The sequence below is a fragment of the Kribbella sp. NPDC026596 genome (assembly GCF_040638415.1).
Taxonomy (GTDB): domain Bacteria; phylum Actinomycetota; class Actinomycetes; order Propionibacteriales; family Kribbellaceae; genus Kribbella.
In genome coordinates this window covers 1-54474 of the sequence record NZ_JBEZYF010000054.1, presented here as the reverse complement: position 1 = coordinate 54474, position 54474 = coordinate 1, and the positions used below count along the sequence as shown (strand labels likewise).

Below are 54474 nucleotides of genomic sequence, written 5' to 3'. Positions count from 1 at the left end.
CTCCGGATGGATCGCGGTACCGGTACAACTCCCCGCGGCGCATCAATTCAGTCTCCTCGGGATCGTTCCAGCGACGGGTCATCAAGCCCGGCTCAAGCCTCGCGACTCAGGCCTGGACATGGGGACCGTGCCGTTGGACATTCGCGGACATTTGCGGCGCCGTTCAGGCTATGAACGGCGAGGCTGGGGCGAAATGTCGGTCGCCTGGTCGGCTTGGGTATCGTGATCTTGCTTCGCGGCCCCTGAGCGGGTCGTCGGCGGTAGTGGATCGGTGGTCACGCGCAGTCCCGCGAATCGGCGCTGCATCGAAGAGGCATACCGGTCGGCGAGGCTGGCAGACGCCGTGTAGCTGGCGACGACGTGTTGGCCGAACCACACCCTGACCAAGTGGACTGGTTCAAGGCGATCGATGTCCATCATGCTCCCCGGACTTCGTCATCGATCGCGTGGACGATTTGTACGTAGGTGCTCGCGGCAACAACGGCCAGGACCCCGATCGCGAGGGTGCCGTTCCAGCCGGGGATGGTGTCCAGCATCGCCGGTAGGGCGTCGAGGTGAGCCAAGATGGTCATGTAGCCTTTCACGTCTGCCTCCCCGTGAGGGCCGGGTGGGTTGACCCCGTGAGACGAGCGGTATGCGACGGTCACGGGTAGCGCGGTGTTGCGCTAGATGAGCGAGTGTCGGCGCGTCGGCACCGGTTTGGTCAGCCCATCATGGGGGTTCATCCTGGACCCCCATGCGATCGCGCTGTCAGGTTCAGACGGGCTACCGGAAGCGGTGCCAGGTCGCAGCGTTCTTGGCGAAATAGCTGCGCAGGCGATGACCGAGTTCCTCCGCAACGTTCGGTCGGCCAAGGAGCTTCGCGATCACGCTGGTCACCAACTGGAGGTCGCGTACGTCAAGCAAGACCGGCCAGTTGGGGGAAGAGAAGAGATCGAAGCCGTAGGCGGACGCGAAGTCTTCGTACTCCGAGAGCGCGTCGGCGAACCGTTCCACGCCGTGGGCCGCCGGGACCAAGTCCCACTCTGGAGGCCCGAAGCGAATCGAATCCAGGTCGATCAGAACTACGCCGTCCGACGCAGTGAGGAGATTCCCGGCGTGTGCGTCGCCGTGGATGATGCTGACTGGCAAGGCCCACCGGGCAGCTGCAACGGCGAGACGCAGCTCAGCGCAGTGCTGTAGCAACCGATCGACGAGATGATGGATTGGCAGATTGAGCTCACGCTTGGCCCAGGCCTCCAGATAATCCATGGCTTCGCCTGTTGCCTCGGCTATCTTTCGCACGCGATCCTCGCAGCGATCGATCACGTCCCATTCGGGGATGGCCAGCCCTAGCCGATGGATCGAGTGTATGGACAGAAGCGGAGCGGCCAGGTCAACCAGTTGATGCCGGTGACCGCTCGGCTGGGGGAGGTAAGTCCATGCCGTCGCAGCCCATGCCGACGTCTCGATCGGCTCCTCAAATCCGGGTGCAAGCCGGACAGTGGGCAGATCCAACTCAGCAAGTCGGGTGGCAACTGCAGCTACTTGACGGACCTCGCGGACGTTATCGGCTGGTGCGATTCGCAGTACGACATCCGCGGCCGGCGCGTAGAACACTGCGTTCATCGTGTAGCGCAGCAGTCGAGCGTCCGTTGGGTCGATGCCGGCTTTGGCAGCTACCTCGTGCAATGCTGCGTCGAGGCGATCCCGTTCATCGCAGCTGAGAATCGTCACACGATAGAAGTTAGCCTCCCTGCAGAGTTAGCACACGTTCAACTACATCTCCGATGTCTGCGCGACTCGCGGTTGGCCGAGCCAGCGAGGCCATCGATTGCAGCCGGTCTCCCGCCCAGCGGGAATCGGTCCAACGGCGAGTCGGCAGACTTCATCGAGCAACTGGCTAACCGAGCTGCGCCGGGAGCGTCTGAGCGGGTGGCCTGAGCGCTATTCGGCGGGCGCGGGCGCGAAGTAGTTCGAAAGCATGTTGGTGGTCCAGGCCGGCTGGTGGGTCTCGCCTCGCGGGCCGAACTCGTCGAACCAGGGCTTGATATCGATGACGGGGGTGCCGTCAACGGCATCGAGATCCCCCACGTGCAGGTCGAGTCCATCGACCTCCAGAAGCCGGCAGCGGGAGATGCCGAGCCAGTTGATCCGGCGCATGTTGCGGTGACCAAACGCGCCGACCTCGGGCCAGGCCGGGTTGTCTCTGGGGCGGCGAGCACCGAGGCTCAGGTCGCTCTGATCGCTGAGGTGAAAGAAGAACACGACCTCGAGGTGAGAGAAGGCATCCAAGCCCACAGTGGATCGTTCGTCGAACCGCTCGTTGTTGATGCGCAGGATGGAGCGTGTTCCACCCCAGTAGTCATCGGTCGGCTGGCTTCGGCCGCCAATGACCTGGGCAACGGGTTCGACCGTGAGAACGCTCTGCGTCATGGAGATCCTTCGATTCGATGAGGCGGGACGGCGACCGGCGGGGGTAATCACCTCGCCGCGGAGGCGATGCAGCGGGCGGCTCGATGGTCGAGCTCCGCAGCGGCCGGTATGCCGCGGGCTCTGAACGGCGACAGCGCCGAACGCATGTCGACGACCGCCTGACGCGTCCGGCCGGAATGCACGCCATCCATGGCGTCGAGGGCGCTCGACCAGGTCGAGCAGGCTTCGTCGATCGCGCCCTGACGGGCCTGAATTGCGCCGAGGTATCCCAGTGTCACCGCGTGTGTGCGGGTGAAGGTGGCAGCCTTGCGGGTACGCACGCTGCGTCTGAACTGGGATGTTGCCGCGGTCAGATCGCCGAGGTCGCGCAGAGTACACGCGGTTTCGTGGGCGAGGCTGGCTTCGCCGAAGAAGAACACCCGACCGGGTTCGTCATCACCGTCGCCAGCGCTGGCGAGGTCGTCCTCAGCGCGCAGCAGAGCCTTCGCGGCCGCGCTACCGTGGCCGTCGGCAGCCAGTGCCCTGGCATGGTCGACCTCGAGTAAGGCCCGTTCGCGGGGGCTGGCCAGGGCCGATCGTCTCCCGGACAAGGAGGCCTTCGCGAGTTGGACGGCTTGGCGTGGGTGGCCGAGATCGACAGCCTGATGAGCCATCGCACGCAAGACGTGGCCAGCCAGCGGTGGGTCGTCGGCCTCGGCCGCCAGTTGGACGGCGACGGTGAAGTATCTCTGTGCGGTCGCGTGCTCGGCATTGTCGAACGCCATCCAGCCACATAGGTACGCAAGTTCGCCAGCGGTGGAGAACAGGCCGCGGCGAATGTTAGCGCTGGAATGGGCGGCTCTGAGCGCGCTGGCGACATCCGAGGTCAGGTACTGCGCTACAGCGGTGCGTGCGTGCCCGCCGCCACGGCGCTGATCGATCCGGGTGAAGATGTCCGCCATCTCCCGGATCGCGTCCAGGTCACCGGCACCGATGACCGGGGCGGTCCGGGCAGAGCGCTGGGCACCACGGCGCGCCATTGTGTCCCACCAGGCCTCTGAGGGCACCGCCAATGCGGCTACAGAGTAGCCAGCGGCTCGCAGGACAGACCTGCGCTCGATGTCCACGTTGCCTCTTCCCAGATCGACGAGCGTGGTCAGCGTATCGGCGGACCATGCGAGTGCTGCAGGGGGCCGCGGACCGGAGAGGCCGATCTCCTCGACGGTGACGACCCTGCCGAGGCGGCGCGAGAGCGCCTCCGCCAGGATTGCCGGCGCGTCAGCCGATGGCATCGACCCCGCGACCCAGTGCGAGACGTGGGACCTGCCCACCGACATGAGACGCTCGTTGCCGGCTTCGGTGGCTACCCGGCACACCGCCTGTGCGAGTTGGGCATGCGACCAGGAAGCCTCGGCGATTACGGCCGCGAGCTTGACGTTGCGGCGCGGTTCGGCGCCCACCTTTCCCGTTCGCTTGTTCACCACTTTCACCACCCTCGGCGTCAGAACCGGCGCCCTATCCACGTGAGCCGTGATTCGCTCATCGTATCCACACCGAAGCAGCTGAGGAGGCCGAGAGGTGCAGTCAGACGCCAGGGCGATGAGCGCGACCCCCTGGGTCTTCTACGCCTTCGCGCGAGATCTGGGACGCGAGATGCGAGGCTGATGGCAACCGCGACCAAGCATGTTGCGACGTGCGTTGTGCGTCCAGATCCGCAGTGGTGGACCTCTGGAGTGTACGGGGGACGGCCACTACGTGACTGCCTGGCCGAGCAGGACATCAAGACCCTGTTCTTGTTCCTGAGGGACCGCGGCTACAGCAGGAGCGCGCTCGCGGCCGCGTCCGGTCTCGCGGAAACCCGAGTTCGAAGCATTTCCCAAGGCAAGCAGTTGGTGACGTCGTACGACGTACTGGTGCGGATAGCGGATGGGTTTGGCATCGACCGTGGCCTGCTGGGCGTGGGGTCTCATGTGCGTAGCAGCGAAGCCAAGAGGGACAGTAGAATGCGCGACCCGGGTGAAGTCCCGGGGTTCGTCGGATCCCTGGCTGCCTTGGCGGTTGGCCCGGCTCCGGCTGAGCTGAACGGATATGCGGCCGCCAAGCATCAGGCCGCATCCAGTGTCCCGGAGCGCGTTACTTCAGCCCACGTTGATCTGGTTCGCGCGGTCCGTGATGAGCATCGCCAGATTGATGCTACGCACGGCGGCGAATCCTGCCGAGACTCCGCGGTCAGCTACCTCGCGTGGGCGAGTGGCATGCTGGACAGCCGGTTTGATACGGAGCAAACCGAGGCGGACTTCAAGGCTGCGTTGTCCGACATGTACCAGGTCGCGGGGTGGGCCAGTCATGACCTCGGGGACCACGCGGCCGCACGTCGATACCTGACCGCGGGGCTTGTCCTCGGCCGGGAGATCAACGCACTCGCCCTCATCGCCGGTGGCTTCTACCGCCTCGGGCGGGTCTCGATCCACCAGGGTCGGGCGCAGGAGGCGCTGCGGCTATGGCAGCTCGGGCAGATCGTTGCCCAAGACAGCGGAAATCTCGCCGCCGTCGCTGTCCTGCACGCCAACGAGGCATGGGCGTACGCCATGCTCGGCGCCGCGGACCGGGTGTCCGACTCGCTGGCGCGGGCGAAAGACGAGCTCGGGCGGGTCGACGAAGGCACGGTCCCGGCGTGGGCACGGTTCTTCCTGGCGCCGGCAGACCTGGACGGTATCTCGGGAGTTATCTACGGCTGCCTCGCCTCCCATGCTGAGCATCGGATCCGGTTTGCGCCGCGGGCGATCGAGCATGCTGAGCGCTCGTACGCGACCAGAGGCGCGGGGGAGGAGCGTAGCCGGACGTTCGACGCGATCAGCATCGCCACCGGCTACCTTCTTGACGCGCAACCCGACCGTGCGGCCGCCGCTGGGCATCAGGCCGTCGACATGGCCTTGGCAACGGACTCGGTTCGGGCTGCCGACCGGCTGCAGGCGATGGCCACCCTGGCTCGTCAGTACGCCACCCACGACGGGGTGAGCGGGGTCCTCGAGCGTGTCGACGGACGCCCCGCGGCCGACTTGGTGTAATCGCCCATATATACCTCCCACGAAGTTTCGTGTCCAGCCACCGGCAAGCCGAACTCGCACGGCCCTTGCAGACATTCCGCTCGTTGCGCCACCGCTGCTTGAGGCGGATCGACCGAGCCGGTGGCGGGCCACCCGGACGCGCGCTGCCACGCTTTCGCTGCGCCAGCGGTCGCTGAGCCGTAGACAGTCTTCGGCCACGGGCTTCGTCTCCGCCACAGCCAACGGCGCCAACGATCACCGCGACCAGGTCTGCGACGGCCTGCAGAAGGTCGTGATTTCCCATCCGCGCCTCAGCTGCCTCCGCCACTGCCAGGGCCGAGAAACGAGCCGCCGCCCATCAGTAGCAATCGCGTGCGCGGATCCTGCTGGATGTCAGGCGCGTGTAGTTCGGCGTGGTCGCCCGGCAAGCGACATTTAGGTACATTTCCGTGCTACCGTCCGACAGACATCCGTAGACATCTAGCAGATGGCAAGGTTGGACAGAGTGAACGAGGTGCTTCGACGAGCGATGTACGGCGCAAACCTCTCGGAGACGGACGTGGCCGCACACGTGGCCGTCGATCCGAAGACGGTGCGGAACTGGCTGCACGGCCAATTGCCGCATGCTCGGCATCGCGCCATCCTGACGAAACTGCTCGGCGTCGACGAGGAGTTGACATGGCCCGAGCTGGGTGGATCCCGTCAGCCTGATCTCGTCGCGATCTACCCTCGCCGGACAGCAGTCACGCACGAGGTCTGGCTGTCGCTCCTCGAGCCTGCCGTCTCAGAGATCGGCATCATCGCCTGCGACGCGATGTTCCTCCTGCAGGACACGGACTTCCTGCGTCGACTCCGTGAACAGTGCGCAGCGGGTGCGCGGGTCAGGATAGGTCTGTGGGTCCCAGACAAGGCGACCGCGGCGCCTGACGATCTCGATGCCGAGATGAGAGTCGCCAACGCCCGAGGCGCCCTGTCGCTGCTTCAACCGTTGCTGCCGTACGACGGATTCGAGCTACGACTGCACGACATCGTTCTCTACAACTCGCTGTACCGGGTAGACGATCATCTCTTGGTCAACCAGCGCGCGTACGGAATCGTCGAGGCCGAGTCTCCGGTCTTCCAATACCGCCGTGCTACGGGTGGTGACATGTTCCTGTCTTACCTCGCCAGTTTCGAGACCATCTGGTCGCAGGCTGAGTCGCTGCAGTCCTTCAGATTCTGAATGCTCGGCCGACGTCGACGGCACGCGGTACCTGAGCCGACCGGTCATCAAGGTTCCTCGATCGGCAGGGCACCGTCCCAGACTCGCTCGAAGCTCTCGAGGTAGTGGCTCGCGAGTTGGCCCCCAGGGATCTTGCGCAGGTGCCACACCGGAGCCTGTGCGGCGGGCAGCCCATAGATGTGGGTGTTCACCAAGAGGTTGTCGTCAGCACGGAAGATCGAGTTGTAGAGAACCGTTCGATGGGTCCGAAATTCTACGCCGGGGACCGCGGTCAAGTTGCTGAAGAGGACCATGGAGTTGCGGACCTTCGCAGCTAACGCGTCACCGATGCCCTGCTCCCGCCCCCGCTCGGCGACCTGTGAGTCATCAGGATCTCCGAGCAGGATCCGTACCCTGGCGCCGGCCTTCGCCTTCTTGCGGATGATGCGTTGCAGCTGAGTGCTTTCAGCAACGAACAGACCCGCGTACACGAGTATGCCGATGTCGTTGCGCCCAGACTCGAAGAACGTTCGCAACAGGTCAGCCGGGACATCAGACAGATGAGCGTAGACCCGAACGATCTCGCTCTCGGATGCCGCAGCGGCGCGCTGGCCGGTTACTGCGGTGGGAAACAGATACGACTCGTCCCGCCCGAGCCGTTCGGCCAACTTGTGGCGATTGCGAGGGAACGGAATGTAGTCATGGACGACCCAGCGCTCGACCGTCTTCACGTTCACGCCCAGTTCGTCGGCGAGCGCCAGGTAGGTGAGGTCGTGCTCGGCGAGCGCGGCGCGTAGTCGTTCGTTAGCCACGGGGACCAACCTAGGACATTTCCAGGCGTTTCGCCGGGAAGAAACATCTCTGAACGTCTGTGGATGCCGTGTCGATGCCCTGTGTCGGTGCTCCATCCTTCCTGCGCGAGGAAGGAAGAAGATACGTGGCAGATCGACAGCCAAACCAACTACTGCGAGAAGCTCGGGGGTCGATGACCCAGGGACGCCTGGCCGCTCTGGTCCGGGAGGAGATCTACAACGCGACCGGCAAGGAATCGGTCATCTCCGCGAAGTCGATCTCGGACTGGGAGCGTGGTTTGTATACCTGGCCGCCAGCGTACGTTCGACGGGCCCTGTGCCGGGTTCTCCAAAAGGCAGATGCCGCTGACCTCGGATTCTTCTCCAGGCGTCGCGTCCGCGCTGCGCGCGGCCTGGAGCCGAGCTCCCTCGTTGACCTGATGGACGGCCAGCCGCCTGAGGCCGGGTCTGAGAACTTGCGTGTCCCAGCGGGGCGATCGTTTGCGGGGGTGGAAATCGAGGCGCATTACTGCGAGGTGACGATGCCCAGCGACCGATGGCTTATAGCCGACCCGGTGCCTGATGGTGAGCTGAACCGGCCGGATCGCCGCTCCTTTGTCGTGCTCGTTGATGAGCAGCATCGCTGCTACGTGTCAGACGGTCGTCGGTTCGTCGACCGTGCCGGACGTCGTACAGGCTCGCAACCTGTCTCGTCGGGCCAGATCCTCGACGACCTCACGGTTGGCATCATCTGGGCGGCGACGAACACGGACGTCGCCTTGTTGGCGGACGATGCCCAGTTGTCGAGTGGCGTCGGACGGCTGGCGCGCTACGAGGGACGTTGCTTGTCCGAGGTCCCCCTTACAGAGGTGCCAAGGCTCAACCCGGTCGCCAGCCAGTGGCTCGGATCCTGGTTCTGCACTCGCCGCACAGTTCGCAGCTTCGATCGGCTCGCCTGCCAGCCGTGCTTGCGGACAAACGAGCGGCGAGGAGAGGAGGCCGCGTCGTGGCTGTTGTGGCGGCACAGGTTCGAGTACCTCCGGCGTACGGCGCGGTGGTTCCAGGGGATCCGGTGCGGCTTCTCGGTCGCAGAGACGGATATTGCGGACTCACCGATGTACGAGCGGGTGCTGTTGTTGCTTGCTGTTGCTCTGAAGGAGACGTTCGGGATTGCCGTGGTGCTGCGTTCTGGGCCTGAGCGCGTAGATGTGGATGGGTGCGCGCTCAGTGGCGGGGCGACCGCAGCCAACTGGTTCGATGGCCCAGCCGTTTGTTGTGTCGCCGCAAGTCAGGATCCGTTCCCTGGAGCGACGGTCGCCGAACAGACTTCAAGAGACCGCCTGGAGGAGATCGCCAACCGCCTGGAGGTTCCATGGCCGTGGTTCCAGCGGAGATGCGAGGAGCTTGCGATTGCAGGCGTCGACGGCATCGCACATCTGCGGAGTCGCCTGCTGTCGACGCGAGGGTTGAACGCCGCGATTCGGTACGTTGCCTACATCAACGACGCGTAGGGCCAGCAACACGCGCCACAGACCTGACGATGGTCAGGCCGAGGCGCGGGATACCGAGCTTACGAAGTGCCGGTGCTGCAGGCCGTACTTGTCTACATCGCTACGGCGTACCGGCACCGGCATCACCAGATTCTGCTGGCGTCGTCGGGGGACTGCCCTGCGCCAGCCGGAGTCGTCATTCCGCACGCGACACGTCCGCTGCCTCCCGTCAGCGGGCGGGCCAGGTGGTCGATTCGCCTGCAGAATGTCTGGCCATCTGAGCGACACCGCGTGCACGTACGATCGCTGAAGGGCCCACCTCATGGTCTCAGCGAACGCTCGTGAGGACAAGGCTCCACCGCGTCGTTTGCAGAGGATCATTGGTGGGGTGCCGGCGCGGTTTCTGCGTCTGCTTGACGATGTCGAGAATGTGCCGCTGGCCGCGCGATTGGGCTGAACGTGAGGTGCATGTGGCTGGGTTCGTCGGGGTAGGGCGAGGATTGGCACAGCAGACTGCGACGTCACGCCACGATCGCTCAGGGTCTCGGGCTCAAGCTCGAGGTGAAGAGGGCAGTGACTTTCGTATCGGTGACTTGATCTCCTCCGTCTCTCCTGGCCGGGAGGGGGCTGCGTCCGGGACTCGCTGTCCGCGACGCCTTGCGCCGGGCGTCATCGGTGCTCCCTGTCTCGGAGATCGGCGAACGGATCCACGATGTTTTGCGCGCGGTGCTCGGGGCGCGTGGACATCACGACGGCACTCGTCACTGCGAGGGTGCGATGTATTCGTGCTGCAGGTCGCTGACTGTCGCGATGTGGTCGAAGTCGTGGTCTGCGGTCAGCACGGTTGCGTCGTTTGCGATGGCGTATCCCGCGATGAGGATGTCGACCGCGCCCGCCGCCCGGACGAGGCCGGAGTTCCACAGGCCGCTTTGGATGTCGAGCACCAGTGACTCGTCCGGTGCGCGCTCGAGCGGGAAGCCGAGGGAGATCTGCTGTCGGTAGCGTGCGTGTTCGTCGGGTGTCCGGGCGCTGTGGCAGAACTCGAGCACCTGCGGTGGGCATGTGACGAAGAGGTCGGCGGGTGCGCGCTCGATGCGCTGCAGCCGCGCGACAACGCCGGTGTCGCCGGATGCCAGCCTGGCCCAGACGGAGTTGTCAACCAGGTAGTCGGTCACGAGGCCCGGGGCGCGGCCGGAGCGGGAGGGATCACCGGCGCGCCGAGCTCGGCCTCCAGGCCGGTCAGCTCTGCGATGCCGTCGATCATCGCGCCCTTTTGCTTTGAGGCGATGAGGCGGCGCAGCGCGAGATCGAGGACGGCGCGGTTCGACCGCTCGCCGGTGAGTGCGCGGGCGCGCTCGATCAGCTCGGGGTCCAGGTCAACACTGGTCACTGCCATGATGGGCTCCTCTCGATATATGAGTGATTATATAACGAGATCGAGGCGGTCACCAGCTGCACCGTCCAAGCCGTGGCTGAGCCGGGCCGCTCGTCCGTCCGTCGTCCTCTCCGACGCTGACGGCACTCGGTCGGGACTCAGTGACGGTGAGTTCGCACACCGAGACGATAGCCGTCGTCTCCCGAGCCTCAGCCAGTAGGTGGCCGGCCAGACGGGAAGCCGCCACAACGCGAGCCCGCGACGGGGCCGACCGACCCGCCGGACGGCCGGCTGCGGTGCGGGTGGCCGCGTGACCCTGATGGGCATCGGGTAAGGCTCGTGCCAGAGCGCCGCCCGCGATGCCGGGCTAGCGCCGAGCCTGCCGGGTGGGAGAGTGCTGTCGGGTCCCTTGTGGGTTTGGCTCGGGGGTCTCGAGGCCGCGGAGCATGAGTTCGAGGCCCAGTTCGAACTGTTTGTCGGGGTCGTGTTGTCCGCAGAAGACCTCTGCGACCGCGGCCAGTTCGGCGGGGGACCTCTGGTCGGAGGAGGTCGCTGACGGGTGACGTGCACCCTCCGGGGCCGGAGCGCCAGTTCAGGTCGAGAGGGCCGATCCGAGGGCGTAGGTCCAGATGGTGCGCAGTACGGCGTACGGTGTGACGTGTGCTGTCGCTGGTCAGAAGACACCAGACGGCTACTACGCACTCAATCGCATGCTTGGATCGCTGGCGCGGCATGGGGGACACATCGCGTGCTCTGGCACGTGTCTCGACGCACGAGGCCTCTCGAAGGAGCTTCTACTCGCCGAGGCGAGCCGGTCCACCATCGACGAGCTCGCGGCGTGGACGATCGAGGCCGACCAGGTGCTCACCTTTTGACTCTCAAGCAGCCTCCTGAGGGGACGGCAATTCAGCCTTGGTGATGGGGTCGGGCGATCTGTCGGCAGTCGGTGGTGAGGATCTCTCAGGGTCTGGATCTATGCTGCCAACGTCTTGTGTGCGATTTGTGAGCGACCGGCGGCAGTCTGTCGGACATGAGCGATGACGCATTCAGAGTCGAGGGCTTGGTCAAGAGGTTCGGGCCGACGACCGCGCTCGCCGGTGTTGATCTGGCGGCACGGTCCGGGACCGTCCTTGGCATGCTCGGACCGAACGGTGCCGGCAAGACCACGGCGATCCGGATTCTCGCCACATTGTTGCGCCCCGATGAGGGCCGCGCAGAGGTCGGCGGTCTGGACGTCGTACAGGAGGCGTCGCAGGTCCGCCGGCTGATCGGCCTGACCGGGCAGTACGCCTCGGTGGACGAAGACCTTACCGGTGCGGAGAACCTGCGGCTGATCGGTCGGCTCCTCGACCTGCGCAAGCGGGAGGCGCAGGTGCGGGCGATGGAACTGCTGGATCGGTTCGGACTGTCCGAGGCGGCGGACCGGAAGGTCAGTGGGTACTCCGGTGGCATGCGCCGCCGACTCGATCTGGCCACCAGCCTGGTCGGTAGGCCGAGCGTGCTTTTCCTCGACGAGCCGACGACCGGCCTGGACCCGGGCCGGCGTGAGGACCTCTGGCGGATGATCCGTGGCATCGCTGAAGACGGCGGCACGGTACTGCTCACCACCCAGTACCTGGAAGAGGCCGATGCGCTCGCGGACGAGATCGCCGTGATCGATCACGGCAGGGTGATCGCACATGGCACGCCGGCCGAGTTGAAGCAGCTCACCGGCGGTCAGACCATCGTCGTCCGGCCGGCGGACCCGGACCGGGTTCCGCAGGTAGCGGAGATCGTCGAGGCCGCGGCCGGGGCCGAGCCAGAGCCGACCGGGCGTGGGGCGCTGATCGTCGCTGTGGACGGGGACGCCGCCTTCACCGACACCGTCCGCGGGCTCGCCGCTGCCGGGATCGAGGTCGCGGAGCTCTCGCTGCGGCTGCCGAGCCTGGACGAGGCGTTCTTCGCCCTCACCGGACGGCACAACCGCGAACGCGACAACCATGCCGAGGAGACAGCATGACCGACACCGTCACTGTACTTCCAGCGACCGCGACCACCACGGTGCAGCCCAGGCGCTGGGGCCTGATCCGGCACAGCCTGCTGCTGGCTGCACGCAGCCTGCTCAAGACCCGGCGCAATCCCGGGATCCTGTTCGACGCCCTCTTCCTGCCGATCGTGTTCCTGCTGATGTTCGTCTACCTGTTCGGTGGCGCTGTGGCCGGCTCGACCCGGGACTATCTGCAGTACGTCTTCCCAGGGCTGTTGGTGATGGCAACGATCATGGCCGGTCTGCTCGCGACCGGAGTCAGCCTCAGCATCGACGTCAAGAAGGGCGTCTTCGATCGCTTCCGCAGCCTGCCCATCGGCCGGTCGGTGCCGCTGCTCGGCTCGGTGCTCGGGGACATGATCCGATACCTGGTGACCCTCACCGTGATGTTCGGCCTTGGCTATCTCCTTGGCTTCAGAGTCAGGACCGGACTGCTCTCGGCGCTGGCCGCGTGTGGACTCGCCGTGCTGCTCGGGTTCTGCATGAGCTGGATGAACGTCCTGGTCGGTGTCCTGATCCGGGAGACGACCATCGTCCAGACCGTTGGCTTCCTGGGGATCTTCCCGCTGGCCTTCGGCACCAGCATGGTCGCGCCCGTCAACACGCTGCCCGGTTGGCTGCAGGCGTGGGTCAAGATCAATCCGGTCAGCCACGCGATCGACGCGACGCGCGGCCTGCTGCTCGGCGGTCCGGTCGCCGGCCCCGTTGTTCGGACAGTGTTGTGGTCGGCCGCCTTCCTGATCGTCTTCGCCCCGCTCGCAGTGGCTGCCTACCGTCGCCGCACCTGAACCCGGTAGGAGCGGCGCTGATGATGGGATCGCAGGACGACGCGGACGCTCGCCCTGCAGCAGATGCCGACACCGCCGTCGACCCGGTCTGCGGTATGACCGTTCAGCTGTTCGGCACTCCGATCACCCTCGTGCACAACGATGCGACGTATGCGTTCTGCTGCGCGGGGTGTCGGAACGTCTTCGCCGAACGCGCCTCGGCGTCGCGGTCGCGGGTGGGAGACTGAGCGTATGCAGGTGAGAATTCTCGGGCCGCTGGAGGTTGTGGCCGACGGGGAGGTCGTACTGGTCCGTGGTGCGCGGCTGCGTGCGCTGATGATCCGGCTGGCACTCGATGCCGGGCGCAACGTCTCGGTGGACTCGTTGTTGCATGCGCTCTGGCCGGACGGCGGACCTGCCGACCAAGTGCACGCGCTGCAGTCGCTGGTGTCGCGGCTCAGGCGCGTGTTGCCCGGATCCCCACTCCTGCAGGGGCCCGGTGGCTACCGCCTCGAGGTGCCGCCGGATGCTGTCGACGCGCTGCAGTTCGAGCGGCTGGTACGAGAGGGACGACGCGCTATCAGAGACGGGAACACCAGAGCCGGAGCCGATCAATTGCGCGCCGCGCTGGCCCTCTGGCACGGTGAGGCGTTGACGGGCGCGGCGTCTGCCCCCTACTCCCAGGCTGCCGCCGGGCGGCTCGAGGAGCTGCGGTTGTCCGCGACCGAGGACCGCATCGCCGCCGAACTGCTGACCGTGGCAGAGGCCGCGCCGCTGGTGGCCGAGCTGCATGAACTCGTTGCCGGACATCCGCTCCGGGAACGGCTACGCCTCCTGCTGGTCAAGGCCTTGCACGCCGATGGACGATCCGCCGAGGCGTTGACGGCGTACGACGAATTCCGGCGACTGCTCGCCGACGAGCTCGGCGCCGACCCTGGACCGGAGCTGCAGAACGCCCATCTCGCCGTACTCCGGGGAGAGGCCGTGGCACGATCGCGGCCCGCAAGCCCGCGGGGGAATCTCCCCGTACCTCTGACAAGTTTTGTCGGCCGGGACCGCGATCGAACGGAGATCGCCGGGCGGCTCCGGGACTGTCGCCTCGTGACCCTGGTCGGACCTGGCGGCGCTGGGAAGAGCCGGCTCGCGACGGCTGTCGCCGCTGAACTTGCCGACGACTTCGGCGGCGGTGTTTGGCTGGTTGAGCTCGCGCCCGTGGTCCTGCGTGACGATGTCGCCCTCGCGGTCGCCGACGCGCTCGGATTGCGGGATGCCGGGCGCCCGGACGCAACCACGGCGCCTGACCCGGCACGGCGGCTCGCCGGAGCACTGCCGGCCGCCGAGACCGTGGTCGTGCTCGACAACTGCGAACACCTCATTGATCCGGTAGCACAACTCGTCGAAGAGCTTCTCGGCCGTTGCCCGCAGCTACGCATCCTGACCACCAGCCGCGAGCCGCTGGGCATCCTCGGCGAAACGCTCGTCCCGGTCGCCCCGCTCGAGTTGCCCGAGCCCGGCCTGTCCTTGGCTGAGACGCTGACCTGTCCAGCGGTTCGCCTGTTCGCAGATCGAGCGACGGCAGTCCGCGCCGACTTCACGGTCACTGACGCCAACGCCGACGCTGTCATCGAGATCTGCTGCCGGCTGGATGGTCTGCCACTCGCTATCGAGTTGGCGGCAGCGCGCCTCAGGTTCGCGTCGGTCGATCAGTTGGCCGCAGGGCTCGGCGACCGTTTCCACCTGCTCACCGGCGGCAGTCGTACGGCGCTGCCGCGGCACCGGACGCTGAGAGCCGTCGTGGCCTGGAGCTGGGACCTGCTGTCCGGCGAGGAGCGTCGTACGGCCGAGCGACTGGCGGTGTTCCCGGCAACCTTCGCCCCGCAGGCCGCGGTCGGGGTGGGAACATCCGCGAGTGCGCTGGACACACTGGTCGACCGATCCTTGCTGCAACTGGTGGATGGACCCGAACCGCGCTACCGGATGCTTGAGACGATTCGCGAGTACGGCGTCGAAAGACTGGCCGCGTCGGGCGAGATCGACCGGGTTCGTGCCGAGCACGCGGCATACTTCCTCGAGCTCGCCGAAGAGGCGGAACCGTGGCTGCGTGGATTCGGGCAACTGCCTTGGATCGGCAGGCTGGCCGCTGACCGCGACAATCTGCTCGCCGCGCTGCGGTTCGCCTGCGAGACAGACGATGCCGACACCGCGGTTCGGCTCGGCGCCGCGCTCGCATTCTTCTGGACGATCCACGGCGACCATGCCGAGGCTACCGAGCGGCTGCGCACGGTACTGGATGTTCCCGGTCACGGGCCTCCGGACGCCACAGCTACTGCCGCCGCGGGCTTCCTCTTCAACGCCGTACTGTCTGGTGACCGGGCAGCCGCGCAGAAACGGGTCGGTCAGCTCCGGACGTTCGCCCGCGCGTGCGACCATGACCAGGTCTCGGGAGCCCTGGTCGAGGCGACGATCGCGCTGATCAGTGACGATGCCGCAACCGGCCTGGAGCTGATCGACAACAGGGCACCCGACCCAGATCCCTGGGCACGGGGGATGCTGTGGCTGACCCGGTCATTCCTGGACGGCAGCCAGGGCGACATGACCGCGATGCGCCGGGACCTGGTCGCGGCTGCCGCGGCGTTCCGGGAGGCCGGTGAAAGGTGGGGCCTTGCGACAGTGCTGACGTACCTCGCGTTCGCACACGCGACGCTCGCGGACTTCGAGCAGGCGATCGCTGCCGCGGAGGAGTCCAGCGGTCTGGTCCGTGAGCTCGGTCTTGACGTCCACCTGCGGGTCTGGCTGGCGATGGTACGGATCCACATCGGCGACCTGGATTCGGCTCGTGCCGAACTGCTCGACGTTGTCGCCGGCGCGGCGTCAGCCCAGCAGACGGCCTTGGCGCGACTGTTCCTGGCGGACGTGGCCCGGTGTGAAGGCGACTTCGAGGAGGCGAGCCGTCAGCTCGCGCTGGCCGCTGACTGCCGAGGTATGCTCGACGACCCGTCGTACCAAGTGTTGTTCCATGCCGGGGCAGGATTCCTCGCCGTGGCCATCGACGACGTCGAGACCGCGCGGACACAGCTCAGCCAGGCGTTCGTCCTCGCCACCCAGATGCTGGACATGCCGATGGTCGCTGTCGTCGGTGTCGCCGCCGCGCAGCTACAGATGCGTTGTGGCCGTCCAGCAGCGGCGGCCGAACTGCTCGGGGCAGCGCACGCGCTGCGTGGTTCGTCCGACGCCCTCAACCCCGACGTTGCTGACCTGACGAATGAACTCGACCGAACGCTGGGGCCGGCCACGTTCCAGACCGCCTACGACCGGGGCCGCCGGCTCGACAGGCTAGGGGCGATCAGAGAGATCGAGGCATGGCTGGATGTTCTCGACGAGCAATCGCCCTGACACGCGTCCGACGCCCGGAGGTGGCCTGACATGGGCGTAGGCCGTACCCACCATCTCCTGCCGCGGCGATCCGAATCTCGGCCTTGTCGGCTAAGTCGCGCCGCTCCGCATCGCCTTCGCTCTCGAGGCGTTATTCGCGTCGGAGGACCGGCAGCAAGGTCGCGCTGATCACGGATCCTGCCTTCCGCGCGGAGAGCCGACCGGCCTCGACCTCCTCTGCGGCTTGATGCATCAAGCTGAACGCCGTCGCGACCAGCCAGTCGACCGAGAGGTCGGTGCGGAAGGAGCCGTCGCGGCGGCCGCGCAGGATCAGGGTGCGCATGCGGCCCAACAGTGGACCGTGCAGGGCCGTCAGTCGCCCGGTGGGAAGTTCGGTGGTCGCCGCCGTGTACAGCGAGTGGTACTTGTCGACCATTCGCCAACTCGAAGAGACGAATCTGTCCAACGCCACGGGCGGTGGGTCGAGGTCGAGGCGGAGTTCTTCTACGAGCTGTTCGGACTCGGCGATCGCGCGGTCGACGGCGGCTTCGACGAGCGATTGCCGGGAGGGGAAGTGCGAGTAGAGCGTGACTCGACTGACGCCGGCGAGTCGCGCGACCGCCGCCATGTTGAGTTCGCCGCCGACGATGCCGCCGTTCAGGACGGCCTCCACGATCGCCTCGACGTTGCGTACGGCGTCGGCGCGGCGCTTGCCGGTCGTCGGCTCGGTCATGCCGGGAAGCATACGGGTATGCCTGATCTCGGCTGCATGCATCAAACCCTTACGCCAGTGTCTGATTTTCGTTGCATCGATGTCGTACGCAACTGCCGAGATCGGACTCACGTCCAGGCGGTCACGATCCAGTAGGATCCGGCAAGCTGGACGCCGTCCGACGTCTCGAACGGCTTCAGCGCGGCAACCAGTCTGGCGAGCAGTTCGTCCTTGTCGGCCGCGCCTCGCTCCAGTAGGTGTCGCACCGGACCGGTGGTCAGCCAGAACGTCGCCGCGTCCTCGGCATCTGTTCCGTACGTCATCGAGACGTCCGCCCGCGTACAAGTAGTCCCGGTGAACCCTGTCTGCGTGAGTACGTTGTCGACATGTGCGGGATCCGCCAGCGAGAACATGCCCGGTGCGTGGGGATCGCTGTTCGGTTGGGGCGGTTCGCCGAGCACTGCGGTCATCAGGACCGTGAACCACTCCTGATCCTCGATGTCGCGAAGTGTGGCGATCGCCAGCCGGCCGCCCGAGCGGAGCGCCGTCCCGATATTGCCGAACGCCACCACGGGATCTGCGAAGAACATGACGCCGCCACGGCTCATCGCGACATCGAAGCCGCCGTGTTCGAAGGGATGAACCTGAGCGTCGGCCTGCCGGAACTCCACATTGGCCAAGCCTTCCGCCTCGGCACTCGCGCGGCCGCGGTCGAGCATCGGACCGGACAGGTCGATGCCGACGGCCCGGCCACGAGTGGCGAGGGCCGCCGCGAGGCGTGTCGTCCGGCCGTTGCCGCAGCCGATGTCGAGTACGTGGTCGCCGGCGCCGATCGCGGCGGCCGCGAGCAGCCGCTGGTTGACGCCATCGGCCACAGCGTCCCATCGACTCTGGTTGTCGGCCCAGTGCCGCCCCTCGTACCCGTTCCACGCCTCGGCCTGCTGAGTGTTCACCATGTGCTCCATCGATCCACTCCCTCTGGCTAATCTTAACTGCAGTGTAAAGGTAAGTTGGGCAAGAATCTATACACCACTGTAAAGATTCTGGATGCTGCCCGGAGAGACATCCGCCAGCGGATCGACAGCTGTGGAGCCGTGGAAATGAGGGAGTGCGCAAGTCAGGTGAGATCGTGGCGGGTGGTGGTCCGAGTCAGATGGTGATCTCGAAGCGCGGAGCACGCGGCCCTTGTATCGGCGACGCGATCGTGCAGAGCACTGCAGGCCCGAGTCCGTGTAGTCGCGGAGCGCCTTGATCGGTACGCCGGTACGCCGGTACGCCGGTACGCCGGGACGCCGGGACGCCGGGACGCCGGGACAGCTCTCCGATCGTCATCAAGGTGGGCATGATCGACCTCCGGTCAGGCGGCGCAGCAGGACAGCTTGGCGACGTCACGGGTGAAGGTTTGCGCGGCGAGCTTCAGAGCCTCCGCCATGGTCAGGTAGGGGTGCCAGGTGGTGGCTAGTTGGCCGACGGTCATGCCGGTCGTGATCGCGTACGTCGCCGCCGTGATCACGTCACCGGCGCCGTCGGCGAGCACGTGAATGCCGAGAAGGCGGCCGGTCCCGCGCTCGGCGACCAGCTTGATCAGGCCGCGGGTATCGCGCTCGACCAGCGCGCGCGGTACGTGTTCCAGCGGCAGCGCGCGGCATTCGCAGTCGATGCCCGCCGCGACCGCCTGGGCGTCGGTCATGCCGACCGCGGCGGTCGCGGGACTCGTGAACGTGACTCTTCGAAGCGCCGTGTAGTCCAGGGTGCGCAGGGCGGAGCTGCCGAGCGCGTTGCCGGCGACCAGGTTGCCTTGGGCCGCGGCGACGTCCACGAACTGCGGATAGCCGGTCACGTCGCCGGCGGCCCAGATCCTGTCGTTGGTCGTGCGCAGGTGCTCGTCGACGATGACCTCGCCCCGTTCGCCGACCTTCACGCCGACCTGGTCCAGGCCGAGGCCGGCGGTGACGGGGCGGCGGCCCGTTGCCATCAGCAACTGATCCACGTGTAGCTCGTCGCCCAATGTGAGGATGTAGCCGGTTGTGTCACGGCGTACGCCGGTCAAGATCGTCGCCGTGCGTACGGCGACGCCCTCCTCGATCAGATCCAACCCGGTTGAAGCTGCTCGAGTTCATCCTGCGTGGCGAGCACACGGCCGCCGAGTGCGTCGTGCATGCCGGTATCTCGCAGCCCAAGGTGTCGGTGCACCTGTCCTGCCTGGTCGACTGCGGCTACGTGACTGCCCCGCCGCGACGTCCGCCGCCTGCGGTACTCCGTCGGCCGGCGGTAGCCGGGTCTGGACCAAACCGGGCCGAACAACTAGTCGCCGGCCTCGGCGGTGATGGTGTCGGGGTCGAGGATGGTGACCTTGCCGCGGCCGAGGCGGAGCAGGCCGCGGTCGGCGTATTCGCCGAGCACCTTGGTGGCGGTTTCGCGGGAGGTGCCGGTCAGGGCGGCGATCTGTTCGTGGGTCAGCGCCAGCTGGACACCGCGGCCGAGCGAGCGTTTCTGTTGCTCGCCGGCGAGCAGGCACAGCGTGGCGGCGATGCGTTGCGGCACGTTCTTGAACACTGTGTCGGACAATCGGCGTTCGAGTTCGGCGACGCGGCGGCCGAGGATCTCCGAGATCCGGCTCGCGATGCGCGGGTCGGACAGCAGGAAGCGGTGTACGTCGGCGCGCGCCATCAGGCACACCACGACCTCGTCGAGTGCCTCGGCGAAGTTGTCGTGCATCTGCTGTCCGAGCAGCAGCATGTCGCCGAAGATCGTGCCCGGGGTGACCAGCGCGGTGGTGAGCGCGCGGCCGTCCGGTGAGACACGGAAGATCCGGACCCTGCCCTTCTTGAGGATGAAGAGGGTCTCGACCGGCTGGTGTGGCGAGTAGAGCAGGTCACCCGCGGAGTAGGTCTTCATCGGCGCCGCGGCGGCGATGGCTTCCATCTCGGACGCGGACAGGTCGGCGAAGATGTCGACCTCGGCCATACACCAGATCTCGTCGCCGGTGGCTCGTTCCACTTCGGCCAGCTCCTCGCGTTGTCCTGGCGCCCACGCGGGTAGCAGACTCCCGGAGCGCTGATCGAGGGCGTCCAGACCCTCAACCAGACAGTACCGCGCCTCGGCATCACCCACGGCACACCGCCAGCGGGACTTCAGTACCAGAACGTGCCCCGCCGTGCAGGTGACGCCCCGGCGTACCTCTCGTGGCCATGAGACCTCCTCCTCAGACTCTCGAGCGCGACCGTACGCCGCCTCGTCGGCCCAATTCGGTGATCGTGGTTACAGTTCGCGCTGTGCGGCGCTGCGCCTCGCCGCGAAGGCGGCGCCTGCGAGCGCGCCGAGAGCGGCACTGAGGAGGGTTTCGGTCAGAACCGGGACAGCGAGCAGCGCAGGGCCGGCCAGCTCGTCGCGAGCGAGCAGCAGCACCGTGGCCGTTATCGCGATCGTCGTACTGCCGAGAGCGGTCAACAGCGCGGTGGCTGTGGGGAGAGCGCGTCGGGTGCGCAAACGCCGGCCGACCGGCCAGGCAGCGGCCACGACCGCGGGTGCGAGGTGGTAGGTGGTGGTTGGATGCGTCGCGGCGAGCGCGAACCAGCCCAGCGCCACCACGAGGGTGAGTCCGAGGCCGGTGTACCAGCGCCCGCGTGTGACGGCGGCGATGCGCCCGGCGTCGAGGCCGTTCAGGAGATCTGGTGTGTGCCCGCGTACGGCATCGACGACGTCCGCGGCCCGTGGATTGACCATCGCGGTGTCGCCGACCACGACGATGGGCACGGTCTCGTTGCCGTCGGCGATCGCGCGCACGCGTGCGGCGGCGCCACGGTCGGCCCAGATGTCGACCTTGTCGATCGGCAGGCCGATCCGCTCGAGGTCGCCGAGCAACCGCCCGCAGGACGGGCAGCCCGGCCGCCAGTAGACCGTCGCGGCGGCGCGGTTCCCGGTCACGAATTCTTCCACGCGACCAATCGCAGCATCCTGGCGAGGATCGAGCAGCCAGACTGTCAGCGACGTGACACGGTTCGCAATAGTTGTCACCTCGCTGACAGTCGTGCCCGTCGAGACGGGTTTTGCCGGCTCGACGCTGCAACACTGCGAAGTATGGGGTTGTCGAAGGTGCCGGCTGCGGCGATGGAGCAGACGATGCGGCTGCTGGGCGCGGGGCCTGCGGCCGACCTGGCGATCCGGCAGGCGGCGTGGGTCGCGCGCTGTGTCGGTCGTGGCGAGTCCGCACCCTTGGCGCCGGCCGATGTGGACGCGCTTGCCGCGACCTTGTGCACGCGGACGTACGAGCGAGGTGCGCTGCTGTTCCGCGCCGGCGATGCCTCGGCCGGGGTGTGGATCGTGCAGCGGGGCAGGATCGCCCTGACGGTGGGCGCCGGACGGCGCCGAGCTGTGGTGGGAGTGCTGCAACCTGGAGACGTCGACGGCGACATCCAGCATCTGCTCCCCATGCCGCTTGCCTACACGGCGCGTTCCTTGGACGAGGCCACCGTGCTGGAGCTGGATGCGGCGGCGTTCGAGCAATTGCTGGCCGACCACCCGCAGATCGCGCGCCGGTGGCTGTCCAGCGTCGCGCAACGGCTTGCGACGAGCCAGAGCCGCATCATCGGGCTGCTCGGCAGGTCGCTGACCGAGCAGGTGGCGCGGCTGCTGCTGGACGAGGCTATCGACGGCGACGTCCAGCTGCCGCAGCGCACGCTGGCGGCGATGCTCGGTGTCCAGCGTCCGTCGTTGAACAAGATCCTCAAGGAGTTCGAGCGCGCCGGCCTGATTGAGGTTCGGTACGCCGCCATCCACCTCGTTGATCCGGCCAAGTTGCTCACAATCGCCGGATGAAGGGAAGTCAGCACGATGTCCAGCACTGTCGACGTGGTTGTGATCGGGATGGGTCCAGGTGGTGAAGCAGTCGCCGGGCGGCTCGCCGAGGCGGGCCTGAGAGTCGTGGGTGCCGACGCACGGCTGGTCGGGGGTGAATGCCCGTACTACGGCTGCATCCCGAGCAAGATGATGATCCGCGCGGCGAACAGCCTCGCCGAGGCCCGCCGCGTCCCCGGACTGGCCGGGAACAGCGAGGTGACGCCGGACTTCGCGCCGGTGGCGGCGCGTATCCGGGCCGAGGCCACCGACAACTGGGATGACCAGGTCGCGGTGGATCGCTTCACCGGCAAGGGCGGCCGGTTCGTCCGCGGGAGCGGGCTGGTCACCGGGCCCGGCACGGTGCGCGTCGGTGATGAGGAGTTCACCGCACTGCGTGGAATCGTGCTCAATACCGGCACCGATCCGGCGGTCCCACCAATCCCCGGGCTGGCCGGTACGCCGTACTGGACGAACCGCGAGGCGATCGCGGTCGAATCGGTCCCCGAATCAGTGATTGTGCTCGGCGGCGGCGCGATCGGACTCGAACTCGCGCAGGTCTTCGCCAGGTTCGGCACCCACGTCAGCGTGGTCGAAGTCGCCGACCGCATCCTTCCGCTGGAAGAGCCCGAGGCCAGCCAGGTCGTAGCCGAGGTCCTGACCGCCGAAGGACTCACTCTGCACACGGGCGTCCCCGCAGAGGCTGTGGCCCACGACGGTGCCCGGTTCACCGTGAAGACCGCGCACGGCGAGCTCAAGGCCGAACAGTTGCTGGTGGCAACCGGGCGGACCACCGACCTCGCAGGTCTCGGCCTGGCAGCGATCGGGCTGGACACCAACCGGAGGTTCGTCGATCCCGACGAGTACCTGCGGATCGCCGACGGCGTCTACGCGATCGGCGACATCACCGGCAAGGGTGCCTTCACTCATGTGTCGATGTACCAGGCAGCGATCGCGACCCGGCACATCCTCGGCGACGAGGGACCTGGTGCGGAGTATCACGCCGTACCGCGAGTGACGTTCACCGATCCCGAGGTCGGCGCGGTCGGGCTGACCGAGGTACAGGCTCGCGAGCGAGGTCTCGACGTTCTCACCGCCACCACCGCTGTGCCCAGCTCCGCGCGCGGCTGGATCCACAAGGCCGGCAACGAGGGAGTCATCAAGCTCGTTCAGGACGCCGGCCGTGGTGTACTCGTCGGCGCGACCTCGGTCGGCCCGCATGGTGGCGAGGTGCTGTCCGCGCTGGCCTTGGCTGTGCTTGCCGAGGTTCCGGTCGAGCGGCTCAGGCAGATGATGTATGCCTACCCGACGTTCCACCGCGGCATCGAAGACGCCCTGTCGAGGTTCGCGTGAGCAGCTGGCCGGCGATCAGCGCCGATCAGATGCGCGAGGTGGACCGCGCGATGATCGAGGACTTCCACATCGAGCTGGTGCAGATGATGGAGAACGCCGGGCGCAGTCTGGCCGACCTGGCCGTGGACGTGTACGCGCCGCGGCGCGTGGTGGTGCTTGCTGGGGCGGGTGGCAACGGCGGTGGCGGGCTGGTCGCGGCCCGGCACTTGGCCAACCGCGGGCTCGAGGTTCAGGTCGTTCTGGACCGTGGTGCCGATCGCTTGACTGGGGTACCGGCGCATCAGCTCGACATCCTCGCCCGGATGGGCATCCCGATCTCGACCGGTCAGCCCGGTCCGGCCGACCTGGTTGTGGATGCCTTGATCGGCTACAGCCTCGTGGGCGATCCCACCGGGGCCGCGGCGGAGCTCATCGACTGGGCGAACGGCCAGTCTGCGCCGGTACTGAGTCTCGACACTCCGAGCGGGCTCGACGTCACCACCGGCGAGGCCGCCCGGCCGTGCGTGCGGGCCGCGACAACCCTGACACTGGCGCTGCCCAAGACCGGGCTGCTCGACGCTCCCGAGGTCGGCCGGCTCTACCTGGCCGACATCTCGGTACCGCCACTGCTCTACCGACGGATGGGCATCGATGCCGGCGACCTGTTCGGTGACGATCAGATCGTCGCGCTGTGCCGTCACAGCTCCGCCTCATGAGCAGTCGCCCGATCGCGGACCACGCCCTGTTGTCGGATCGTCATTCCGCGGCCCTGGTCACCTCGGAGGGATCGATCGACTGGCTGTGCTTTCCGCGGTTCGACAGCCCGTCGATCTTCGCGCGGCTCCTTGACGAGGACGCGGGCCACTGGTCGATCCGCCCGCTCGGCCCAGCCGAGGTACGGCGGGAGTACGTCGAGGGCAGCATGGTGCTGCGGACGACCTTCGAGACCGATCGGGGAGCTGTCGAGCTGCTGGACGCGATGGCGCTCGGCGACTCGCTGGACCCGCATCGCCTCGGCGAGAACGCGCCGCACGCACTGGTGCGCGTGGTGGAGTGCACCAGGGGCGCGGTTGAGTTGGACATGTGTTTCCGGCCGCGTCCGGAGTACGGCCTGATCGCCCCGTTGCTGACCGCAACCACCGGCGGGCTGCTGGCTACCGGCGGCCCTGCACGGCTCACCCTGTCCAGCCCTGTCTCCCTCGATACTGAAGGAGGTGAGGCCCGTGCGCGGTTCGTGATGGAGGCCGGGCAGCGCCTGCGTTTCGCGCTCCAGTTCACGCCTCTCGGTCGCGCCCCGGCCCCGCCGTACACACCGGACGAGATCGAAGCCGCAATGGAAACCACGCGATCGGGGTGGTGTGCGTGGGCGGTGATGCATCAGGCGTACGACGGTCCCTGGCGGGAGCTGGTGCACCACTCGGGGCGCGTGCTGCAGGCATTGAGCTACGCACCGACCGGCGCGATCGTGGCCGCTCCTACCACGTCGCTGCCCGAGCAAAGCGGTGGGGAACGGAACTGGGACTACCGCTACGCATGGGTGCGCGACGCGAGCTTCACCATGCAGGCGCTGTGGGTGGCGGCCTGCCCGGACGAGGCGTACGAGTTCTTCGACTTCATCACCGCGGCCGCAGCGCCCGCCGGTCCCGATCAGCCTCTGCAGATCATGTTCGGCATCGGCGGAGAGCACGATCTGTCCGAGCGGGTCCTGCCGCACCTTCGCGGCTGGCGAGACAGCCGTCCCGTGCGCGTCGGCAACGGCGCGTGGCTCCAGCCGCAACTCGACGTGTACGGCGAGATCCTCGACGCAGCCTGCAGGCTGCACCTTCAGATCGGCGAGATCGGGCCCGGCACGCGGACGTTCCTCGCTGGACTGGCCGACGCCGCCGCCACTCAGTGGATGCGGCCGGACAACGGCATCTGGGAGGTCCGCGGCGAACCACGGCACTTCCTGTACTCCAAACTCATGTGCTGGGTCGCCCTCGACCGGGCCGTGAAGCTGGCCCCACTGCTGCACGCCGATCATCGCGTCACCGACTGGGTGAAAGCCGCGGACGAGATCCGCACCGCAATCCTCGCCGAAGGCTGGAACGAGGAATGCGGCGCGTTCACCCAATGCTTCGGCTCGCCGGATCTCGACGCCGCGGCGTTGATGCTGACGATCACCGGATTCCTGCCCGCCACCGATGCGCGCATGGGGTCCACGATCGACGCGATCGCCGAGCGGCTCACCGACGCCCGCGGCCTGGTGTACCGCTACCTGCCGCAGACCGGAGTCGACGGACTTGCCGGGGACGAAGGAACCTTCCTGCTGTGCACGTTCTGGCTCGCCAGGGCGCTGGCGCTGGCCGGCCGAATCGAGCAGGCGCGGGAAGTCTTCGAGCGCGCCGTTGCCCACGCCAACGATGTCGGTCTACTCGCCGAGGAAATCGACCCCGGCAGTGGTGAGCAGCTCGGCAACTTCCCGCAGGCCTTCAGCCACATCGGCCTGGTCAACGCCGCCTGGACGATCCACCAAGCAGAGCAGGAGGCCGCCCCACGGCGCGGTTGACCATCAGCACTCCATGGTCAGCACTGTCAGGCACGGCCAGGTGAGCCGGGTGCAAGGTTGACACCCGGCTCACCGTCTCTTCGGTGGATCGTCAGGCTGTTGCGGTCGCGGCGGCGCCGACGGAGACCGACCGGCGACGTACGGCGTACAGCACGCCGAGGGCAACACCGAACATCAGGTGCTCGATGATGAACGTCGCCCAGCCGGCCATCTTGGCCATGTCGGTGATCTGGTCACCGCTGCTGAAGATGGCAGCGGCCACCGGCAGGGCGATGAAGGCGCTGACCACGAACACCACGAAGCCGTAGACCATGCCCACACCGGCGAGTGCGGGGAGTCCGAGGCGCAGCCTCGACGCGATCACACCGAAGATAGCGCCGTACATGGCGCCGGTCATCATGTGGATGATCGCGCCGAGGACTGCGGCGCCGAAAGCGAAGTGGAAGGCGTGGTTGGCCATGCCGTCCTCCATCGAGGCCATCAGCGTCTTGGGTGAGATCCACAGCGAGGCGATGTGGTACAGCGGTGTGAAGAACCCGGTGTCCTTGGCCCACGACGCGATCATGGCATACATCGCCATGACCAAGGACGCCACAACGCCAGCGCCCGCGCCGTAGACGGCGTTCTTTACAAGGCTGGGATTGGTGCTGCTCATCTTGTTGCTCCTTCGAGGTGGTGGCTGTCGTAGTGACGAGGCGAGTGTGTCGCCAGCGGCCGTCACCTGTCGGTGAGCGCCCTTACATTTCGGGGATTTCGATGGCGTCCCGAGACCGCGCGTAGCGGCGATCACGGAAGGCAAGCGCGCCGAGCTGTGACCATGACGTGCCGGGCTCCAGGCCGCCGGATTTGTAAGCGCGGTCACCGAAGCAGGGGCAGCCGATGAGCCATGCTGATCGCATCGCGACGGTGAATGGCGACAGTGAAAGGCAGGTGCAGTTGCTCGTGATCTATGCGTGCCCGCCAGTCCAGGAGCCGCTCCGCCTCAGACACAGCTGGCCCTTCGAGGAAGGTCTGCGGCGGATCGCGACCGAGCTCGCGCAGCGCGTCCAGAGGCCGGCCGCGATCCGTCGCCTCGCCGCGCTCGCCCCTGGCGAACGTGCGCTGGTTGTCACCTGCACCACCGACGATGCGACGGTCATCGCGACCGACGATGCGCTTCACCAGTTGGACGACGGATCCGGCCCCTGGACTCGCTGGCCGTGGGAACAACTGACCGCCGTTACGTGGGATTCGGCGACCAAGACACTCACGATGACAGGGCAACAACCTGTGCTTCCCGGACAGTTCCACCTCAGGCTGGCGGCGCCCGGACCGCTCGTGACTTTAGCGCGGGAGCGGATCGCCTTCACGACATCGTTCCGCACCCGTGTGCAGCTGCGCGCAGGTGACGCGGTCGGGATTGTGGTGCGGCGCCACCCACGCACCGATCGCCACGACTGGTTCATTTACCCCGGACCTTCGGTGGATCCCGACGATTCTGTCGTGCGCGCCGAACTCAACGCCGTGATCTCCCAGCTCCGCGCGAGCACCGGGCTGTAGAGCGGGCACGATGACGCAGCGACAGCGAGTGCAATTCGTAGGTAGCACCAGCGACACCCTCGTGGGGCGACTGGATCTGCCAGAGGGGCGATCCCGCGCGACCGCGCTGTTTGCCCATTGCTTCACTTGCGGCAAGGACTCCCACGCCGCCGCCCGCATCGCGCGCGCCCTTGTCGCTCAAGGGATCGCCGTGCTCCGCTTCGACTTCACCGGCCTCGGCGAGTCCGACGGCGAGTTCGCCGGCACGACATTCAGCTCCAACGTCGGCGACCTGGTCAAAGCCGCCGACTTCTTGCGCGAGCATCATGAAGGTCCGAGCTTGCTGATCGGCCACTCGTTGGGTGGTGCCGCGGTGCTCGCCGCCGCCGGTGCCATCCCCGAAGTCCGGGCCGTCGTGACCGTGGCAGCCCCAGCGGATCCCGCCCATGTGACGGGCCTGTTCGGTGACGAGAAGGCCGAGGTCGAGGCACGCGGTGAAGCCGAGGTGACCCTCGCCGGCCGGACGTTCCGGGTACGTCGCGAGTTCCTCGACGACATCGCCGAACAGCCCCAGCTCGCACGCATCACCGACCTCGGCCAGGCACTGCTGGTGGTGCACTCACCGACGGACAACGTCGTCGGCATCGACAATGCGCGCCGCATCTATGAGGCCGCGAGGCACCCCAAGTCGTTCATGGCGCTCGAGGGCGCCGATCACCTGCTCACCCGCACACCGGACGCGGAGTACGTCGCGGACGTCATCGCGGCGTGGGTACGACGCTATCTGCCTGACCCACGTCCCGACGCGCTCAGCCGCCCCGGCGGCGACCCGGGCGTTGTCGTGGTCTCGGAGTCCGGCGACGGCCGCTACGCCCAGCAGGTCGTCGCCGGACGGCATGTGTTCGTCGCCGACGAACCGGACGCGGTGGGCGGCAACGACTCCGGACCCTCACCGTACGGTCTGCTGCTGGCCGCACTCGGAGCTTGCACCGCGATGACGGCCCGGATGTACGCCGAGCGCAAGGGCCTCCCGCTCGACTCGACCAGCGTGACCCTGCGGCACTCGCGGATCCACGCGCGAGACTGCGAGACCTGCGCGACCGGGGCCGGACTGCTCGACCATGTGGATCGGGTCGTGAGCTTCGCCGGTGACCTCACCGACGACCAGCGCGCCCGATTGCTGGAGATCGTCGACCGCTGCCCGGTGCACCGCACCCTCACCAGCGAAGTCGTCATAGAAACTCGAGCAGATCCGTTGTAGCAAAGGCCATTACGTACCAGGCGAACGCCGAACCCGCAACGAGAAAGGGAGATCGATGACGGAGTTCACCATCCATGACGAACACACCGCCCCGGACGAAGCGCGCCCGGTCCTGGCTGGGATCCGCAAGTACCTCGGATTCATCCCGAACCTGTACGGCATCATGGCGGAGTCGCCTGAGGCGTTGAACGCGTACCAGGCGCTTTCGCAGCAGTTCCGCAGGACGTCGCTGCCCAAGGGCGGTCAGGACGTTGTGTGGCTTACGGTCAGCCGGCTCAATGGCTGCCACTACTGCATGGCCGTGCACTCCACCAACGCTCTGCGGTCCGGACTGGACAGTGAAGCGGTCGCCGCGCTGCGGGATGGTGAACCGTTGGCCGACCCACAGTTGGAGGCGATCCGCAGGTTCACCCAGGCCGTGGTCACCGAGCAGGGCGACGTTCCCGAGGACGAGGTGCAGCAGTTCGTGTCGGCTGGGTTCGCGCAGCGGCAGATCCTGGACGTCCTTGTAGGTGTGGCGATGAAGACATTGTCGAACTACATCAACCACCTGGCCCACACGCCACTGGACGATGCGTTCACCGCCCAGGCCTGGGAGGCCTGACTCCCGCGCTCACAGTTCGCGTCGTCCGGCCGTCGATTGTCATGAAGAACTGGGCGGCGGCGAGTTGGACCGCCATCGACCAGGTCGGGTACGCGTGGCTGGTCGCGGCCAGCCGGCCGGTGAACATGCCGGTTGCCATCGCGAGCGTCGGTTCGTGGATGAGTTCCCCGGCCCGTTCGGCAACGATCGTGGCGCCGAGTATCCGGCCGCCGCCGAGGTTGCCGAGCAGCCGTCGCCGCCCGGCGACGAGTTTCACGAAACCGTCCGTCGCGCGCGCGGTCAATGCGCGGTCGAGTCCGATCATCGGAAGCTCGGCGATCCGGGCGCCGGCCGGTGCCTCGGTGGCCAGGATGCCGACCTGGGCGACCTCGGGATCGGTGAACACCACCTGTGGGATGACATCCTCGCGGTAGGTCGCCGGCCACCGGCCGAGTGCGTTCCCGACCGCGATCCGACCCATTTGATAGGCCGCGTGGGTGAGTTGTGTTCGTCCGGTGACGTCACCGGCTGCGTAGATCCCGCGTGCCGTGGTGGCGAGGTGTTTGTCGGTCCGGACGTAGCCGCGGGGATCGGTCTCGACGCCTGCGGCGCCGACCGCGAGGTCTGCCGCCGGTGGCCTGCGGCCGATCGCGACGAGAATGTGCGTGGCCGTCACCGTCGTACCGTCGTCCAGTTCCAGGTGCGGGCCGGGAAGGACGGTTTTCAGGCCGGCCGAGACCCGGACGTCGACGCCCTCGCGGGTCAGCACCTCGGCAATGATCGCCGAGGCGAGCGGGTCCTGGTCGGGGAGCAGCCGGTCGGCCCGCTCGATCAGGGTGACCTGGCTGCAGAGCCGGCTGAAGGCCTGGGCCAGTTCGCACCCGATCGCGCCGCCGCCGACGATCGCCAGCGCCCGCGGTAACTCCGGCAGGTCGAAGATCGTCTCGTTGGTCAGGAACCCGGTCTCGCGCAGCCCGGGAATGCGCGGCACGGCCGGCGATGAGCCGGTCGCGATCACCACCCGGCGCGCGGTGATCGTTCGGCCACCGACGTCGATCCGGTCGCGGGACCGAAACCTGGCTCGCTCGAGAATGACGTCGATGCCTTCGGCGCGAAGTACGTCGGCATCTTCCGTCGCGGCGATCGCCGCGATCACGTCACGCACCCGTTGCGCGGCCACCGCGTAGGGAACACCTGCCCGCGCGGCCTCGACCAGGGTCCTGGACGGGACGCAGCCGGTGAAGGTGCAGTCCCCACCGGGCTGGCCGTCGGACACCAGCAACGTCCTCGCGCCCATGCCGACCCCGGCGCGGGCGGCGCCGAGACCGGCGGCCCCCGCGCCGATCACCACCAGGTCGTACTCGTCCACTACTCGTTGTGGTCGGTTCATGATCCCCGCACGCTTTGCGATCCGGCCCGGACCCGGCCGGTGACCGCGCTGGCGGAGCGGTCCGTCGTCGGCTTCTCGGCGGCGACAAGTGCGTACCCGAGGACCCCGTCGGTGACCGCGGCGCGGGCCGCGCTGAGTACTGGCGCGGCCCGGTCGACGTCGACGCCGTACGCCTCGAGCTTGGATCGGGAGGTGAGGCGGAGGAACTGCAGGCGGGCTTCGATCTGGTCGATCATCCGGCTGATGGCGGCGTCGTGGTGCTCGATGTCGGTGACGCGCAGCCCGGCGTCGGTCAGGATGTCGGCGTACTCCGTGGCAGGGCGGGCATCGGCCACGCAGGCGATCCACGCGCTGAGCGTGGTGAGCTCCGGGGGTAGCCGGTCGCGGTCGGCGGTCACGTCGGTGATGCCGACCCGCCCACCCGGTTTCAGTACGCGGGCGAACTCGCGAGCGGCTGCCGGTTTGTCGGGGAAGGTGCACAGAGCGGATTCGCAGACGACAGCGCCGAACGCGCCGTCCGGACATGGCAGCTTCTCGGCGTCGCCGAGCTCGAACCGGACACGATCAGCCAGTCCACCCGCCTGGGCGGCGCCGTTGCTGAGGGCCACGTTCGCGGAGGACAGGTCGATGCCGGTCACGGTCACGTCGTACTCATGGGCGATCATCAGTGCCGACGTCCCGCGGCCGGAGGCGACGTCGAGTACCGTCTGTCCGGCCCGGAGTTCCAACGCGGTCGCGAGCCGGCGCGTCAGTGTGGATCCGCCGGGGTGGTAGGAGTCGCCGAGCAGCATCGCGACCAGGTCGGAGGAGTACGCCGTCGCGCAGCAGGCCTTGATGTCGCCAGGGTCGGTCATCGCGACCTCCCGGGACCGTTGTGACCGTTCGCGATCTTCGATCCGTAGGGTGAGTCGGTCAAGACGGGTTGCAGAGCAATCGAGTTCGGCACCACGTCGGCGACGGGCACACCGGACATCTCGGCGCGGACCTGTTCGCGATAGCCGACGGAGTTGTAGGCGCAGAACGGGATCAGCCGGCCGTCCGGGGTGATCTCCTCCACGCAGCACTTCATCAACTGCCGCACGTTGAGCGTGTACGGGTCCTGGAAGTCCTGGACCACGATCATGAACGCCTTGTCGCTGATCTCCTTGACCGCCTCCGGGAGGTTGATGCCGCAGGCATCCGCACAGTCGAGCGCTTCGGCGACGTGGCGGAGCCGCTCGTTGGAGGTCTCGGTACCAATGAACGCCGACGCGCTCCACAACTTCTCGAGCGCCTCCCGGACACCGTCGCCCGGCAGCACCCGGTTGGAGACGTAGTCGAGGTAGTCCTCGACATTCAGCAACCGCGGAATCGGCACCAGCCCGAAGTCCGGTTCACCGGGCACGCCCTCGGTGAGCAGATAGGTGATGGATCGGCAGGTCGGGAAGCAGCACGGGACCGGGAAGAAGTCGTCGGTGCGGAACCACTGCGGCAACTGGTCGGCGATCAGATGCAGTACGTCGGAGTTCGTCAACCGGGTCATCGGATCGAACGTCGAGTGCCGCCCGGAATGCGTGACCGGCTGGAACGCGATCGACCGAACGGCCGGATGTGCCAGGCCATGGGTGATGATCGGGCCGATCTCGTGCTCGTTGAGGCCACGCTCGATCGCCGCTACGAGAGTGACCGTGAGCCCCACCTCGGCGCAGTTATCCAGCGCCCGTTGCTTGATCGCGCGTAGGTCGCGGCCGCGGATCGCGCGGTGGGTGTTCTCGTCGAAGCCGTCGAACTGCAGATAGATGTTCAGCGCCCGGTCTGGTCGATTGCGGCGGCCGAGTTCAGCGACGAAGCGCTTGTCGGAGGCCAGCCGGATACCGTTGGTGTTGAGGTTGACCGACTTGATCGGCCGCTGCTGGGCGAGGTCGATGAACTCCAGGATCTGCTTGTGGATCGTCGGTTCGCCGCCGGAGAACATCACCACCTCGGCTCGCCCTCGCTGGCCACGAACACGTCCAGCATCCGAGCGCACTGTTCGGCGGTGATCGAGTAGCCGTCAGGCTGGTGGCCGGAGTCGGCGAAGCAGATCGGGCAGTCCAGGTTGCAGCCGGTGTTGACCTCGATGATCCCGAGACAGGCGTGCTGCTTGTGCTCCGGGCACAGCCCGCAATCGCTCGGGCAACCCTCCTTGACCTCGGTCTGGAACGTCAGCGGGATCGTGCCCGGTTTGTTGAACCGCATCGAGTCCATGTACATCCGTGCATCGCCGTACACGAGGGCTTCGAACTCGCCGTGCTCGGCGCAGCGTTTGCGCAGGTAGACCTTGTCGTCACGGATGTTGACCTGCGCATCGATGACCACCTTGCAGACCGGGCAGATCGACCGGGTCAACTCCACGAACACTTCGTCGCGGTCCTGCTTGCGCCGCACCGCCTCGCCCAGGTGATCCGTCGTCTCCTCCAGTGCGTCGGTCACCGGCCGGCCCGCATCGCGTTGTCGGTGACCTGGACGCCCTTCCAGAACGCGACCCGGTTCTTGACCTTGCGGGCCAGCGGCGACGGATGCGGGTAGTACCAGGCCGCGTCGGTGTTCGTGACGCCGTCCACGGTGATCGAATAGTACGACGCGAGACCCTTCCACGGGCACAGCGACTTGTTGGAACTGGTGTCGAAGTACTGCCGGCTCAGTGACTCGGCAGGGAAATAGTGGTTGCCCTCCACCACGATCGTGTCATCACTCTCGGCCAGTACGGCGCCGTTCCAGACAGCTCGCATCGCCATCGATCTCCATTCCCACCGCGGATGGTGTTGTCACCCTCGACGTTAGGCGTCCGCGGCACCGAGTTCGGTGACCGCGCTCACTGAAGCGCCCGTCCAGCGGCTCGTAAGGTCGCGTGATCCCGGCACGGCTGCCCCAGCGAAGAGGTGACTCGGCATGACGACCATCGTGGCGCTGCTCGCGGCGGCCGGGTCGCACGGCGCCTGGGCGAAGACGTCACAAGACTGGATCACGTGAGCGGGCTGCAGGCGAACTTGACCACTGCGGTGCTGGTCGGGCTCGGCGGCGCACGGGGACTGCCGATGTCGACGACGCACGTGTCGACGGGCGCGATCGCCGGCTCCACGCGGGCCGGCTGAACCTCCGGACCCTACGAGACTTCGGCATCGCGTGGATCGCCACACCGGTCGTGGCCGGGGTCGTCGCGGCGCTGACGTCGCTCCTCACATGATGTTCAGCGGCTGGCCGCAGCGCGCGCGGCGGCCATGATCCGGGAGACGGATGGGTAGTCGCCGAGGGTCTTGCCGCGGTGCAGAAACCGCACCGTACGGTCGCGGTCGAGGATCACCAGGCCAGGTGCCTGCAACACGTGGTCGGTGATGCGCCCCTGGCGCGCGCGGCGGGCGGCACGGAAATAGTTGCGCCAGGTGACCGGTTCGAGAAGCGCCGACCACGGGATGTGGCGCAGGTCGAGAGCGCCGTACAGGCGGTGGGTGGGTCGAGCAGTAGCGGGAAGGCGATGCCGTGGTCCATCAGGTCTCGTGCCTGATAGTCGGCCGCGCCGCCGACGGCTACGATGTGTACGCCGATCTGGTCGAGTTCGGCCCGTACGTCGTTGAGTTCGTGGAGGAACGATCGGCAGGGCATGCATCCGTAGTAGCGGACCAGCGGCATGATAGTCGGCCGGTCGAGGAGTTCGTCCAGTTCGGCCGGCTGACCGTTGGCGTCGTACAGGGTGAGGGTTTCGAGCTGGTCACCGACGTCGACCATGCGCTGCATCGGTTCCTCCGGTTGGTGTGTGGTGGGTGGCGATGGGGTAGCCGATGGCGACGGCGGCGTACCCGCAGGCGATCACGGTCAGCATCGGGTAGGACTTGCCGTTGTCGGGCAGGGCGACGGCGGCGACCGCGGCGGCTGCGACAAAGGTGGCGTTGAACAGGGTGTCGTAGAACGAGAACACGCGTCCGCGGAAGTCGTCGGTGACATGTTCTTGCAGGGTGGCTTGGACACAGATCTGGGTGCCTTGGGCAACCAAGCCGAGCAGGAGGGCCGCGACGAGCAGCGGCGCCATCCGGTACGGCAGGCCGAAGGCCACCTCCACCGCGGCGGCGACGCCGTACAGTGTCGTGATCCAGGCCCGTTTCGACCATCGCCGCGTGATCGCCGGTGTGATTGCCGCGGCGAGCACGGCGCCCACGATGGAGGCGGCGACCACCTGGGCGGCCCCGGCCATTCCGGCGCGCAGCAGACCGGCGTCGGTGAAGTAGTTCCGGTACAGCAGCAGCGTCGCGATGGTCGAGATGCCGTAGAAGAAGCGATCTACACCGATCGCCACCAGGGCAGCTGCGGCCTGGCGGTGCGCGGCCACGGTCCTGGCCCCGGCGACAACCTCACGCCACGCCCCGGCTGCGATCGCCACGGCGGACATGTCCATGGAAGTCGTGGGCCCCAGCGCGTCGCGGTCGAACCGCAACGTCATCAAGAACACCAACGCGTAGACGGCCGCCGCGGCAACTGCTGCCACAGCAGCCGCGACGTCACCGCTGGCGCCCAAAACACGGGGTGCCAGCCCGAGCGCTCCACCAACAACGGTTGCGGCGGTGCCGAGCGCGGTCCACACCGAGTTCGCGGGTACGAGCTGGGCGGGTGGCACCACCCGTGGGAGGGCGGCGGAGGCGGCGGCGTTGAACAGCCTGCCCGCGCTCACCGCGACCAGCGCCACCAGGTAGAACATCGGCCCGCTTGGGCCGGTCGTCACGAGGAGCCCGGCAGCTGTCGTGACCAAGGCGGCGCGCAGCACAGTACACGCCGCGAGGACCCGGGTTCTGCGCCAATGGTCCAGCAAGACACCCGCGAGCGGCCCGATCAGGCTGTACGGCAGAAGTAGTACGGCGAACCCCGCGGCCGCCCGTCCCGCCGTAGTGGCGTGCTCGGGGTTGAAGAACACCGCCCCGGCCAGGCTGGCATGGAAGATCCCGTCGCCGGCCACCGCTGCCGACCGGATACGAGTCAGCCGCGCGAAACCGGCCAGCTGCCACAGCGCCCGGCCACCGGCCCACTTGCGATTTCGGATCGATCGGCTCGATGTCATCCCCGACCTCCCTGGCAACTCCCGTACCGGATGGTGCGAGCGATGGCCCGCAGCGCGAGGACCGCCTGCAGCGCCGTCGGCGGCAGGGTTGCGTCGGGCGGCAGCGACGGCAGATACGACATCCAGATTCTCCTCAGTGTCGGTCGTGGGGCAGGTGGGCGACGACACGCCGCAGCGGCAGGGGCAGGAATCGGCCTGGGCGGGCCCACCCGGCGAGGAGTCCTTTGGCTCGAGCGATCGCCTCGGACTCGACACCCGGCAGGTACAACCCGTCGATCATCAGCTCGGCGTCGGTCGCGCCGACGGTCTCGCGACGGAACACGCAGCGCCGGTCGGAGTCGATCAGAAAGCCCTGTCCACGCAGCAGCCCGGGCAGGTCGTCACGCGCCCGCGGGTTGGGCCACGGCTCGGAGCGGACCCGCAGAGCCCGCATCACCCGGACCCATGCGACGATCCCCGAGCGGTGATGCCACACCTCGAGAGGCGACACCCTGGACGGGACCAGCGCGACCAACGTTCCGCCGGGTCGAAGGACGCGCCGTACCTCTGCCAGGACTGAGTCCACGGGCGTGAGCACCTGCAGACACATCGCGGCGCACACCACGTCGACCGTTGCGTCGGGCAGCGGCAGCACGTCCGCCCGAGCGCAGAGCAACGGCACACGGCCCCCCGCGGAAGCGGCAGCCAGCTCACCCATTGACGCATCGAGCCCCAGCCACCCGGGCCGGCGCAACAGCTCACGCGTCGGAGCCGACCCGCAGGCGATGTCGAGGATCCGGCCCGACGCATCCTGCAGTGGTAGGTCCACCAGCCACGCGTACGGCGTCTCGCCGCGCTGGCTGATCGCTTGGCCAAGAATCTGCTCGGTGATGCCCGAACGCCGCTCGTGATAGTCCGCAACGTAGCCCGGCCAGTCGACAGCGGGTCCCCGCACCCGACGGCCCGACAGATAGCCGGTGCTGGCGACCAGGAACGGCACCAGGTAGTTCACCGCCACTCGAACCCAGGTGCCGTAGGTGGCGCCACCGCCGGCGATCACCGACCCCTGGTTCACCAGCGACAGCACGGTGCCGACCACCGCTGCCACGGGCAGCGCCTTGCGTGCGGTGCGGCCGCGCACGACCAGCAGCACGGCGTCGCGTGGTCTCGACCACGAGCACCGCGGACAGGTCCGGCCACCCGAGTGCGGGCACGCTTCGGCCGCTGTTCGGGTGGTCACCCGATGACCCGGGTATCGGGGTGGAAAGTCACCCAGGCGAACCAGAACGTGTCGAGGAAACGCAGCGGCTCCAACTGGCCTCCGGTCAGCGGTCCGCTGATGGCGCGCCCGAGGACATCCCAGCGCGAGTCCGTCTCACGATCCCGGAAACCGGTGCCATCAGCAACGAAATGGAGGCGCCGGACGGCTACGAGGGGATCGAAGACGGCAACACTGCCGACGTCACGACCTCGGGTGATGTTCTCGTCGTCGAGGGCTGAGGCCTGGCCGGGCCGGTGCCACATGATCAGTTGGCTGTCGTCGACCGTGACTTCGAGGACGGCCTTCTGGGCGAGCGTCGAGCGGACGACGGCGATCGCGTCGCGGGTGCCGGAGACGCCGATCACGCGTTCCTTCGCCGGGAGCCGCGCGTCCGTGCCAGGCAGCGGGAACAGCGGTTGCCCGGTCGGGTCGTCGTACCCGGCGTACGGATTGCGGCCGTACGGACGGTCGTAGCCGGTGTCGCGGCTCAGGACCCATGCGTCGGGGTGTGCGGTTTGGAAGTCGCGCCACGCCACGGTGCCCATCGGGATGGCCTTCAGGGTGGTGCCGGTGAGCACGCCGAGGGCTGCCTGCCCGGTGAGCTGGGGCCACAGCGACTCGGTCTGCCGGTCGTACATCACCAGGTTGTCGGCGTACAGGCGGCCCGACGTACCGAACGACAGCACCCTCCCCGCAGCGCGGCGGTCGAACGCGACCCCAGAGTTGCACAGCGGGCAGTACGTGACCGCAACCGGCACCCCGCCGACGGTGTCGGTCACGATCTCATGCCAGACCATGATCTGCAGCGGGTACCCACGCGTCTCACCGCCGACCGTGAGCGACAGCAGCGGCTCGGTGCCGGCCAGCCAGCCGACCGTCGCCGCGCGGGAGAACCGCGGCTCGTCGATCGGTGGGATCCCGTCGGGCGGCGGCCCACCGGACACGATCTGGTCCGGGTTCAGCAGCGGTCTCGGCAGGTGCTGGTCACGCATGTTGTCCAGCGCGGACGGCCCGTCCTCCCGCGGGCCGGCGGCGACCTGAGGTAGCTCGACGTGCTCGAGCTCCTCCAGAGGGGAGCCGCTCTGCCGGTCCGTCGTGTTCGATGGCGACGAGCACGCCGTGACGGCAAGTAGCGTCACGGCCAGGAGCCTGACGATCCGTCCGCGCATGACCACAGCATCGCCCCGAAACGCCGCTTGTTCGGTGATCGCGCTCACGGTTCGGCTCCGGCGTCTGCTGCACCATGAGTCTGTGAAGACCATCCGTTGGTGCACGAGTCGGACCGTGACAGTATCCGGGCTGCTGATCACGGCGATTGCGGTCGGGGCCTGCGGTGGCCCGGCGTCAACGGGCGCGCCGCCGGCCGGACCGTCGCCGAGCTCAGGGCAGACCACGGCGCCGGTCGCCAACCTGGACTTCACCGCGCGAACCATCACCGGCGCGACCTTTGACGGCCGCCGATTGGCCGGCAAGCCCGCCGTGTTGTGGTTCTGGGCGCCGTGGTGCCCGACCTGCCGGGCCCAATCGGGCTGGGTAAGCGCGCTGGCCGAGAAGTACGCCGGAAAGGTCAACGTGGTCGGCGTCGGAGGCCTGGACGAGAGCGGCGCGATCCGCGACTTCGGGTCCAAGCTCAGCAGCTTCCCGCAGCTCGACGATGCACGTGGCGCGGTGTGGACCCGGTTCGGGGTGATCGTCCAGAGCTCGTACGTCGTACTCGACCGGGACGGCCGGGTCACGTTCCAGGGCTACCTGGACAACGACGAGCTGGACCGGCGCGTCGCGCAACTCGTGAGCTGACCACGATGTCCGAAGGTCTGCTGGCCATCGCGCTCGGGGCGGGCATGCTGGCCAGCGTGAACCCCTGCGGGTTCGCGCTCCTGCCGGCGTACCTGTCCCTGCTGGTCGTCGGGGACCAGCCATCGAGTCGCGCCGTCGCGGTGGGCCGCGCGCTGATCCTCACGGCCGGCATGACGCTCGGATTCACGCTCGTCTTCGGCGTGTTCGGCCTCGCCCTCGCACCGGTCGCCTCGTCGATACAGCGCTACCTGCCCTGGTTCACCATCGGCCTCGGTATTCTGCTCGCCGGCCTCGGTGCCTGGCTCCTCCTGGGCCGGGCACTGCCGGGGCTTCGCCTGCACCGACGTGGTCCTGCGACCATGACGCGGTCTTGGCGGTCGATGATCGCCTTCGGCGCGTCGTACGCCGTCGCATCCCTGAGCTGCACGATCGCGCCCTTCCTTGCCGTCGTGGTGTCCAGCTTCCGCGCCGACTCGATCTGGTCCGGCGCGATCTTGTTCCTGGTGTACGCGGCCGGGATGGGACTGGTCGTCGGGACCGCGGCCGTCGCGGTCGCCCTGGCCCGGACGTCTCTGCTCGGACGATTACGCCGCATCGGGGCGGTCCTACCACGAGCCGCAGGCGTTCTCCTGGTCGCGTCCGGCGGCTACGTCGCGTACTACGGCTGGTGGGAGATCCGCACCCTCCGTGGCGATTCAACCGCCAACGATCCCATCATCGGCACCGCCAGCACCATCCAGCACGCCGTCGCCAACACCATCGACCGCCTAGGTCTCGCCGGAATCGCAGTCGCACTCGCATTCGTCCTCATCGTCGCCGGCCTCACTGTGACTCACCGGCGGACACCGCCGCGATAAGCGCGTGGCCGGACCGACTTCGGACCGACGCTTGGCTAGGAGCGTTCGGCGCGCGCCCGACGCTTCTCGGTAGGAGCACGGTGTCTTTGTGGAATACAGTCGCGGCGAGTCCGGGTTTCCTCGTTGCGGGTACAGCACCCGCGTCGCGGGCGGTGGCTCCAAAGTCCCGCCGCCCGGTGACCGACAACTGTGATGGGCATGATCAAGCGTTCTGCCATCGCAACGGCCGCAGCCCCGGCGCTGATGATCACCGGCGCCGGTCTCTCCTCGGCATAAGAGGGCACGGTCATGACAGCCACGATCAGCCAAGGTTCCTGCCATCACCAGCGACGATGCATTTTGGTCCTGATCCTCGGCTTCACCGCCTGCCTGGGCAACGGGTGGCTGGTCGGGACCCCATGTGGACGGGTTATCGGGCACACGAGGACTGCGCTCGGATTGAGCAGAGTTTGAGGTTTCATGACGGTCCGCCAGGAGCCGGACACCGGGCACCGCTTGTGGCCTACAGTCATAGGCCAAGCACGGGCCGGATGTGGAATTCGTGGACCTCTGTCGTGGACGGGTTGGCCCCCTGACCAGGACAGGGCCGTGGATCGGAGCCTCGGTGTTCGGGTGGCGCTCGAGTGGGTGGTGTCCTGCTTGGGCCCGGGTTCGTAGCTGCCTGGATGGTTCCGGACCTGAAGGCCGTGCCGACACGGGTGCTGGTGGCGGTTGCCGTCGGCGAGTTTGTCACCGGCACCCGACCGGATTGCGACGACGCAGGTTGTGAGGACTGAACGCCGGCCGCGAATGAGGAGCAGCTCGTGGACGACCACACATCGACCCGTCTCATCCCGACATCCGTTCAGGAGCTGGCGCTGTGGATCGCGGGCGTCCTGCTGACCCTGTCGTGCTTCGGATTTCTTCGTCTGTTTGCAGAGCATCTCGAGTACGTGGACCTCAGCGTCGTGGGATCAGAGACGCTTCTCGGTCTCTTCCACGTGTCGGTGCTCCACAACGTCGTTCATCTGCTGCTCGGTGCGGGTGCCGTGTTAAGCGCGGGATCGCTCCACTACTGCCGCCGATTTCTCGCGATCACCGGCGGTGTGATGGTCGCCCTTTTGCTGTACGGCGCCCTCGATCAGACACCGCTGATCCCGGACCTCGTGCCGACTGGCAAGGCAGACACCTGGCTGCACGCAATCCTCGCAGTCACCATGCTCGTCGCAAGCACGCTCCGCTCCAGGAAGCGTCGTGCGTCGCTCGGGTCGGTGTGACTGAAGCGAGTCAATCACCACTTACGAATCGAGGTCTTTTGAATGCCTGGAGCGTCTGCGTTGCCTGCTGTCGTGGCCGACAGACTCGTCGCTGTGGCAACCCAAGCTTTGCGTAATCGCCGGCTGATGCGGACACCGATTGTTCTCTATCGCGCCCGGCTCGGATTCCTGTTCGGACAGCGAATGCTGATGCTCGAACACATCGGCCGGAAGACCGGCAACCGCCGCTACGTTGTCCTGGAAGTCATCGACCGGCCCGACTCCGGCAGCTACGTCGTCGTCTCCGGCTTCGGGACCCGGGCCCAGTGGTATCGGAACGTCGTTGCGAACCCTGACGTCCGCGTCTGGAGCCGTAGTCGCGGCCCGGCCCGCGCCACTGCGGACATACTTCCGGCGGATCGGGCTGCGGCCTGCCTCGACCGCTACGTCAGGCGGCACCCCGAGGCCTGGGAGACGATGAAACCCGCCCTCGAGAACACGCTCGGTTCACCGATCGACGACCGCGGCGCAGCACTCCCTATGGTGCAGTTCCGCCTCGCCGGGCGGTAGCCGCCCGGCACGGTGCCGTCCAGCCGACCGGTCACGCCCAGCGAGGACTCCATGTCGCCGTCCAGCAACGCCGCCGTCCTGATCAACAATGTCGGCGTCATGCATCAAGGCTTCGCCGAAGAAATGTCAGTTGCTGCGGGCCAAGAGCTGTTCGAGACCAACTTCTTCGGCACAGTACGCATGACGCGAGCTGTGCTCCCAGGCATGCGCGCAGGCAGGGGCGGATCATCAACGTTGGCTCGCTTGCTGCCTGGGTCGGAGAACCCGGTGAGGGGCTCTACGCCGCATCCAAAGCCGCTCTGGCCCGCTACACCGAGGCTCGGCGTATGAAGTCCGGCACCGCGATATCCACGTCAGCCTGGTCGAACCCGGTGCGTACAGGACCGGTGTGCTGCTGCGGTCGACCGCCTCGGAAACCACCATCCCGGAGTACGACGGACCGCGGGAGAGCGCCCGGCGCACCCTGAACAAGGCCTTGCGGACGGGCGGTGCAGCTACGAGCTGCCATGAACGCGGCTTTTCGAGCCGATTCACCGCGACAGATCCGCCGGGTGTTCAGACCAGTTGTTGTGCCCGGTTGATGAGTTGCGCGACGTTCTCCTCGGAGAGGAAGGTCGTGAGTGGGGTCGTGCTGGCGGTGTACGGCGTACCTGACGGCCTCGGCGCGGTCACGGAGTCCGAGTTGCGCAGGGTTTGCCGACATCGTGCTCGACGGTCTTGCGGCTGATGAACAGCCGGTCGGGGATCTCCGGGTTCGAGAGCCCTTCGCCGGTCAGCCGCAGTACGTTCTCGTCACGATCCCGCCGTTGCGAAACGAGAGTTGTGCACCGGTAGAGACTTCCTCAAGCGCGCATGCCGGCCCCAGGTCCTTGATTGCAGTATGCAATGCTTGCATTGAACAAGTTGTGGAGGTGGGGATGACGGGCGGGCCGATGTCTGATGTGAGTTCGATGCCGCCACCACTGGACTGGGGCTCGTTTCTGGGCAGTTGGAGGCTTGCGCCGGGGTGGCTCGCGGTCGGCCTGTTGTTCGCGGGCGGCTACATCGTCCTGCGGGTGCGAGGCCTGGAGCGGTCGACGGTTCCCCCGTGGCGAGCGGTGTCGTTCGGCCTCGGCTGCGCGGTGCTGTGGATCTGCGTGGCCTCTGGGATCGGTCGCTATGCGATGGCGGTGTTCTGGATGCACATGGTGCTCCACCTGCTGCTCATCATGGTGGTCCCCGCTCTGCTTGTTTTAGGACATCCGGTGACGGTTGTCATCGAAGCTCTTCCGGTCCGTCGTCAGTCCCGGGCGCGGTTGCTGGTGGCCTCGCGGCCGGTCGGCGTCCTCACTCATCCAGCGAGCGGGCTGGCGGTCTACACGGTGGTGATCATCGGGACTCACCTGACGGGGTTCATGGACCAGATGGCGACGCATGCCTGGCTGATGCCGGCTGAGCAGGTCCTGTACGTCGCCACCGGGTACCTGTTCTTCCTGCCTCTTCTGGGGGAGGAGCCGATTCGTCCAGACCCGGGGTACCTGCTGCGACTGGTGCTGTTCCTGATCGCAATGGTGCCGGACACCGTCGTCGGGATCGTCCTGCTGCAGGCGACGCCCGATCCGTTCCCGGTGATGATGGGCCAGCACCCGTCCTGGGCGCCGCTGGCACTGACCGACATCCACACGGCCGGTGGACTGATGTGGGCGGTTGGGGACGGGCTCATGATGTTCGCCGCCGTCGGGCTGATGATTTCCGTTGTCACCTCGCCCAGCCGTCGTGCGCGGATGACCGGCCCGTGGCTGGATCGGGTACGTAGCACTGTGATCGCGACCGAGGTCGGTGTCGATCCCGCGCGGCGGCTCGACCCGGACAGCGACGAGGCGTACGCGGCCTACAACCGCATGCTCCAGCGGCTCGCCGCCGATCATGGCAGCGAGCCGAAGAAGGGCTCGTGACCTTCGCCGCACAATCCGCGCCGAGGTCGCCGGGTCCGCGGAAACCGTCACGGACTGCCAAAGTGTCCGTCCCGTTCGTCAGTCGAACACCCTTGCGTCAGTCGACATGCTGAATTGCCCGTACTCGCGGAAGCCCGAGGTAGACGGACAACCTCTGTGTCCACTCGGGCATCGCGAACTGTGGGTAGCGGCCAGGCGCGGCGACGATCACCACTTCTTGACTACCGGTCGTCCCCACCAAGGCGCGCGCGCCGGAGAGCATGTCCCCGTGAGTGATCGCAACGGTCACGTTGCCGTCGCCCGCCGCCCTCAGGTGCCTGGCGCTCTTTGCCACGATCTCCCCGAGGCCGGAGCCAGACTGGTCCTCGTCCTCGGTCGGTCGAACATTCATGTGCCGTGCGAGCGCCGCTGAGCCGAAGGTGTCGCCAGGCCGCAGACCGAACATCGCGAGTCCGCTGTCGCCGGTGCTCGCCTGCTTTGTAGCGATCAGCAGGTGAAAGTCCACCGGACCGTCGGTTGCTCGGTGAGCCGCTGCCGCGGTCGCGTCCTGCGCAGACAGTTCTCCGTCGACCGCAACAACAACCTGATGAGTCATTGGCCTTCTCTCCACTTGTTGTCTTCGATGGAGGTCTGATGACCTCGTACCCCCGAGGTCGTTTCGCTAACTGGCAGGTGAAGCCTCGTCAACAGATCGCAAAGTGAGCGCAACGGCGAGCCGAGCGCTGCGAGCGGCGTTGGGGAGACACGCGGCGGTTTGGGTTCGTGCTCATTTCTTGCGCAGTGCAGCATTTGCTGCCAGCGCGAAGACCGTCGAGACGGCGATGATCGAAATCGTCAGGATTGCGTGGTGCATCGTGTGTCCAGTCCGGATGTCGAGCGCAGGCAACGCGGCGCGAGCATCCTCAGATCCAGCGTCCGTAATCGATACTCAGATCGGCGGCGGAGACAGAGAGGAATACCTGATCCTCGTCCGTCGCCGCGATCTGCTCCGCGCGGACGTAGCAGTCGTTGTCCATCAGCCCGGCGCCGGCCACCGTGAGGAGGCTCGTGTCGACGTCCTTGACCGTGCCGACAAGTTTGCCGTTGGCATCGATCACCGACATGCCGATCCAGGCATCCCACATCAGCAACGCTGTCTGCGCGGATGTACGCCGATCCACATCGATTCGACTCAGCGCTCTACGAGGTGGACCATGGGGAGGTCGACCCGGGAGCGGATCGTCGATGCCAGATCTCGCTGGAGCAGCGTCGCCAGCCGATGCCGCCTCGTCACGACCACAATTTCCTGACTGTGAGTGGTCGTGATCGCATCGAGCAACGCATCGATGGGCTCTTGCTCGGCGACGACTCCGGATACGGACGCTTGCAGAGCCTCCATGCGCTCGACGCTCTTCTGCATCAGACGCTCGGCCTCCTGACGAGCGCCGTCGGTGCGGGCCGAGACGTCGCCGAGCGGGCGCACCAGATGGTAGCGACAGGGCGTGCTCTTCATCTGATAAAGGTCCGTCATTCGCCTTGCCGAGGTACCCGTCAGCTCATTCTCGACCAGTACTGCGACGTCGAACCAGCCGTCAGCAGGGCCGAACGCGCTACCTGTCTCCTGAAGCGCTGTTCGGGTGTCTGAAGCGTCATCGAGCCGGGTCATAGTCAGTCTCCTCTCACTTTCATCAACCTGGCTCCAGACCTACCCGCTGCTTCATAGTTGCCAAAGGGTCTAGTCGCAGTCGTCAAGAGAACTCAACGTGCGGTCTCCGGGGAGCGGTCGCGTTGATGGTCGTCGGCGCTCGGCCGTCACATAAACGCAAAACGATGGCAGTCGGCTGGTCACATCGGTCTGCCCCATCGCTTGGCTTCGACGTTCGCCCGTCCGATGGAACGGGCCTACATTCGTTCTTTCCAGCCGATTCGGATCAGCCGGCGTTCACCGGCCAGGCAGTGAAGAAGCCGAGGATCATGGCCAGTTCCATCATCTGCCAATAGGCCGCGGTCGTCTTCGGCAGGCCTGGCGGGAAGAGCACCGTTTGGTGGGCCCACATGCCGGCAAAGAGCCCGATCTGGAACGCGAGGATCGACAGTGTGTCGGCCTTGATCGCCGCCCACAATCCCTGCCTCGGACTCAGATCGCGCATCGGAGCGATGGTGAAGTACTGGAACACTCTGCCCAGCAGCCAGTCTGGCCGGTCGCCTTCGGCACCGTTGTGCTCGTACTCGCCGGGCTGTGGCGATCGACCGCGACGGCCTGCTGTTCACTCAGCAGCAGACTTGCTGACGGTTGGTCCCCTCGGTCGACGTCAGGGAGGACGGCGAGCCTCTGCAGACACCCCGGGGGGCGTCAGGCGTCGCCGGCCCCTTGGGCCGTCGGGGTGGGTTCTGCTGTGAGGTCGGCGCCTTCGAAGGAGCGGGCGACGAGGATGTCGGTGGACGAGTGGGCGACGATCGACAGCACGATGGTGAGGGCGACGAGGTGGAACACCTGATCGGCGGCGGGGATTCCGGATTCGAGGACGAGTAGGCCGTAGACGACCGAGGCGAAGCCTTTTGGGCCGAACCACATTGCTGCCAGCTGTTCGCGTGGGCCGAGTCCGGAGCGCAGGAATGAGAGCGCGAGTGCGAGCGGCCGAGCGACGAGCAGCGCGACGACGGCGAGGATCCAGCCCTGCCAGGAGATCTCGGCGAGGAACTCCAGGGAGATCAGGGAGCCGAAGACCAGGAGGGCGGCGAGCTTGAGCACTTCGGCGATCAGTTCGCCGAAGTGCTCGAACGCGGCGCGCTGAGCCGGTCCGAAGGTGGCGACCGTGATGCCGGCTGCGAAGGCGGCGAGGAAGAGGTTGCCGTGCAGAGTCTGCGCGAGCGCGAGAACGAGCAGTCCGATGGCCATGGCGTTGAGCGGCTCGTACTTCGTGGAAGCGGCGAACAACGGCGTGCGCTCGAGGCGGATGGCGATCCACGGCACGGCGACGCCGATCGCGACGCCGACGGTCAGTTCGAGTGCCAGTTCGCCGAGGTGCAGGCAGTCGTGACCGGCGGCAACCGCCAGGAAGACCATCACGAACGGCAAGGCGAGGCCGTCGTTCACGCCGGACTCGACGTTCAGCAGATGCCGCAGCCGGGCCGGGACCTTCTCGTTGCCTACCAGCGCGGAGGCGAACACCGGGTCGGTGGGTGCCAGGATCGCGCCGATCAGCAGCGATTCGGGCCAGCCCAGTCCGACCACGAAGTGTGCGGCGAGGGCGGTGATCGCAAGGGTGAGTGGAAGACCCCAACCCAGTGCGCGACCCGGCAGCCGCCAGGCGGACCGCAAGTCGGACCAGCCGACCCGCATGCCGTCGGTGAACAGTACGGCGAACAACGCGAGCTCGGCCAGCACCGAGACCACCGGCGACCCGGGCTCGAGATCGAGCACGCCGGTGGTCTCGGGGCCGAGCACGAACCCGGCGACGAGGAAAAGGACCGCGGTCGAGAGAATCGTTCGCCCGGCCAGGCTCGACACCAGGACCGCAAGCAGCAGGACGGCCGCGAAACACAACAGCAGCATTGGATCTCCCGAGTCAGGACAGGACGAAGTACCGCAGCCAGAGGTACGGAGCGGCGACGACGATGGTGATCGCGGTCATCACCACGCCCTTGCGGGTGAACTCCCAGAAGCTGATCGGGCTGCCGGCGCGCAGGGCGATGCCGATCACCACGACGTTCGCGCTGGCACCCACCGCGGTCGCGTTCCCGCCGAAGTCCGCACCGGCGGCGAGGGCCCACCACAGGGCGTGGCCGTGCGCCGGATCGGTAACGCTCTTGGACAGTTCCAGGACCACGGGGCTCATCGTGGCGACGTACGGGATGTTGTCGACAATGCCGGACAGGACGGCCGAAACGACCAGGATCAGCATCACAGCCAGCAGGGGCTTGCCGTTCGTCGCCTCACCGACCAGGTCGGCGAGTTCGGCGATCACCCCGGTCTTCACCAAGGCACCGACCATGATGAACAGGCCCGCGAAGAACAGCAGTGTCTGCCACTCGACACTGGACATGTAGTGCCGTGTGGGGACCTTCGAGATCAGCACGAGCAACCCGGCGCCGAGCAAGGCGACAACTGCCGGCTCGACGTGGAACACGGTGTGCCCGACGAACCCGGCGAACACCAGAACGAGCACCGCGCCGCACTTGATCAGCAGCCGCGTGTCCTGGATCGCTTCGCGCTCGTTGAGGCGCAAGACGTCGGCGACGCGGTCCTCGTCGACGGCGAACGAGCCTTTGAACAGCCGTGGCAGCACGAGTGTGAACACGATGAGTTCGATCACGACCAATGGGGTCATGTGGATCAGGAAGTCGTTGAAGGTGAGGCCGGACCGGCTGGCGATGATGATGTTCGGCGGGTCACCGATCAGCGTGGCGGCGCCGCCGATGTTGGATGCCATCACTTCGGCGATCAGGAACGGGACCGGGTTGATCCCGAGGCGGTCGCAGACCAGGAGCGTGACTGGGGCGATCAGCAGGACGGTGGTCACGTTGTCCAGGAACGCCGAGGCGATCGCGGTGATCAGCGTGAGCAGGATCATCACCCGCAGGGGCGATCCCTTGGCGCGTTTGGCGGCCCAGATCGCGACGTACTCGAAGACTCCGGTACGGCGCAGGATGCCGACGATGATCATCATTCCGAGCAGCAGGAAGATGACGTCCCAGTCGATGCCGGTCTCGTGGGAGTAGAAGGCATGCTCGGAATCGGTGACCCCGAGCGCAAGCAGGACCGCGGCGCCACCGAGCGCCGCGAGCAGCTTGTGCGTCCACTCGGTTGCGATCAGCACGTACGCGATCACGAAGACAACAATCGCGATGACGGTCACGCCGTCACCGCCAGGGAGTCAGGCGCTACGAGTGCGGTATTGCGAGCTGAAGCAGTCTCGACGCTGTGATCGCTCCGATGATTTCTTTGTCCTTGACGACGGCAACCAACGGACATCGCAGGCGCGCCATGATCGCAGCCACTTCCAGGACGGTGTCGTCGTAGTTCACCACCGGCAACTCGGTAGGCTCGTCGGGCAGCATCTGCCGGACGGTCACATTTGTGAGCTTGTCGGCAACTCGATCGGCCAGGGACTCGTCGATCACCCGGGCTAGCGACGGGTCGTCCTGCACATAGCTCGGCACCAGGCAGCGGACCACCTGTGATGCGGGCAACACCGAGTACGGGCGTTGTTCCTTGTCCACCACGATGATTCCGGGCAACCGCTGGGAGGCGAGTAGCTCGGCCGCCTGACGCGCATCCGTGTCCATCGTGACCACTGGGTACGTCTCGGCGATTTGTTCTGCGTGCACCTTTGAACGATACGCCGGTGGCGCACGACGCACAGAATGTGACGCTGCCGTTACCGCTGCAGTTCGTCGCCGTCCACGTCACGCCGCCTCCCGGAATCGCTGATCCGCCCGCACCCCAGCTGGGGACGGGCACTGCCGACCAGACTTCCCGGCGCACCGCGGCCAAGCTTCCCTTATCTACGAACCTCGGCGCAAACGAACGTCGTTACTCGGCGTGGTCGGCCGAGCGACCCGGCTTGAAGAGTGACGTCCATCTCGACCAAGTAGACGGCTCCGGCTGCGGTGCGGGAATCGGTATCGTGGCCGCCCTTTCGAGCCGGTCGTAGATGCGGACGGTCACTGTTTGCCGACCGCTTGGAGCTCGGCAGGCCGTCGACGAGCGGTCCGAGTTTCGCGGCCAGTTGAGGATCGTTAGTGTGGACGGCCAGCAGCATCGAGGAGCAGATGAGCGCGATGCCGAGCACGATCAGGACCGAGGTGACTCGCACGACGGTCGCGTGTGCGAGCTTGGTGAACTCTGTCACGAGCGCGGTGATCTTGCGGCGGTGTCGTCGCTGTGGACGAGGTCGAAGAAGGAGCGCTCGATGTCGATGCCGTGTGGGTCGAGCGTTCCGATGATCCGCCCGGCGTTCAGGACAGAGATTCGGTCGGCCACCCGGGCGACTTCGTCGAGGTGATGGCTGCTGACGAAGACGCCTGCTCCTGTGCCCGAGCGGCGCAGCAATGCCTCGCGGAGCAGGATCACTCCGGCCGGGTCGAGGGTGTTGGTGGGCTCGTCGAGCACAATGAAGCTGGGTTGGTGTTGTAGTGCCGACGCGAGGCCGAGACGTTGTTTGTTGCCGAGCGAGAGTTTGCTTGCGCGGCGGTCGGCGTACTGGCCGAGATGTAGTTCTGCGATGGCGGCGCTGACGATGCCTGGGATGTTGGCCGGCGCGACGCCGTGGAGTCTGGCGCCGAGGGCGAGGTTCTGCCGGCAGGTCAGTTCGTGGTACGCCAGCGGGTAGTCGACCAGGTGTCCGACGGTCGTCCAGTCGGCATGTCGGCATGTCGGAGGCTTCGACCGGCGATGGTGACGGTTCCGCGATCAGGCTTGAGCATGCCCAGGAGCAGCCGCATGAGCGTGGACTTTCCGGCACCGTTCAGGCCGACCAATGCGTGGATCTCGCCCGGAGCGACCCGGATGTCGACGCCCCGTACACCGGTGCCGTCGTCGAACGTTCGCACCAGACCGTGTGCTTGGACCGTGTCAGTGATGGCGATCCTCCAAGACGTCCAGAGCGGTCTCGATGGCCTGTCCGAGGTCATCGTCGTCGGTCATGCTCCACTCGAGCAGGGCCGTGTTGAGTGCGCTCATCACGGCGCTGGCTGCGATGAGTGCCTTCTTTCGGGAGGTCGTGCCGTCGGTCAGAGCCTCCGCGATCACCGCTTCGGTCGCGGCCGTGCCGGCGGCGATGCTCGCACGCAACGCGGGGGTGTGGGCGACGATGCGGAGCCGGACCCGTACCTGCGCGATCGACGGCCGTGGGACTTGCCGCCACGCTGCCCGGACTCCGCGGGCCGCACGGCTGATCGGATCGAGACTGGTCGGCTGTTGACGGATCGCGGCGCCGATCACGGGGTCGTACGGATCATCCACGAGCACACTCGCCTTGCCGGGGAAGTGCCGGAAGAACGTCATCTCCGTGACCCCTGCGCGCGCGGCGATGTCGCTGACGCTCGTGCCGTCGTACCCGCGCTCCGTGAACAGCTCCAGCGCCGCGGTCAACAGCCGTTCGCGCGTCCGTTCGGACCGTGAACTCACGGCTCAAATGTTAGTCACTAACATTCAGTCTTGGCAAGGCTTGTCGGATCACGCGTCCAGGGACGCCCGGGCGAAGTCGACCGCCTCGCGGAGCAGGGCCCTCCAGAGGTCCCGGTCGATGGTGGGCAGGGCGACCCATTCGCGGAAGACCTTGCCGGCCGGCGCGAACTGGGCCCCGGCGCCTGAGTCCACGAGTTCGGACACGCGTGCTGCCGGGAGTTTGACGACGAGACCGCTCGTGGTGTCGTACGAGGCGAAGAATCGGCCGGCGAGCCGTAGGCAGGGGTAGCCCATCATGGTGGAGCGGCCGATGGCTGGTTCGTAGAGGAGGTCGTCGGTGAGTTCGTCGTACAGCTCGCGGCCGGCGTCCTCGCCGGACTTCGCCGGCGGGGACGCCTCTCCTGGGTCGGGTGACATCAGGGCGCCGGTGGGGTGAAGACCCCGAACTGGTTGCCGGACGGGTCGCGCAGGTAGGCGAAGGCGGGTGCGCCGGGCCCGGGGTCGAGGTGCTTGCTGACCACGGACCCGCCGAGTTGCTCGGCGTCGGTGCAGGTCGCTTCGACGTCGGCGACGAGGATGTAGAAGACCGCGTGGTTGGGCAGTTGTCCGCGGGTGCCGAAGATGCCGCCCATCGGGGCGTCGGACCCGGAGGCCTTGATGTTGCGGTAGTCCATGCCGCCGGATGCCGCGGGACCGTCGGCGTCGAAGGTCCAGTCGAACAGGCTGCCGTAGAACTTCTGGGCGCCGTCTGCGTCGTCGGTCGCGACCTCGAACCAGGCCAGGCTGCCGGGAGCGGGTTGGGTCATTGGTCTGTCCTCCAGCGTGTGGTTGACCCGCCGCAGCGGCGGGCTCGGTCCCACGGTCACAGCCGCTCGCGACAACCCTATGTCGGAGTTTGACGGAAGTTTCTTGGATCGGCGATGGCGAAGATCGAGATGCTGAGGTGTCCTGATCGCGTACCCGTGTTTCGTCACAAGGTCGGAGCGGGACGGTCCCGCGGAGTCGAGGTTTGAGATGAACCAGTACCTGTTGTCGGTGTACGACGGTGGACCGAGCGGGCCGGCCACGCCCGAGGAGATGCACGCCTTCATGGGCCGCGTCGTCGCGCTCGAGGAGGAGATGGACGCTGCAGGGGCGTTCGTGTTCGGTGGAGCGCTGCACGGAGCGGATGCGGCGACTGTTGTGCGGGGTGGCACCGGCCTGGACAAGGTGACCACTGACGGTCCGTTCGTGGAGGCCAAGGAACACATCGGCGGGTTCTACGTCATCAACGCCGAGGACCTGGACGCGGCGCTGGCGTGGGCGGAGAAGGTGGTGGAGGCGATTGACCGCGACATCGAGGTGCGGCCGTTCAGAGCGACAGGCCGGGTTCAGGCCGGCCACTGACGAGATGGAGGAAGTCGAGCGCGCGTTCCGTGACGCCAGCGGGCCGGCGGTGGCCACACTGGTGCGGCTGTTCGGTGACATCAGCCTGGCCGAGGACGCCGCACAGGATGCGTTCGTGACCGCCATGGATCGGTGGCCGCGGGACGGCGTACCGGGGAACCCGGCCGGCTGGATCGTTACGACCGCACGCAACCGCGCGGTCGACGTCGTACGGCGGAACGCGCGCGGACGCGAGTTGACCAAGGAGATCGCCGCCGACTGGTTGCGAGGCGAGGCCTCCGGTGCGGTGGGTGAGGATCAGCTGAGGCTGATCTTCACCTGCTGTCATCCGGCGCTACGGGGTGAGCACCAGGTGGCGCTCACCCTCCGCCTCATCGCCGGACTCGATCTCGGGGACCTGGCATCGGCGTTCCTGGTGAGTGAGGAGGCGATGGCCAAGCGGTTGGTGCGGGCGAAGTACAAGATCAAGGCGGCCCGGATCCCGTATCGCGTGCCTGGCGACGCGGAGTTGCCCGGTCGGCTGCGAGCAGTCCTGTCAGTGCTGTACCTGGTGTACAACGCCGGTGGCGACGACAGACGGCACGCGTACCTTCGCACCGAGGCGATCCGGCTCTCCCGGCTCCTGCGTGGTTTGATGCCCGCCGAACCGGAGGTTGTCGGTCTCCTTGCGCTGATGCTGCTCGGTGAAGCTCGCAGGCCAGCTCGCGGTGACCAAGGGATCGGGGTACTGCTCCAGGATCAGGATCGCTCGCTGTGGGACCATGCCCTGATCGACGAGGGGCAGACGCTCGTATTGTCCTGCATCCGGCGACGGCAGCTCGGGCCGTTCCAGTTGCAGGCCGCGATCCAGGCACTGCACTGCGCTGCAGCCCGCTACGAGGACACCGACTGGTCCGCGATTGTTCGCTTCTACGACCGGCTGCTCAGGGCGATGCCGACCCCAGTCGTTGCCTTGAACCGTGCCATTGCGGTCGCCGAGCTCCACGGGCCTGGCGCCGGACTGGACATCCTGGACGCACTCGCCGACGAACTCGACGACTACCACCTGCTACACGCCGCCCGTGGCCACATGCTGAACAAGCTCGGCCGGCGAACCGAGGCCGCGACTGCCTACACCCGCGCTGCATCCGTCGCCAGAACCGAACCCGCCAGGACGTTCCTCCAAGAACAGGCGGCTTTCCAACACCGCCAGAACCTCTGACCCTTGAGGCTGCCCTCGCAGACGTCGGCTGCACCGCGACTGGATTCGGCTGCGCCGGAGGCGGATCAATGTGGGAAGCCGTCCGGAGCGCGGTCGAGGAAGCCGGCGATCGCAACGATGCGGCCTTCTTCGTCGAGTTCGAGTACGTCGGTCCCGGTCGCGAATGAGGTTTTGTCGACCGTCAGTTCCCATTCCAGGCGGGCGCGGCCGTGGTGTGCCTGCGGGAGCGTCCTGGTCTCGAACCGGTAGTTGGGGGAGTGGTCGGCGAACTGGTCGCGGAAGCCGATGAGTTCATCGACCCCGTGTAGCACGCCTACGGGTGCGTGGTAGGCGACGGTGGTCGCGAAGGTCGTTGTGGCCAGCCGCTGCTGCTCGTCCTCGGTGGAGGCGTTCCAGAAGTCGACGTACCGCTGGACGGCGAGCAGCCCGGTGTCGGTCTCGGGGACGGTGTTCTCGGTCATCGAAGGTCTCCTTCGGTCGGTTGATGTGCTCCACTCTGGGATGCGAGGGGATGCGTCTCAAGAACCTCGGAGGTGATTGCCTGGCGTCCGGTACGGCGGCATTGTGGCGCGCGTGAGCGTGATGTCTGTGGGCTCGGACGAGCCGGTCGGGGTGCTGGTGAAGCGGTGGCGGGAGCGGCGTCGTCGCTCGCAGCTGGATGTATCACTGGCCGCGGACCTGTCGGCGAAACATCTCAGCTACATCGAGACCGGGCGGTCGAACCCCAGCCGGGACATGCTCGAGAAGATCTGCGACGAACTCGATGTCCCCTTGCGGGAACGCAACCGGTTGTACCTGGCCGCGGGCTTCGCGCCGGTTCATCGTGAACGTCCGTTCCGGGAGCTGGGTCCGGCTCGGGAGGCCGTTCAGGCGGTGCTGACCGGCATGGAGCCGAACCCGGCGGTCGCTGTGAACGTCTGCTGGGACCTGCTGTCGGCCAACCAGGCGATGCAGCCGTTCCTCCGTGATCTGCCCGGCGAGCTCGCCGGACCGCCGCTCAACATGTTGCGTGCGACGCTGCACCCTGCCGGGATGGCATCGATGGTTCGCAATCTGGAGCAGTGGCGGGCTCATGTGCTCCGCCGGGTACGACGCCAACTCGAGCGGACCGCGGCGGACGGGCTCCGTGAGTTGCTCGCCGAGCTCGAGACGTACGGCGGGTCGGCGTCCTCCGGCGCTCCGGTTGGCTCCGATCTCGTCGTACCGCTGGAGTTGTCGACCCCGTTCGGCGAGCTGGCATTCCTCTATGCGGCAACGGTCTTCGGTTCGCCGCGCGACGTCACGCTGGACGAGATCGCGATCGAGACGTTCTTTCCGGCCGATGCGGCAACCACGCGGATCCTTAGTGGTCCGCGCCGTAAGTTCGTCGGGGTTGTTCATGCGGCTTGTGCGAGGGCCGGTGTGGCGGTCTGGTGCTGGTCGATTCGTTGGAGTA

Annotated in this window: 64 protein-coding genes and 3 pseudogenes; 26 read left to right on the top strand and 41 right to left on the bottom strand. The window is 67.1% G+C overall.

Annotated elements, in window-relative coordinates:
* Positions 1-416: 416 nt before the first annotated feature.
* From AB0E63_RS33715 to AB0E63_RS33695, 5 genes are all read right to left on the bottom strand, one after another.
* The gene (locus AB0E63_RS33715) at positions 417-572 is read right to left on the bottom strand and encodes a hypothetical protein (RefSeq protein ID WP_360375180.1); all 156 of its coding nucleotides are present in this window, start codon (positions 570-572) and stop codon (positions 417-419) included.
* A 193-nt stretch (positions 573-765) separates the two neighbouring features.
* A complete protein-coding gene (locus AB0E63_RS33710; RefSeq protein ID WP_360375178.1) occupies positions 766-1716 on the bottom strand; it encodes an aminoglycoside phosphotransferase family protein in 951 nt (316 codons plus the stop codon).
* Between the two features lie 210 nt (positions 1717-1926).
* Entirely contained in the window at positions 1927-2415 is a 489-nt protein-coding gene (locus AB0E63_RS33705) for an SAM-dependent methyltransferase (RefSeq protein WP_360375176.1), read from the bottom strand.
* 47 nt (positions 2416-2462) lie between these two features.
* The gene (locus AB0E63_RS33700; RefSeq protein WP_360375174.1) at positions 2463-3875 is read right to left on the bottom strand and encodes a hypothetical protein; all 1413 of its coding nucleotides are present in this window, start codon (positions 3873-3875) and stop codon (positions 2463-2465) included.
* Positions 3876-4145: 270 nt separating this feature from the next.
* A complete protein-coding gene (locus AB0E63_RS33695; RefSeq protein ID WP_360375172.1) occupies positions 4146-4364 on the bottom strand; it encodes a hypothetical protein in 219 nt (72 codons plus the stop codon).
* Between the two features lie 285 nt (positions 4365-4649).
* Between AB0E63_RS33695 and AB0E63_RS33690 the strand changes: the two genes are divergently transcribed.
* Positions 4650-5462 (top strand): hypothetical protein, encoded by an 813-nt coding sequence (locus AB0E63_RS33690; protein WP_360375170.1) that lies wholly within the window; start codon positions 4650-4652, stop codon positions 5460-5462.
* Between the two features lie 484 nt (positions 5463-5946).
* Positions 5947-6663 carry an XRE family transcriptional regulator gene (locus AB0E63_RS33685; RefSeq protein WP_360375168.1) on the top strand — a complete coding sequence of 239 codons (717 nt, stop codon included), beginning with the start codon at positions 5947-5949 and terminating at the stop codon, positions 6661-6663.
* Between the two features lie 47 nt (positions 6664-6710).
* Here AB0E63_RS33685 and AB0E63_RS33680 read toward each other — a convergent pair whose 3' ends face one another.
* The gene (locus AB0E63_RS33680; RefSeq protein WP_360375166.1) at positions 6711-7454 is read right to left on the bottom strand and encodes a helix-turn-helix transcriptional regulator; all 744 of its coding nucleotides are present in this window, start codon (positions 7452-7454) and stop codon (positions 6711-6713) included.
* A gap of 173 nt (positions 7455-7627) precedes the next feature.
* Between AB0E63_RS33680 and AB0E63_RS33675 the strand changes: the two genes are divergently transcribed.
* Positions 7628-8944 (top strand): hypothetical protein, encoded by a 1317-nt coding sequence (locus tag AB0E63_RS33675; protein ID WP_360375164.1) that lies wholly within the window; start codon positions 7628-7630, stop codon positions 8942-8944.
* Between the two features lie 740 nt (positions 8945-9684).
* On the opposite strand, the gene AB0E63_RS33670 is transcribed toward AB0E63_RS33675, so the two are convergent.
* From AB0E63_RS33670 to AB0E63_RS33660, 3 genes and pseudogenes are all read right to left on the bottom strand, one after another.
* A complete protein-coding gene (locus tag AB0E63_RS33670; protein ID WP_360375162.1) occupies positions 9685-10098 on the bottom strand; it encodes a PIN domain-containing protein in 414 nt (137 codons plus the stop codon).
* Positions 10095-10319, bottom strand: a complete 225-nt coding sequence (locus AB0E63_RS33665) for a type II toxin-antitoxin system VapB family antitoxin (protein ID WP_360375160.1) — start codon at positions 10317-10319, stop codon at positions 10095-10097. The genes AB0E63_RS33670 and AB0E63_RS33665 overlap by 4 nt, the downstream gene beginning before the upstream one ends.
* Before the next feature lie 346 nt (positions 10320-10665).
* Positions 10666-10869: pseudogene (locus AB0E63_RS33660) on the bottom strand (TetR/AcrR family transcriptional regulator C-terminal domain-containing protein); the annotation flags it as partial.
* 58 nt (positions 10870-10927) lie between these two features.
* Here AB0E63_RS33660 and AB0E63_RS33655 point away from each other — a divergent pair.
* The 5 genes from AB0E63_RS33655 (at position 10928) to AB0E63_RS33635 (ending at position 16484) form a co-directional block, all read left to right on the top strand.
* Positions 10928-11173, top strand: a complete 246-nt coding sequence (locus tag AB0E63_RS33655; RefSeq protein WP_360375158.1) for a DsrE family protein — start codon at positions 10928-10930, stop codon at positions 11171-11173.
* A 155-nt stretch (positions 11174-11328) separates the two neighbouring features.
* Positions 11329-12297, top strand: coding sequence for an ATP-binding cassette domain-containing protein (locus AB0E63_RS33650; protein WP_360375156.1), 969 nt, complete (start codon positions 11329-11331; stop codon positions 12295-12297).
* A complete protein-coding gene (locus AB0E63_RS33645; RefSeq protein ID WP_360375154.1) occupies positions 12294-13112 on the top strand; it encodes an ABC transporter permease in 819 nt (272 codons plus the stop codon). Before AB0E63_RS33650 ends, AB0E63_RS33645 begins: the two co-directional genes overlap by 4 nt.
* 20 nt (positions 13113-13132) lie before the next feature.
* A complete protein-coding gene (locus AB0E63_RS33640) occupies positions 13133-13339 on the top strand; it encodes a TRASH domain-containing protein (RefSeq protein WP_360375152.1) in 207 nt (68 codons plus the stop codon).
* A gap of 4 nt (positions 13340-13343) precedes the next feature.
* Positions 13344-16484 carry a BTAD domain-containing putative transcriptional regulator gene (locus AB0E63_RS33635; protein WP_360375150.1) on the top strand — a complete coding sequence of 1047 codons (3141 nt, stop codon included), beginning with the start codon at positions 13344-13346 and terminating at the stop codon, positions 16482-16484.
* 130 nt (positions 16485-16614) lie between these two features.
* Here the strand turns inward: AB0E63_RS33635 and AB0E63_RS33630 are convergent, their stop codons facing one another.
* From AB0E63_RS33630 to AB0E63_RS33615, 4 genes are all read right to left on the bottom strand, one after another.
* Positions 16615-17196: a TetR/AcrR family transcriptional regulator gene (locus AB0E63_RS33630; protein ID WP_360375148.1), complete on the bottom strand. Its 582-nt coding sequence runs from the start codon at positions 17194-17196 to the stop codon at positions 16615-16617.
* 107 nt (positions 17197-17303) lie between these two features.
* The gene (locus tag AB0E63_RS33625; RefSeq protein WP_360375146.1) at positions 17304-18140 is read right to left on the bottom strand and encodes a class I SAM-dependent methyltransferase; all 837 of its coding nucleotides are present in this window, start codon (positions 18138-18140) and stop codon (positions 17304-17306) included.
* 184 nt (positions 18141-18324) lie between these two features.
* Complete coding sequence (locus tag AB0E63_RS33620; RefSeq protein ID WP_360375144.1) at positions 18325-18519, bottom strand: hypothetical protein; 195 nt, start codon at positions 18517-18519, stop codon at positions 18325-18327.
* 13 nt (positions 18520-18532) lie between these two features.
* Positions 18533-19270: an FAD-dependent oxidoreductase gene (locus AB0E63_RS33615; protein WP_360375142.1), complete on the bottom strand. Its 738-nt coding sequence runs from the start codon at positions 19268-19270 to the stop codon at positions 18533-18535.
* Positions 19271-19275: 5 nt separating this feature from the next.
* Between AB0E63_RS33615 and AB0E63_RS33610 the strand changes: the two are divergent.
* Positions 19276-19341, top strand: a pseudogene (locus AB0E63_RS33610) (ArsR family transcriptional regulator); the annotation flags it as partial.
* A gap of 138 nt (positions 19342-19479) precedes the next feature.
* Here AB0E63_RS33610 and AB0E63_RS33605 read toward each other — a convergent pair.
* Both AB0E63_RS33605 and AB0E63_RS33600 read right to left on the bottom strand, forming a co-directional pair.
* Positions 19480-20289: a Crp/Fnr family transcriptional regulator gene (locus AB0E63_RS33605; RefSeq protein ID WP_360375140.1), complete on the bottom strand. Its 810-nt coding sequence runs from the start codon at positions 20287-20289 to the stop codon at positions 19480-19482.
* Positions 20290-20436: 147 nt separating this feature from the next.
* Entirely contained in the window at positions 20437-21114 is a 678-nt protein-coding gene (locus AB0E63_RS33600; RefSeq protein WP_360375138.1) for a glutaredoxin domain-containing protein, read from the bottom strand.
* Between the two features lie 141 nt (positions 21115-21255).
* Here AB0E63_RS33600 and AB0E63_RS33595 point away from each other — a divergent pair, with 141 nt between their 5' ends.
* The 4 genes from AB0E63_RS33595 to AB0E63_RS33580 are packed head-to-tail and all read left to right on the top strand — an operon-like array spanning position 21256 to position 25891.
* Positions 21256-21993, top strand: a complete 738-nt coding sequence (locus AB0E63_RS33595; RefSeq protein WP_360375136.1) for a Crp/Fnr family transcriptional regulator — start codon at positions 21256-21258, stop codon at positions 21991-21993.
* 15 nt (positions 21994-22008) lie between these two features.
* Positions 22009-23364 carry an NAD(P)/FAD-dependent oxidoreductase gene (locus AB0E63_RS33590; protein ID WP_360375134.1) on the top strand — a complete coding sequence of 452 codons (1356 nt, stop codon included), beginning with the start codon at positions 22009-22011 and terminating at the stop codon, positions 23362-23364.
* A complete protein-coding gene (locus tag AB0E63_RS33585; RefSeq protein WP_360375132.1) occupies positions 23361-24059 on the top strand; it encodes an NAD(P)H-hydrate epimerase in 699 nt (232 codons plus the stop codon). The genes AB0E63_RS33590 and AB0E63_RS33585 overlap by 4 nt, the downstream gene beginning before the upstream one ends.
* A complete protein-coding gene (locus tag AB0E63_RS33580; RefSeq protein ID WP_360375130.1) occupies positions 24056-25891 on the top strand; it encodes a glycoside hydrolase family 15 protein in 1836 nt (611 codons plus the stop codon). The genes AB0E63_RS33585 and AB0E63_RS33580 overlap by 4 nt, the downstream gene beginning before the upstream one ends.
* 91 nt (positions 25892-25982) lie before the next feature.
* Here the strand turns inward: AB0E63_RS33580 and AB0E63_RS33575 are convergent, their stop codons facing one another.
* On the bottom strand, positions 25983-26546 hold the full coding sequence (locus AB0E63_RS33575; protein WP_360375128.1) for a hypothetical protein: 564 nt from the start codon (positions 26544-26546) through the stop codon (positions 25983-25985).
* A 224-nt stretch (positions 26547-26770) separates the two neighbouring features.
* Between AB0E63_RS33575 and AB0E63_RS33570 the strand changes: the two genes are divergently transcribed.
* From AB0E63_RS33570 to AB0E63_RS33560, 3 genes are read left to right on the top strand one after another with little or no spacing between them, the layout of a single operon-like run.
* Entirely contained in the window at positions 26771-27430 is a 660-nt protein-coding gene (locus tag AB0E63_RS33570; RefSeq protein ID WP_360375126.1) for a hypothetical protein, read from the top strand.
* A gap of 10 nt (positions 27431-27440) precedes the next feature.
* Positions 27441-28670, top strand: coding sequence for a bifunctional alpha/beta hydrolase/OsmC family protein (locus AB0E63_RS33565; protein ID WP_360375124.1), 1230 nt, complete (start codon positions 27441-27443; stop codon positions 28668-28670).
* Positions 28671-28725: 55 nt separating this feature from the next.
* Positions 28726-29274: a carboxymuconolactone decarboxylase family protein gene (locus tag AB0E63_RS33560; RefSeq protein ID WP_360375122.1), complete on the top strand. Its 549-nt coding sequence runs from the start codon at positions 28726-28728 to the stop codon at positions 29272-29274.
* On the opposite strand, the gene AB0E63_RS33555 is transcribed toward AB0E63_RS33560, so the two are convergent.
* Genes AB0E63_RS33555 through AB0E63_RS33535 form a run of 5 tightly spaced genes read right to left on the bottom strand, consistent with a single transcriptional unit; the run spans position 29249 to position 33399 of the window.
* On the bottom strand, positions 29249-30643 hold the full coding sequence (locus tag AB0E63_RS33555) for an FAD-dependent oxidoreductase (protein ID WP_360375120.1): 1395 nt from the start codon (positions 30641-30643) through the stop codon (positions 29249-29251). The genes AB0E63_RS33560 and AB0E63_RS33555 overlap by 26 nt on opposite strands.
* Positions 30640-31497: a methyltransferase domain-containing protein gene (locus tag AB0E63_RS33550; protein WP_360375118.1), complete on the bottom strand. Its 858-nt coding sequence runs from the start codon at positions 31495-31497 to the stop codon at positions 30640-30642. The genes AB0E63_RS33555 and AB0E63_RS33550 overlap by 4 nt, the downstream gene beginning before the upstream one ends.
* The gene (locus AB0E63_RS33545) at positions 31494-32597 is read right to left on the bottom strand and encodes a radical SAM protein (RefSeq protein ID WP_360375200.1); all 1104 of its coding nucleotides are present in this window, start codon (positions 32595-32597) and stop codon (positions 31494-31496) included. The genes AB0E63_RS33550 and AB0E63_RS33545 overlap by 4 nt, the downstream gene beginning before the upstream one ends.
* Positions 32597-33094, bottom strand: a complete 498-nt coding sequence (locus AB0E63_RS33540) for a hypothetical protein (RefSeq protein ID WP_360375116.1) — start codon at positions 33092-33094, stop codon at positions 32597-32599. The genes AB0E63_RS33545 and AB0E63_RS33540 overlap by 1 nt, the downstream gene beginning before the upstream one ends.
* Positions 33091-33399: a DUF427 domain-containing protein gene (locus AB0E63_RS33535; RefSeq protein ID WP_360375114.1), complete on the bottom strand. Its 309-nt coding sequence runs from the start codon at positions 33397-33399 to the stop codon at positions 33091-33093. Before AB0E63_RS33535 ends, AB0E63_RS33540 begins: the two co-directional genes overlap by 4 nt.
* A gap of 144 nt (positions 33400-33543) precedes the next feature.
* Between AB0E63_RS33535 and AB0E63_RS33530 the strand changes: the two genes are divergently transcribed.
* Positions 33544-33756, top strand: a complete 213-nt coding sequence (locus AB0E63_RS33530) for an inorganic phosphate transporter (RefSeq protein WP_360375112.1) — start codon at positions 33544-33546, stop codon at positions 33754-33756.
* Positions 33757-33851: 95 nt separating this feature from the next.
* Here the strand turns inward: AB0E63_RS33530 and AB0E63_RS33525 are convergent, their stop codons facing one another.
* The 6 genes from AB0E63_RS33525 to AB0E63_RS33500 are packed head-to-tail and all read right to left on the bottom strand — an operon-like array spanning position 33852 to position 38117.
* Positions 33852-33986, bottom strand: a complete 135-nt coding sequence (locus AB0E63_RS33525; RefSeq protein WP_360375110.1) for a hypothetical protein — start codon at positions 33984-33986, stop codon at positions 33852-33854.
* A complete protein-coding gene (locus AB0E63_RS33520; protein ID WP_360375108.1) occupies positions 33962-34396 on the bottom strand; it encodes a redoxin domain-containing protein in 435 nt (144 codons plus the stop codon). The genes AB0E63_RS33525 and AB0E63_RS33520 overlap by 25 nt, the downstream gene beginning before the upstream one ends.
* Positions 34371-35708, bottom strand: coding sequence for an MFS transporter (locus AB0E63_RS33515; RefSeq protein ID WP_360375106.1), 1338 nt, complete (start codon positions 35706-35708; stop codon positions 34371-34373). The genes AB0E63_RS33520 and AB0E63_RS33515 overlap by 26 nt, the downstream gene beginning before the upstream one ends.
* Complete coding sequence (locus AB0E63_RS33510) at positions 35705-35830, bottom strand: hypothetical protein (protein WP_360375104.1); 126 nt, start codon at positions 35828-35830, stop codon at positions 35705-35707. Before AB0E63_RS33510 ends, AB0E63_RS33515 begins: the two co-directional genes overlap by 4 nt.
* A gap of 11 nt (positions 35831-35841) precedes the next feature.
* Positions 35842-36927, bottom strand: a complete 1086-nt coding sequence (gene nrtS / locus AB0E63_RS33505) for a nitrate/nitrite transporter NrtS (RefSeq protein WP_360375102.1) — start codon at positions 36925-36927, stop codon at positions 35842-35844.
* Positions 36924-38117 (bottom strand): DUF3179 domain-containing protein, encoded by a 1194-nt coding sequence (locus AB0E63_RS33500; protein ID WP_360375100.1) that lies wholly within the window; start codon positions 38115-38117, stop codon positions 36924-36926. Before AB0E63_RS33500 ends, nrtS begins: the two co-directional genes overlap by 4 nt.
* Before the next feature lie 115 nt (positions 38118-38232).
* On the opposite strand from AB0E63_RS33500, the gene AB0E63_RS33495 reads away from it, so the two are divergent.
* From AB0E63_RS33495 to AB0E63_RS33475, 5 genes and pseudogenes are all read left to right on the top strand, one after another.
* Entirely contained in the window at positions 38233-38745 is a 513-nt protein-coding gene (locus AB0E63_RS33495; protein WP_360375098.1) for a redoxin family protein, read from the top strand.
* 5 nt (positions 38746-38750) lie between these two features.
* Positions 38751-39602: a cytochrome c biogenesis protein CcdA gene (locus AB0E63_RS33490; RefSeq protein ID WP_360375096.1), complete on the top strand. Its 852-nt coding sequence runs from the start codon at positions 38751-38753 to the stop codon at positions 39600-39602.
* Positions 39603-40405: 803 nt separating this feature from the next.
* Entirely contained in the window at positions 40406-40858 is a 453-nt protein-coding gene (locus AB0E63_RS33485; RefSeq protein ID WP_360375094.1) for a DUF4383 domain-containing protein, read from the top strand.
* A gap of 93 nt (positions 40859-40951) precedes the next feature.
* A complete protein-coding gene (locus tag AB0E63_RS33480; protein WP_360375092.1) occupies positions 40952-41407 on the top strand; it encodes a nitroreductase family deazaflavin-dependent oxidoreductase in 456 nt (151 codons plus the stop codon).
* A 51-nt stretch (positions 41408-41458) separates the two neighbouring features.
* Positions 41459-41874 (top strand): annotated as a pseudogene (locus tag AB0E63_RS33475) (SDR family NAD(P)-dependent oxidoreductase).
* A 201-nt stretch (positions 41875-42075) separates the two neighbouring features.
* Here AB0E63_RS33475 and AB0E63_RS33470 read toward each other — a convergent pair.
* Positions 42076-42183: a hypothetical protein gene (locus AB0E63_RS33470; protein ID WP_360375198.1), complete on the bottom strand. Its 108-nt coding sequence runs from the start codon at positions 42181-42183 to the stop codon at positions 42076-42078.
* A gap of 156 nt (positions 42184-42339) precedes the next feature.
* Here AB0E63_RS33470 and AB0E63_RS33465 point away from each other — a divergent pair, with 156 nt between their 5' ends.
* Positions 42340-43341, top strand: a complete 1002-nt coding sequence (locus AB0E63_RS33465) for a cytochrome c oxidase assembly protein (protein WP_360375090.1) — start codon at positions 42340-42342, stop codon at positions 43339-43341.
* Positions 43342-43438: 97 nt separating this feature from the next.
* Here the strand turns inward: AB0E63_RS33465 and AB0E63_RS33460 are convergent, their stop codons facing one another.
* From AB0E63_RS33460 to AB0E63_RS33405, 12 genes are all read right to left on the bottom strand, one after another.
* On the bottom strand, positions 43439-43936 hold the full coding sequence (locus AB0E63_RS33460; RefSeq protein ID WP_360375089.1) for a hypothetical protein: 498 nt from the start codon (positions 43934-43936) through the stop codon (positions 43439-43441).
* A gap of 307 nt (positions 43937-44243) precedes the next feature.
* Complete coding sequence (locus AB0E63_RS33455; RefSeq protein ID WP_360375087.1) at positions 44244-44501, bottom strand: DUF2171 domain-containing protein; 258 nt, start codon at positions 44499-44501, stop codon at positions 44244-44246.
* 11 nt (positions 44502-44512) lie between these two features.
* The gene (locus AB0E63_RS33450) at positions 44513-44986 is read right to left on the bottom strand and encodes a hypothetical protein (RefSeq protein ID WP_360375085.1); all 474 of its coding nucleotides are present in this window, start codon (positions 44984-44986) and stop codon (positions 44513-44515) included.
* Positions 44987-45251: 265 nt separating this feature from the next.
* Positions 45252-45506 (bottom strand): DUF4396 domain-containing protein, encoded by a 255-nt coding sequence (locus tag AB0E63_RS33445; protein WP_360375196.1) that lies wholly within the window; start codon positions 45504-45506, stop codon positions 45252-45254.
* A gap of 167 nt (positions 45507-45673) precedes the next feature.
* Entirely contained in the window at positions 45674-46876 is a 1203-nt protein-coding gene (locus AB0E63_RS33440; RefSeq protein ID WP_360375083.1) for a cation:proton antiporter, read from the bottom strand.
* 13 nt (positions 46877-46889) lie between these two features.
* Entirely contained in the window at positions 46890-48179 is a 1290-nt protein-coding gene (locus AB0E63_RS33435) for an ArsB/NhaD family transporter (protein WP_360375081.1), read from the bottom strand.
* A 25-nt stretch (positions 48180-48204) separates the two neighbouring features.
* The gene (locus AB0E63_RS33430; protein ID WP_360375079.1) at positions 48205-48651 is read right to left on the bottom strand and encodes a CBS domain-containing protein; all 447 of its coding nucleotides are present in this window, start codon (positions 48649-48651) and stop codon (positions 48205-48207) included.
* Positions 48652-49171: 520 nt separating this feature from the next.
* The gene (locus tag AB0E63_RS33425) at positions 49172-49633 is read right to left on the bottom strand and encodes an ATP-binding cassette domain-containing protein (RefSeq protein ID WP_360375194.1); all 462 of its coding nucleotides are present in this window, start codon (positions 49631-49633) and stop codon (positions 49172-49174) included.
* Positions 49630-49875: an ATP-binding cassette domain-containing protein gene (locus AB0E63_RS33420; RefSeq protein WP_360375077.1), complete on the bottom strand. Its 246-nt coding sequence runs from the start codon at positions 49873-49875 to the stop codon at positions 49630-49632. Before AB0E63_RS33420 ends, AB0E63_RS33425 begins: the two co-directional genes overlap by 4 nt.
* A gap of 22 nt (positions 49876-49897) precedes the next feature.
* Positions 49898-50452: a TetR family transcriptional regulator gene (locus AB0E63_RS33415; RefSeq protein WP_360375075.1), complete on the bottom strand. Its 555-nt coding sequence runs from the start codon at positions 50450-50452 to the stop codon at positions 49898-49900.
* A gap of 48 nt (positions 50453-50500) precedes the next feature.
* Positions 50501-50869 carry a hypothetical protein gene (locus AB0E63_RS33410; RefSeq protein WP_360375073.1) on the bottom strand — a complete coding sequence of 123 codons (369 nt, stop codon included), beginning with the start codon at positions 50867-50869 and terminating at the stop codon, positions 50501-50503.
* Positions 50869-51258: a VOC family protein gene (locus AB0E63_RS33405; RefSeq protein WP_360375071.1), complete on the bottom strand. Its 390-nt coding sequence runs from the start codon at positions 51256-51258 to the stop codon at positions 50869-50871. Before AB0E63_RS33405 ends, AB0E63_RS33410 begins: the two co-directional genes overlap by 1 nt.
* A gap of 208 nt (positions 51259-51466) precedes the next feature.
* On the opposite strand from AB0E63_RS33405, the gene AB0E63_RS33400 reads away from it, so the two are divergent.
* Positions 51467-51838 carry a YciI family protein gene (locus tag AB0E63_RS33400; RefSeq protein WP_360375069.1) on the top strand — a complete coding sequence of 124 codons (372 nt, stop codon included), beginning with the start codon at positions 51467-51469 and terminating at the stop codon, positions 51836-51838.
* Positions 51839-51842: 4 nt separating this feature from the next.
* The gene (locus tag AB0E63_RS33395) at positions 51843-53039 is read left to right on the top strand and encodes a DUF6596 domain-containing protein (protein WP_360375067.1); all 1197 of its coding nucleotides are present in this window, start codon (positions 51843-51845) and stop codon (positions 53037-53039) included.
* Between the two features lie 65 nt (positions 53040-53104).
* Here the strand turns inward: AB0E63_RS33395 and AB0E63_RS33390 are convergent, their stop codons facing one another.
* Positions 53105-53500 carry a nuclear transport factor 2 family protein gene (locus tag AB0E63_RS33390; RefSeq protein WP_360375065.1) on the bottom strand — a complete coding sequence of 132 codons (396 nt, stop codon included), beginning with the start codon at positions 53498-53500 and terminating at the stop codon, positions 53105-53107.
* A 121-nt stretch (positions 53501-53621) separates the two neighbouring features.
* On the opposite strand from AB0E63_RS33390, the gene AB0E63_RS33385 reads away from it, so the two are divergent.
* A partial coding sequence (locus AB0E63_RS33385; protein WP_360375192.1) for a helix-turn-helix transcriptional regulator occupies positions 53622-54474 on the top strand: 853 nt, incomplete at its 3' end.

Excerpts from the sequence above, each read along its gene's own strand:
- AB0E63_RS33635 (WP_360375150.1), top strand. The coding sequence starts at position 13,344 with ATGCAGGTGAGAATTCTCGGGCCGCTGGAGGTTGTGGCCGACGGGGAG.
- AB0E63_RS33590 (WP_360375134.1), top strand. The coding sequence starts at position 22,009 with ATGTCCAGCACTGTCGACGTGGTTGTGATCGGGATGGGTCCAGGTGGT.
- AB0E63_RS33705 (WP_360375176.1), bottom strand. The coding sequence starts at position 2,415 with ATGACGCAGAGCGTTCTCACGGTCGAACCCGTTGCCCAGGTCATTGGC.
- AB0E63_RS33650 (WP_360375156.1), top strand. The coding sequence starts at position 11,329 with ATGAGCGATGACGCATTCAGAGTCGAGGGCTTGGTCAAGAGGTTCGGG.
- AB0E63_RS33510 (WP_360375104.1), bottom strand. The coding sequence starts at position 35,830 with ATGTCGTATCTGCCGTCGCTGCCGCCCGACGCAACCCTGCCGCCGACG.
- AB0E63_RS33440 (WP_360375083.1), bottom strand. The coding sequence starts at position 46,876 with ATGCTGCTGTTGTGTTTCGCGGCCGTCCTGCTGCTTGCGGTCCTGGTG.
- AB0E63_RS33575 (WP_360375128.1), bottom strand. The coding sequence starts at position 26,546 with ATGAGCAGCACCAATCCCAGCCTTGTAAAGAACGCCGTCTACGGCGCG.
- AB0E63_RS33645 (WP_360375154.1), top strand. The coding sequence starts at position 12,294 with ATGACCGACACCGTCACTGTACTTCCAGCGACCGCGACCACCACGGTG.
- AB0E63_RS33570 (WP_360375126.1), top strand. The coding sequence starts at position 26,771 with ATGAGCCATGCTGATCGCATCGCGACGGTGAATGGCGACAGTGAAAGG.
- AB0E63_RS33560 (WP_360375122.1), top strand. The coding sequence starts at position 28,726 with ATGACGGAGTTCACCATCCATGACGAACACACCGCCCCGGACGAAGCG.
- AB0E63_RS33595 (WP_360375136.1), top strand. The coding sequence starts at position 21,256 with ATGGGGTTGTCGAAGGTGCCGGCTGCGGCGATGGAGCAGACGATGCGG.
- AB0E63_RS33520 (WP_360375108.1), bottom strand. The coding sequence starts at position 34,396 with ATGCAGCGCATGGTCGACGTCGGTGACCAGCTCGAAACCCTCACCCTG.
- AB0E63_RS33395 (WP_360375067.1), top strand. The coding sequence starts at position 51,843 with ATGGAGGAAGTCGAGCGCGCGTTCCGTGACGCCAGCGGGCCGGCGGTG.
- AB0E63_RS33565 (WP_360375124.1), top strand. The coding sequence starts at position 27,441 with ATGACGCAGCGACAGCGAGTGCAATTCGTAGGTAGCACCAGCGACACC.
- AB0E63_RS33465 (WP_360375090.1), top strand. The coding sequence starts at position 42,340 with ATGTCTGATGTGAGTTCGATGCCGCCACCACTGGACTGGGGCTCGTTT.
- AB0E63_RS33675 (WP_360375164.1), top strand. The coding sequence starts at position 7,628 with ATGACCCAGGGACGCCTGGCCGCTCTGGTCCGGGAGGAGATCTACAAC.
- AB0E63_RS33400 (WP_360375069.1), top strand. The coding sequence starts at position 51,467 with ATGAACCAGTACCTGTTGTCGGTGTACGACGGTGGACCGAGCGGGCCG.
- AB0E63_RS33620 (WP_360375144.1), bottom strand. The coding sequence starts at position 18,519 with ATGCCCACCTTGATGACGATCGGAGAGCTGTCCCGGCGTCCCGGCGTC.
- AB0E63_RS33535 (WP_360375114.1), bottom strand. The coding sequence starts at position 33,399 with ATGGCGATGCGAGCTGTCTGGAACGGCGCCGTACTGGCCGAGAGTGAT.
- AB0E63_RS33655 (WP_360375158.1), top strand. The coding sequence starts at position 10,928 with ATGGTGCGCAGTACGGCGTACGGTGTGACGTGTGCTGTCGCTGGTCAG.
- AB0E63_RS33515 (WP_360375106.1), bottom strand. The coding sequence starts at position 35,708 with ATGACATCGAGCCGATCGATCCGAAATCGCAAGTGGGCCGGTGGCCGG.
- AB0E63_RS33460 (WP_360375089.1), bottom strand. The coding sequence starts at position 43,936 with ATGACTCATCAGGTTGTTGTTGCGGTCGACGGAGAACTGTCTGCGCAG.
- AB0E63_RS33665 (WP_360375160.1), bottom strand. The coding sequence starts at position 10,319 with ATGGCAGTGACCAGTGTTGACCTGGACCCCGAGCTGATCGAGCGCGCC.
- AB0E63_RS33580 (WP_360375130.1), top strand. The coding sequence starts at position 24,056 with ATGAGCAGTCGCCCGATCGCGGACCACGCCCTGTTGTCGGATCGTCAT.
- AB0E63_RS33690 (WP_360375170.1), top strand. The coding sequence starts at position 4,650 with ATGCTGGACAGCCGGTTTGATACGGAGCAAACCGAGGCGGACTTCAAG.
- AB0E63_RS33555 (WP_360375120.1), bottom strand. The coding sequence starts at position 30,643 with ATGAACCGACCACAACGAGTAGTGGACGAGTACGACCTGGTGGTGATC.
- AB0E63_RS33695 (WP_360375172.1), bottom strand. The coding sequence starts at position 4,364 with ATGAGACCCCACGCCCAGCAGGCCACGGTCGATGCCAAACCCATCCGC.
- AB0E63_RS33640 (WP_360375152.1), top strand. The coding sequence starts at position 13,133 with ATGATGGGATCGCAGGACGACGCGGACGCTCGCCCTGCAGCAGATGCC.
- AB0E63_RS33410 (WP_360375073.1), bottom strand. The coding sequence starts at position 50,869 with ATGTCACCCGACCCAGGAGAGGCGTCCCCGCCGGCGAAGTCCGGCGAG.
- AB0E63_RS33500 (WP_360375100.1), bottom strand. The coding sequence starts at position 38,117 with ATGCGCGGACGGATCGTCAGGCTCCTGGCCGTGACGCTACTTGCCGTC.
- AB0E63_RS33630 (WP_360375148.1), bottom strand. The coding sequence starts at position 17,196 with ATGACCGAGCCGACGACCGGCAAGCGCCGCGCCGACGCCGTACGCAAC.
- AB0E63_RS33625 (WP_360375146.1), bottom strand. The coding sequence starts at position 18,140 with ATGGAGCACATGGTGAACACTCAGCAGGCCGAGGCGTGGAACGGGTAC.
- AB0E63_RS33550 (WP_360375118.1), bottom strand. The coding sequence starts at position 31,497 with ATGACCGACCCTGGCGACATCAAGGCCTGCTGCGCGACGGCGTACTCC.
- AB0E63_RS33490 (WP_360375096.1), top strand. The coding sequence starts at position 38,751 with ATGTCCGAAGGTCTGCTGGCCATCGCGCTCGGGGCGGGCATGCTGGCC.
- AB0E63_RS33715 (WP_360375180.1), bottom strand. The coding sequence starts at position 572 with ATGACCATCTTGGCTCACCTCGACGCCCTACCGGCGATGCTGGACACC.
- AB0E63_RS33390 (WP_360375065.1), bottom strand. The coding sequence starts at position 53,500 with ATGACCGAGAACACCGTCCCCGAGACCGACACCGGGCTGCTCGCCGTC.
- AB0E63_RS33545 (WP_360375200.1), bottom strand. The coding sequence starts at position 32,597 with ATGTTCTCCGGCGGCGAACCGACGATCCACAAGCAGATCCTGGAGTTC.
- AB0E63_RS33405 (WP_360375071.1), bottom strand. The coding sequence starts at position 51,258 with ATGACCCAACCCGCTCCCGGCAGCCTGGCCTGGTTCGAGGTCGCGACC.
- AB0E63_RS33450 (WP_360375085.1), bottom strand. The coding sequence starts at position 44,986 with ATGACCCGGCTCGATGACGCTTCAGACACCCGAACAGCGCTTCAGGAG.